The 56331-nt window shown below is 66.0% G+C and carries 53 protein-coding genes and 1 tRNA gene (2 of these 54 running past the window's edge); 22 read left to right on the forward strand and 32 right to left on the reverse strand.

The window, feature by feature from the left end; translation table 11 throughout:
- The 4 genes in view from atpD to AC1RT8_RS12570 are tightly spaced (at most 29 nt apart) and all read right to left on the reverse strand, a layout consistent with a single transcriptional unit that may run on beyond the window.
- A protein-coding gene (gene atpD, locus AC1RT8_RS12555) for a F0F1 ATP synthase subunit beta (protein ID WP_493075985.1) crosses the window boundary here: on the reverse strand, positions 1-339 show its 5' portion. 1194 nt of this gene lie to the left of the window's left edge; only the first 339 of its 1533 coding nucleotides appear in the window; the start codon lies at positions 337-339; the stop codon falls past the left edge of the window.
- A 24-nt stretch (positions 340-363) separates the two neighbouring features.
- Positions 364-1242 (reverse strand): F0F1 ATP synthase subunit gamma, encoded by an 879-nt coding sequence (locus AC1RT8_RS12560; RefSeq protein ID WP_493075986.1) that lies wholly within the window; start codon positions 1240-1242, stop codon positions 364-366.
- Positions 1243-1255: 13 nt separating this feature from the next.
- Positions 1256-2785, reverse strand: a complete 1530-nt coding sequence (gene atpA, locus AC1RT8_RS12565; RefSeq protein WP_493075987.1) for a F0F1 ATP synthase subunit alpha — start codon at positions 2783-2785, stop codon at positions 1256-1258.
- A gap of 29 nt (positions 2786-2814) precedes the next feature.
- Positions 2815-3369 (reverse strand): F0F1 ATP synthase subunit delta, encoded by a 555-nt coding sequence (locus AC1RT8_RS12570; protein ID WP_493075988.1) that lies wholly within the window; start codon positions 3367-3369, stop codon positions 2815-2817.
- Between the two features lie 284 nt (positions 3370-3653).
- Between AC1RT8_RS12570 and AC1RT8_RS12575 the strand changes: the two genes are divergently transcribed.
- From AC1RT8_RS12575 to AC1RT8_RS12595, 5 genes are all read left to right on the forward strand, one after another.
- On the forward strand, positions 3654-5423 hold the full coding sequence (locus AC1RT8_RS12575; RefSeq protein WP_493075989.1) for a methyl-accepting chemotaxis protein: 1770 nt from the start codon (positions 3654-3656) through the stop codon (positions 5421-5423).
- An 87-nt stretch (positions 5424-5510) separates the two neighbouring features.
- Complete coding sequence (locus AC1RT8_RS12580) at positions 5511-6314, forward strand: alpha/beta hydrolase (RefSeq protein ID WP_493075990.1); 804 nt, start codon at positions 5511-5513, stop codon at positions 6312-6314.
- 69 nt (positions 6315-6383) lie between these two features.
- On the forward strand, positions 6384-7421 hold the full coding sequence (ada, locus tag AC1RT8_RS12585) for a bifunctional DNA-binding transcriptional regulator/O6-methylguanine-DNA methyltransferase Ada (RefSeq protein WP_493076129.1): 1038 nt from the start codon (positions 6384-6386) through the stop codon (positions 7419-7421).
- Positions 7418-7888, forward strand: a complete 471-nt coding sequence (locus AC1RT8_RS12590) for a DUF1203 domain-containing protein (protein ID WP_493075991.1) — start codon at positions 7418-7420, stop codon at positions 7886-7888. The genes ada and AC1RT8_RS12590 overlap by 4 nt, the downstream gene beginning before the upstream one ends.
- 54 nt (positions 7889-7942) lie before the next feature.
- Entirely contained in the window at positions 7943-8824 is an 882-nt protein-coding gene (locus AC1RT8_RS12595) for a CPBP family intramembrane glutamic endopeptidase (protein WP_493075992.1), read from the forward strand.
- Here AC1RT8_RS12595 and AC1RT8_RS12600 read toward each other — a convergent pair.
- From AC1RT8_RS12600 to AC1RT8_RS12615, 4 genes are read right to left on the reverse strand one after another with little or no spacing between them, the layout of a single operon-like run.
- Entirely contained in the window at positions 8821-10386 is a 1566-nt protein-coding gene (locus AC1RT8_RS12600; RefSeq protein WP_493075993.1) for a S1C family serine protease, read from the reverse strand. The genes AC1RT8_RS12595 and AC1RT8_RS12600 overlap by 4 nt on opposite strands.
- A gap of 56 nt (positions 10387-10442) precedes the next feature.
- Positions 10443-12011 carry a hypothetical protein gene (locus AC1RT8_RS12605; RefSeq protein WP_493075994.1) on the reverse strand — a complete coding sequence of 523 codons (1569 nt, stop codon included), beginning with the start codon at positions 12009-12011 and terminating at the stop codon, positions 10443-10445.
- 20 nt (positions 12012-12031) lie between these two features.
- Positions 12032-13594: a hypothetical protein gene (locus AC1RT8_RS12610; protein WP_493075995.1), complete on the reverse strand. Its 1563-nt coding sequence runs from the start codon at positions 13592-13594 to the stop codon at positions 12032-12034.
- A 55-nt stretch (positions 13595-13649) separates the two neighbouring features.
- Positions 13650-15827, reverse strand: coding sequence for a primosomal protein N' (locus AC1RT8_RS12615; protein ID WP_493075996.1), 2178 nt, complete (start codon positions 15825-15827; stop codon positions 13650-13652).
- 64 nt (positions 15828-15891) lie between these two features.
- On the opposite strand from AC1RT8_RS12615, the gene AC1RT8_RS12620 reads away from it, so the two are divergent.
- Complete coding sequence (locus AC1RT8_RS12620) at positions 15892-16776, forward strand: tyrosine recombinase XerC (RefSeq protein ID WP_493075997.1); 885 nt, start codon at positions 15892-15894, stop codon at positions 16774-16776.
- A gap of 51 nt (positions 16777-16827) precedes the next feature.
- Here AC1RT8_RS12620 and AC1RT8_RS12625 read toward each other — a convergent pair whose 3' ends face one another.
- The 6 genes from AC1RT8_RS12625 to rsmI all read right to left on the reverse strand — a co-directional run bounded on the left by AC1RT8_RS12625 (position 16828) and on the right by rsmI (position 21504).
- Positions 16828-17613, reverse strand: a complete 786-nt coding sequence (locus tag AC1RT8_RS12625; protein ID WP_493075998.1) for a hypothetical protein — start codon at positions 17611-17613, stop codon at positions 16828-16830.
- 19 nt (positions 17614-17632) lie between these two features.
- Complete coding sequence (locus AC1RT8_RS12630; protein ID WP_493075999.1) at positions 17633-18346, reverse strand: TonB-dependent receptor; 714 nt, start codon at positions 18344-18346, stop codon at positions 17633-17635.
- A gap of 176 nt (positions 18347-18522) precedes the next feature.
- A complete protein-coding gene (locus tag AC1RT8_RS12635; RefSeq protein WP_493076000.1) occupies positions 18523-19122 on the reverse strand; it encodes a DedA family protein in 600 nt (199 codons plus the stop codon).
- A 34-nt stretch (positions 19123-19156) separates the two neighbouring features.
- Positions 19157-20107 carry a glutathione synthase gene (gene gshB, locus AC1RT8_RS12640; protein WP_493076001.1) on the reverse strand — a complete coding sequence of 317 codons (951 nt, stop codon included), beginning with the start codon at positions 20105-20107 and terminating at the stop codon, positions 19157-19159.
- A 58-nt stretch (positions 20108-20165) separates the two neighbouring features.
- Positions 20166-20519 (reverse strand): YraN family protein, encoded by a 354-nt coding sequence (locus tag AC1RT8_RS12645; protein ID WP_493076002.1) that lies wholly within the window; start codon positions 20517-20519, stop codon positions 20166-20168.
- Positions 20520-20670: 151 nt separating this feature from the next.
- The gene (gene rsmI, locus AC1RT8_RS12650) at positions 20671-21504 is read right to left on the reverse strand and encodes a 16S rRNA (cytidine(1402)-2'-O)-methyltransferase (protein WP_493076003.1); all 834 of its coding nucleotides are present in this window, start codon (positions 21502-21504) and stop codon (positions 20671-20673) included.
- 10 nt (positions 21505-21514) lie between these two features.
- Between rsmI and AC1RT8_RS12655 the strand changes: the two genes are divergently transcribed.
- Together AC1RT8_RS12655 and AC1RT8_RS12660 are read left to right on the forward strand one after the other, a co-directional pair.
- A complete protein-coding gene (locus AC1RT8_RS12655; protein WP_493076004.1) occupies positions 21515-22702 on the forward strand; it encodes a penicillin-binding protein activator in 1188 nt (395 codons plus the stop codon).
- A gap of 69 nt (positions 22703-22771) precedes the next feature.
- Positions 22772-22933 (forward strand): hypothetical protein, encoded by a 162-nt coding sequence (locus tag AC1RT8_RS12660; RefSeq protein ID WP_493076005.1) that lies wholly within the window; start codon positions 22772-22774, stop codon positions 22931-22933.
- A 47-nt stretch (positions 22934-22980) separates the two neighbouring features.
- Here AC1RT8_RS12660 and hemW read toward each other — a convergent pair whose 3' ends face one another.
- Positions 22981-24141 carry a radical SAM family heme chaperone HemW gene (hemW, locus tag AC1RT8_RS12665; protein ID WP_493076006.1) on the reverse strand — a complete coding sequence of 387 codons (1161 nt, stop codon included), beginning with the start codon at positions 24139-24141 and terminating at the stop codon, positions 22981-22983.
- A 51-nt stretch (positions 24142-24192) separates the two neighbouring features.
- Here hemW and AC1RT8_RS12670 point away from each other — a divergent pair, with 51 nt between their 5' ends.
- Positions 24193-24747 carry a CAP domain-containing protein gene (locus AC1RT8_RS12670; protein ID WP_493076007.1) on the forward strand — a complete coding sequence of 185 codons (555 nt, stop codon included), beginning with the start codon at positions 24193-24195 and terminating at the stop codon, positions 24745-24747.
- A 7-nt stretch (positions 24748-24754) separates the two neighbouring features.
- Here the strand turns inward: AC1RT8_RS12670 and rdgB are convergent, their stop codons facing one another.
- Both rdgB and rph read right to left on the reverse strand, forming a co-directional pair.
- Positions 24755-25375 carry an RdgB/HAM1 family non-canonical purine NTP pyrophosphatase gene (gene rdgB, locus AC1RT8_RS12675; RefSeq protein ID WP_493076008.1) on the reverse strand — a complete coding sequence of 207 codons (621 nt, stop codon included), beginning with the start codon at positions 25373-25375 and terminating at the stop codon, positions 24755-24757.
- On the reverse strand, positions 25372-26088 hold the full coding sequence (gene rph, locus AC1RT8_RS12680; protein ID WP_465172202.1) for a ribonuclease PH: 717 nt from the start codon (positions 26086-26088) through the stop codon (positions 25372-25374). Before rph ends, rdgB begins: the two co-directional genes overlap by 4 nt.
- 85 nt (positions 26089-26173) lie before the next feature.
- Here rph and AC1RT8_RS12685 point away from each other — a divergent pair, with 85 nt between their 5' ends.
- The 6 genes from AC1RT8_RS12685 (at position 26174) to AC1RT8_RS12710 (ending at position 34055) form a co-directional block, all read left to right on the forward strand.
- Positions 26174-26680, forward strand: a complete 507-nt coding sequence (locus AC1RT8_RS12685; RefSeq protein WP_493076009.1) for a DUF6438 domain-containing protein — start codon at positions 26174-26176, stop codon at positions 26678-26680.
- A 79-nt stretch (positions 26681-26759) separates the two neighbouring features.
- The gene (gene hrcA / locus AC1RT8_RS12690) at positions 26760-27803 is read left to right on the forward strand and encodes a heat-inducible transcriptional repressor HrcA (RefSeq protein ID WP_493076010.1); all 1044 of its coding nucleotides are present in this window, start codon (positions 26760-26762) and stop codon (positions 27801-27803) included.
- Positions 27804-27823: 20 nt separating this feature from the next.
- Positions 27824-28375: a nucleotide exchange factor GrpE gene (gene grpE, locus AC1RT8_RS12695; protein WP_493076011.1), complete on the forward strand. Its 552-nt coding sequence runs from the start codon at positions 27824-27826 to the stop codon at positions 28373-28375.
- Positions 28372-29379 (forward strand): cobaltochelatase CobT-related protein, encoded by a 1008-nt coding sequence (locus tag AC1RT8_RS12700; RefSeq protein ID WP_493076012.1) that lies wholly within the window; start codon positions 28372-28374, stop codon positions 29377-29379. Before grpE ends, AC1RT8_RS12700 begins: the two co-directional genes overlap by 4 nt.
- Positions 29376-30599 carry a threonine synthase gene (locus AC1RT8_RS12705; protein WP_493076013.1) on the forward strand — a complete coding sequence of 408 codons (1224 nt, stop codon included), beginning with the start codon at positions 29376-29378 and terminating at the stop codon, positions 30597-30599. Before AC1RT8_RS12700 ends, AC1RT8_RS12705 begins: the two co-directional genes overlap by 4 nt.
- Before the next feature lie 99 nt (positions 30600-30698).
- Positions 30699-34055: a PAS domain-containing protein gene (locus tag AC1RT8_RS12710; RefSeq protein WP_493076014.1), complete on the forward strand. Its 3357-nt coding sequence runs from the start codon at positions 30699-30701 to the stop codon at positions 34053-34055.
- Positions 34056-34215: 160 nt separating this feature from the next.
- Here AC1RT8_RS12710 and AC1RT8_RS12715 read toward each other — a convergent pair whose 3' ends face one another.
- Both AC1RT8_RS12715 and dapE read right to left on the reverse strand, forming a co-directional pair.
- Positions 34216-35358 (reverse strand): SET domain-containing protein, encoded by a 1143-nt coding sequence (locus AC1RT8_RS12715; protein WP_493076015.1) that lies wholly within the window; start codon positions 35356-35358, stop codon positions 34216-34218.
- Between the two features lie 109 nt (positions 35359-35467).
- Entirely contained in the window at positions 35468-36619 is a 1152-nt protein-coding gene (gene dapE, locus AC1RT8_RS12720) for a succinyl-diaminopimelate desuccinylase (protein WP_493076016.1), read from the reverse strand.
- 10 nt (positions 36620-36629) lie between these two features.
- Between dapE and AC1RT8_RS12725 the strand changes: the two genes are divergently transcribed.
- Positions 36630-37076, forward strand: coding sequence for a cupin domain-containing protein (locus AC1RT8_RS12725; protein ID WP_493076017.1), 447 nt, complete (start codon positions 36630-36632; stop codon positions 37074-37076).
- Positions 37077-37279: 203 nt separating this feature from the next.
- Here AC1RT8_RS12725 and AC1RT8_RS12730 read toward each other — a convergent pair whose 3' ends face one another.
- The 8 genes from AC1RT8_RS12730 to AC1RT8_RS12765 form a co-directional block, all read right to left on the reverse strand.
- Entirely contained in the window at positions 37280-37948 is a 669-nt protein-coding gene (locus AC1RT8_RS12730) for a glutathione S-transferase family protein (protein WP_493076018.1), read from the reverse strand.
- 56 nt (positions 37949-38004) lie between these two features.
- Positions 38005-39135: a zinc-binding dehydrogenase gene (locus tag AC1RT8_RS12735; protein ID WP_493076019.1), complete on the reverse strand. Its 1131-nt coding sequence runs from the start codon at positions 39133-39135 to the stop codon at positions 38005-38007.
- 64 nt (positions 39136-39199) lie between these two features.
- On the reverse strand, positions 39200-39841 hold the full coding sequence (yihA, locus tag AC1RT8_RS12740; RefSeq protein ID WP_493076020.1) for a ribosome biogenesis GTP-binding protein YihA/YsxC: 642 nt from the start codon (positions 39839-39841) through the stop codon (positions 39200-39202).
- Positions 39842-39844: 3 nt separating this feature from the next.
- The gene (gene yidC / locus AC1RT8_RS12745) at positions 39845-41551 is read right to left on the reverse strand and encodes a membrane protein insertase YidC (protein WP_493076022.1); all 1707 of its coding nucleotides are present in this window, start codon (positions 41549-41551) and stop codon (positions 39845-39847) included.
- 45 nt (positions 41552-41596) lie between these two features.
- Positions 41597-41809, reverse strand: coding sequence for a membrane protein insertion efficiency factor YidD (yidD, locus tag AC1RT8_RS12750; RefSeq protein WP_372857062.1), 213 nt, complete (start codon positions 41807-41809; stop codon positions 41597-41599).
- A gap of 61 nt (positions 41810-41870) precedes the next feature.
- On the reverse strand, positions 41871-42197 hold the full coding sequence (gene rnpA, locus AC1RT8_RS12755) for a ribonuclease P protein component (protein ID WP_493076130.1): 327 nt from the start codon (positions 42195-42197) through the stop codon (positions 41871-41873).
- The gene (rpmH, locus tag AC1RT8_RS12760; RefSeq protein ID WP_010162954.1) at positions 42194-42328 is read right to left on the reverse strand and encodes a 50S ribosomal protein L34; all 135 of its coding nucleotides are present in this window, start codon (positions 42326-42328) and stop codon (positions 42194-42196) included. The genes rnpA and rpmH overlap by 4 nt, the downstream gene beginning before the upstream one ends.
- A gap of 87 nt (positions 42329-42415) precedes the next feature.
- Positions 42416-42697, reverse strand: a complete 282-nt coding sequence (locus tag AC1RT8_RS12765; RefSeq protein WP_493076023.1) for a hypothetical protein — start codon at positions 42695-42697, stop codon at positions 42416-42418.
- Between the two features lie 127 nt (positions 42698-42824).
- Between AC1RT8_RS12765 and AC1RT8_RS12770 the strand changes: the two genes are divergently transcribed.
- Entirely contained in the window at positions 42825-44333 is a 1509-nt protein-coding gene (locus AC1RT8_RS12770) for a YifB family Mg chelatase-like AAA ATPase (RefSeq protein WP_493076024.1), read from the forward strand.
- Positions 44334-45290: 957 nt separating this feature from the next.
- On the forward strand, positions 45291-48485 hold the full coding sequence (locus tag AC1RT8_RS12775; RefSeq protein WP_493076025.1) for a TonB-dependent receptor: 3195 nt from the start codon (positions 45291-45293) through the stop codon (positions 48483-48485).
- A 90-nt stretch (positions 48486-48575) separates the two neighbouring features.
- Here AC1RT8_RS12775 and AC1RT8_RS12780 read toward each other — a convergent pair whose 3' ends face one another.
- A complete protein-coding gene (locus AC1RT8_RS12780; RefSeq protein WP_493076026.1) occupies positions 48576-49064 on the reverse strand; it encodes a MarR family winged helix-turn-helix transcriptional regulator in 489 nt (162 codons plus the stop codon).
- Between the two features lie 153 nt (positions 49065-49217).
- On the opposite strand from AC1RT8_RS12780, the gene AC1RT8_RS12785 reads away from it, so the two are divergent.
- Both AC1RT8_RS12785 and AC1RT8_RS12790 read left to right on the forward strand, forming a co-directional pair.
- The gene (locus tag AC1RT8_RS12785; RefSeq protein WP_493076028.1) at positions 49218-49640 is read left to right on the forward strand and encodes a DoxX family protein; all 423 of its coding nucleotides are present in this window, start codon (positions 49218-49220) and stop codon (positions 49638-49640) included.
- 432 nt (positions 49641-50072) lie between these two features.
- Positions 50073-51902: a hypothetical protein gene (locus AC1RT8_RS12790; RefSeq protein WP_493076029.1), complete on the forward strand. Its 1830-nt coding sequence runs from the start codon at positions 50073-50075 to the stop codon at positions 51900-51902.
- A 51-nt stretch (positions 51903-51953) separates the two neighbouring features.
- Here the strand turns inward: AC1RT8_RS12790 and AC1RT8_RS12795 are convergent, their stop codons facing one another.
- Positions 51954-52295 carry a hypothetical protein gene (locus tag AC1RT8_RS12795; protein ID WP_493076030.1) on the reverse strand — a complete coding sequence of 114 codons (342 nt, stop codon included), beginning with the start codon at positions 52293-52295 and terminating at the stop codon, positions 51954-51956.
- 244 nt (positions 52296-52539) lie between these two features.
- Between AC1RT8_RS12795 and AC1RT8_RS12800 the strand changes: the two genes are divergently transcribed.
- Positions 52540-54714: a sulfatase-like hydrolase/transferase gene (locus tag AC1RT8_RS12800; protein WP_493076031.1), complete on the forward strand. Its 2175-nt coding sequence runs from the start codon at positions 52540-52542 to the stop codon at positions 54712-54714.
- A gap of 67 nt (positions 54715-54781) precedes the next feature.
- On the opposite strand, the gene AC1RT8_RS12805 is transcribed toward AC1RT8_RS12800, so the two are convergent.
- Complete coding sequence (locus AC1RT8_RS12805) at positions 54782-55288, reverse strand: Ros/MucR family transcriptional regulator (protein ID WP_493076032.1); 507 nt, start codon at positions 55286-55288, stop codon at positions 54782-54784.
- 449 nt (positions 55289-55737) lie between these two features.
- Here AC1RT8_RS12805 and AC1RT8_RS12810 point away from each other — a divergent pair.
- Positions 55738-55822 (forward strand) — tRNA-Leu (locus AC1RT8_RS12810).
- 68 nt (positions 55823-55890) lie between these two features.
- Here the strand turns inward: AC1RT8_RS12810 and AC1RT8_RS12815 are convergent.
- Together AC1RT8_RS12815 and AC1RT8_RS12820 are read right to left on the reverse strand one after the other, a co-directional pair.
- Positions 55891-56178: a hypothetical protein gene (locus AC1RT8_RS12815; RefSeq protein WP_493076033.1), complete on the reverse strand. Its 288-nt coding sequence runs from the start codon at positions 56176-56178 to the stop codon at positions 55891-55893.
- Positions 56171-56331, reverse strand: partial view of a class I SAM-dependent methyltransferase gene (locus tag AC1RT8_RS12820; RefSeq protein WP_493076034.1) — the end only. It continues 466 nt past the right edge of the window; 161 of the gene's 627 nt are visible here — the last part of the coding sequence; its start codon lies beyond the right edge, outside the window; the stop codon is at positions 56171-56173. Before AC1RT8_RS12820 ends, AC1RT8_RS12815 begins: the two co-directional genes overlap by 8 nt.

Genomic DNA, 56331 nt, shown 5'->3' on the forward strand with positions numbered 1-56331 from the left:
GACCGGCACGCGGATCTGCGATCCGGTGTCGGTCACGGTCTGGCCGCGGGTCAGGCCCTCGGTTGCGTCCATCGCGATGGTGCGAACCGTGTTCTCGCCGAGATGCTGGGCAACTTCGAGCACGAGGCGGTTGCCGTTATTGTCGGTCTCGAGCGCCGAAAGGATCGCCGGCAGGCTGCCCTGCGGGAAGGCGACGTCGACGACGGCGCCGATGACCTGGCTGATGCGGCCGACATTGTTCGTCGTCGCGACGGTCGCGGCGACCGTCGTCTCCGGAGCGGCTGCCTTGGGCGCGCGCTTGGCGGCGGGCTTCTTGGTGGTCGGGGCTGCGGTTGCCATTGTCTATTCCTTGCTTCGAACTGCTTAGAGCGCTTCGGCGCCAGAGATGATTTCGACCAGTTCCGTGGTGATCGCGGCCTGGCGGGTGCGGTTGTACTGGATCGTCAGCTTGTTGATCATGTCGCCGGCGTTGCGCGTGGCATTGTCCATCGCGGTCATGCGGCTGCCCTGCTCGGACGCTGCGTTCTCGAGCAGCGCGCGGAACACCTGGATCGCGACGTTGCGCGGCAGCAGGTCGGCCAGGATCGATTCCTCGTCCGGCTCATATTCGACCGCGGCGCCACCATCGTCGACCGGCGCGGCATTGACGTCGATCGCGACCGGGATGATCTGGCGGCCGATCGGCTCCTGCACCAGCGCCGACTGGAAGCGGGCATAAAAAAGATGGGCGACATCGAACTCGCCTGCCTCGAAGCGGGCGATCACGTCATCGGCCACCGCACGGGCATCGGCGAACGCGACCCGCTTGATATGGCCCATCTCATGATCGGCAACGACCAGCTTCGGGTAAAAGCGCTTCAGCACGCGCCCCTTCTTGCCGGCGATGTAGATCTTGACGGTCTTGCCCTGCTCGATCAGCTCCTCGGCCTTGCGGCGCGCGGCGCGGACGATGTTGGTGTTGAACGCGCCGGCCAGGCCACGCTCCGACGTCGCGACGATCAGCAGGTGAGTCTGGTCCTTGCCGGTGCCGGCGAGCAGCTTGGGCGAGGATTCGCTGACGCTCACCTTGGCGGCGAGGCTGGCCATCACCTTTTCGAGCCGCTCGGCATAGGGGCGGCCGGCGACGGCCGCTTCCTGCGCACGGCGCAGCTTCGCGGCGGCGACCATCTTCATCGCCTTGGTGATCTTCTGCGTCGACTTCACCGAGCCGATGCGGATCTTCAGTGCCTTGAGGCTGGCCATCTGGCGCCCTTACTTACGCGAAGGTCTTGGCGAAGGCGTCGAGCGCAGCCTTGAGCTTGCCCTTGGCCTCGTCACCCAGATCCTTGGTGTCGCGGATCAGGCCGAGCACATCGGCATGGTTCGCGCGCAAATCGGCGAGCATCGCGGCTTCGTAGCGAACGACGTCCTGCACCGCGACGGCGTCCAGATAGCCGTTGGTGCCGGCGAAGATCGACGCCGTCTGCTCCTCGAACGGCAGCGGGCTGAACTGGGGCTGCTTGAGCAATTCGGTCAGGCGGGCGCCGCGATTCAGCAGCTTCTGGGTCGAGGCATCGAGGTCCGAACCGAACTGAGCGAACGCCGCCATCTCGCGATACTGGGCCAGCTCGAGCTTGATCGAGCCCGACACCTTCTTCATCGCCTTGGTCTGCGCGGCGGAACCGACGCGGCTGACCGAGAGGCCGACGTTGATCGCGGGGCGGATGCCGGCGAAGAACAGGTCGGTTTCGAGGAAGATCTGGCCGTCGGTGATCGAGATCACGTTGGTCGGGATGTAGGCGGACACGTCGCCGGCCTGAGTCTCGATGATCGGCAGCGCGGTCAGCGAGCCCGAGCCATTGTCCTTGTTCATCTTCGCGGCGCGCTCGAGCAGGCGCGAGTGGAGATAGAACACGTCGCCGGGATAGGCTTCGCGGCCCGGCGGGCGGCGCAGCAGCAGCGACATCTGGCGGTACGCGACGGCCTGCTTCGACAGATCGTCGAACACGATCAGCGCGTGCATGCCGTTGTCACGGAAATACTCGCCCATCGCGGTGCCGGTGTACGGCGCGAGGAACTGCAGCGGGGCAGGGTCGGACGCGGTCGCCGCGACGACGATGGAATAGTCCATCGCGCCATTCTCGGTCAGCGTGCGGACAAGCTGCGCCACGGTCGAGCGCTTCTGGCCGACCGCGACATAGATGCAATAGAGCTTCTTCGACTCGTCGTCGCCGGCGTTGACCGTCTTCTGGTTGATGAAGGTGTCGATCGCGACGGCCGATTTGCCGGTCTGGCGATCGCCGATGATCAGCTCACGCTGGCCACGGCCGACGGGGACGAGGGCGTCGATCGCCTTCAGGCCGGTCTGCACGGGCTCGTGCACCGAGGTGCGCGGGATGATGCCCGGGGCCTTCACTTCGACGCGGCTGCGCTCGGTCGTCTCGATCGGGCCCTTGCCGTCGATCGGGTTGCCGAGGCCGTCGACCACGCGACCGAGCAGCGCCTTGCCGATCGGAACGTCGACGATCGTGCCGGTGCGCTTGACGACGTCGCCTTCCTTGATCTCCGAGTCAGACCCGAAGATCACGACGCCGACATTGTCGGCCTCGAGGTTGAGCGCCATGCCCTGCACGCCGTTCGAGAATTCGACCATCTCGCCGGCCTGGACATTGTCCAGCCCGTGAATGCGCGCGATGCCGTCGCCGACCGACAGCACCTGGCCGGTTTCGGAGACCTGGGCCTCGGTACCGAACGAAGCGATCTGGTCCTTGATGACCTTCGAGATTTCAGCGGCGCGGATATCCATTGTCAGCCTTTCCCAACAGCTTGGAGCTGTCAGCCTTTCATTGCGTGCGCGAGAGTGTTGAGACGGGTCTTGATCGAGCTATCGATCATCTGCGAACCGATCTTCACGACCAGCCCGCCAAGCAGGGCGGGGTCGACCGACAGGTCGACGGAAACCTCACGGCCGATCCGGGTGCGCAGCTGCTGCTTGAGCGCGTCGACCTGGGCGGCGGAAAGCGGATGGGCCGACGTCACTTCGGCCTTGGTCTCGCCGCGATGATTGGCGGCGAGCGAGCGGAAGGCGCGGATGATCGCAGGTAGCTGCGACAGGCGGCGATTCTCGGCAAGCACGCCCAGGAAGTTCTTGGTCGTGCCATCAATGCCGATCGACGCGGCGACCGCAGCCACGGCCTTGGCCGCGTCCTGACGCGAGACGAGCGGGCTGGCGACGAGCCGGGCGAACTCGGGCGATTGCTCGAGCGCGGCACGCACATCGGCGAGGCTCGCCTCGACGGCGTCGATCGTCTTTGAATCGCGGGCAAGCTCGAACAATGCGGTGGCGTAGCGACCGCTTAAGCTTGCTTGAATACCGCCGGATGTCTCCACGCGATCGAAATCCTCGTTTGAAACTGTTTGCGACCCATACGAAAAGGGAGGCCGGAATCGGCCCCCCTGATGGGTCGCCGCGCGGTTAGCATCGGGTTGCACGGGATGCAACCCGAGTCCGACCCGCCGCCTTGAGCCTGTCTATAGGATATAGGCCTTATTTGGTCATATGCGGCATTGCCCGCACGGACATGATTTTGTGTCCGTAAGGATTCTTTCCCGGTTTCATGTAACTGTAACAATCAGTTAACCATCCATTCGTGCCTTGCTCCCATAGCGGCACAATGCCTCGCCCAGACATCGCCGCCATCCTTTCAACCCTCAAACAGCTCGCCGCATGGCGTGGATCGGGGCGGGGCAGCATCCGCGCCCAGCTTCGCCGCATCGTCTGGAGCCTGCTCGGCATTCAGGCGCTGCTCGCTATCGCGCTGATCGGCACCACGATCAGCACCAGCCACGGCGTGCGATCGCTCGTGCTCGACCGGCTCGATCCGATCGGGGAATTGCAGCGGGTCAATGACAGCTATGTCACCGCCCTGCTCACCGCGCAGAAGGTGCAGAGCGGCAACCTCTCGGCCGACAGCGCGATCAGTGCGATCGAGGAAGCGCGCGCCACCATCCGCAGCAGCTGGCGGTCCTTTTCGGGCCAGGCGCTCGACGCGCGCCGCGGCGTCGCCGTCGCGCAGGTCGCCGACGCCCGCCGCGACGCCGATGCGGCGATCGTGCGGCTGCTCGATCTCCTGCGCAGCCGCCGCGTCGACCAGCTCGATTTCTTCGTCAGTGGTGCGCTCTATGCCGCGATCGATCCGCTCACGGTCGCCAGCAACGGGCTGATCGACGATCTTCGGGCGGATGCCGCGCATGAACGGGCTGCGCTCGAACGCGGCTTTGCGACGACCTATCTCATGGTCGCCTTCGTAACGTTGCTCGCCGCGCTGATCGGCTGGTGGGGCATGCGCATGCTGACGCTGCGGATCGAACAGCCGCTCGCCGAGATTGCGGTCGCGACTGGCGACATCACGCTCGAGCGCGACGATACGCCGATCCCCGGCCTCGACCGCACCGACGAGATCGGCGAGATCGCCCGCGCATTGGCTTTTGCGCGCAAGCGCTCGCGCGATGCGCGCCGGCTGAGCGACGAATCGCACCGCGCCAATGAAGCGCTTCACCGCCGCCAGGTCGCCGAGCATGAGGCGCGGGCGAAACGCGCCGCCGATCTCGATGCGCTGTTTGCGGTCTTCGAGCGCGAGGTCGGCCTTGTCGTAAGCGAACTCATCTCGGCTGGCCCCGCGCTGCGCGAGACGGCGAACGCCATGTCGGGCGAGGCGGGCACCACCGAGCATCATGCCCTCGCGACCGCGGCGCTGGCCGAACAGAGTGCGTCGAGCGCCCGCACCATCGCTCAGTCCGGCGCCGCGCTCGCCGGGGCGATCGAGCGCATCAGCGATGAGGCGCATGAGTCGAAAACCGGCGCGGCGGATGTCCGGGCGCGCACGCTCGAAGGCCGCGCCCATGCCGAATCGCTCGGCGTGCTGGTCGGCGAGATCGCCGGCGTGCTTGACCTGATCTCCCAGATCGCCGGGCAGACCAATCTGCTCGCATTGAACGCAACGATCGAGGCGGCGCGCGCCGGCGATGCCGGCCGCGGCTTCGCCGTTGTCGCCGACGAGGTGAAGGGCCTTGCGCGGCAGACCCAGGTGGCCGCGGGCCGGATCGAATCGCGCCTCGCCGCCGTCTCGCGCGCGAGTGATACGGTGCTGGAGACGATCCAGTCGGTGGATTCGCTCGCCGCGGATCTCGATCGTTCGGCCGCCAATGTCGCCGGCGCGGTCGAGCAGCAACGCGACATGACCCGCCGCATCGCCGCCGCCATCGCCGAAGTGGAAGGCGGCACCGCCGATGCGGCCGCCAATATGCAGATGCTGCGCGAACGCGCCGAACGCTCGCGCCGCAGCGCCGAGGACATGGCCCGCACTGCCGAGGCGGTGGCGGGCGGAGTCGAGACGCTGCGCAGCCGGATCAACCGCCTGATGGACGATGTGCGGGTGGCGTGAGAATGGGCTTCGCCGGGCGTTGCGCGAGCGGTAGAGAAGGGCAGGAGGCGGCATGACAGGCATGGCGGAAAAGGCGAGGAACGGCGTTTGATCGCGCTCGGCAAAGTCGCGCTCTGGATCGGCGGGGCGGCGCTCTTTATCTATCTGGTGCTGATCGGCGCGCTTTTCTGGTTCCAGCGCGACTTCTTCTATCCGGCGCCAAAGACAGTCGTCGCCAGACCCGAGACCGGATTCGAGGATATCCGCATCACCACCGCCGACGGCCTGACTTTGCGCGCCTTTTATCGGCCCGCCCGGGCGGGACTGCCCACCCTGGTCTTCTTCCACGGCAATGCGAGCGATCTGGAAGGCGGCGAATACGCCACGCGCAACCTCGCCACGCAGGGCTACGGCGTGATGCTGCCGGAATATCGCGGCTATGGCGGCAATCCCGGATCGCCGGACGAGCAGGGCCTGTACCGCGACGGCGCGGCAGCGCTGTCGTGGCTGGCGGCAAAGGGAGTGCCGCATGGCCGGGTCGTAGCCATCGGTAATTCGCTGGGATCGGGAATCGCGACCGAAATTGCCTTGCGCCACCGGCTGGCGGGGTTGGTGTTGATCTCAGGTTTCGCCAGCCTCGACCGCGTTGCGCGGGAACATTATCCCTTCGTTCCAGCGCGGCTGCTGGTGCTCGATCGTTACGACAATCTGGCGAAGCTTCCGGCCATCACCTGCCCGATTCTGCTGCTGCACGGCACGGCCGATACCGTAGCGTCGGCCGCCAACAGCCAAGCTCTGGCCAGGGCGCAGCCTGCGGCCAGGCTCCAGCTTGTCCCCGGCGTGGGGCACGAACTCGCCTTTCTCGACATTGCACAGTTGAAGGCCCTGCAATGGCTCCGGTCGAATGAATGAGAACGGCGCCATTCTTTTGAGCGCAAGCCTCGGGATGTGGCGGGCATTGGGGGCGCCTATATCGGCATCATGACACAGCAACTCGCCATTGACGCCGATACCGCCTGGGCCGCCTTCGAACGGCGCGACCGGGCCTATGACGGCCATTTCGTCGGTGCGGTCACCTCGACCGGCATCTATTGCAAGCCGAGCTGCCCCGCGCGGCACCCGAAGCGGGAGAATGTCCTGTTCTACCGCGATGGCGCCGAGGCACGCGAGGCAGGGTTCCGCGCCTGTCTGCGCTGCAAGCCCGACGAGGTCGGCCGCGACCGGGTCGCGGTTGCGCGGGCGGTCGCCCTGATCGAGGCGGACGAGGACGGCATCGGGCTCGAGGAACTCGCCGCCCGGGTCGGCTATGCGCCGCATCATTTCCACCGCCTGTTCAAGCGCGCGACCGGCGTGACCCCCGCCGCCTATGCCCGTGGCCTGAAGGCGCAGCGTGCGGCCAAGGCGCTGATCGACGAGGATAGCGTGACCCAGGCGATCTATGAGGCAGGTTATTCCGCCCCGAGCCGTTTCTATGAAGGCGGCGCCAAGCGGCTCGGCATGACGCCGAGCGCGTGGCGCAAGGGTGGGGCAGGGGTGACGATCCGCTGGACCATCGCCGACACCAGCCTCGGCCCGATGCTCGTCGCCGCGACCGACAAGGGCCTGTGCCGCGTATCGTTCGACGAAGGCGAGCAGGCGTTGAAGGAGCGTTTCCCCAAGGCCGAGATCGTGCCCGGCGGGGCGGCATTGGCCGATCTGGCGGCGCGGGTCGTCGCCAGCGTCGAATCGCCCGATCGTCACCATGACCTGCCGCTCGACGTTCAGGGTACCGCTTTTCAGGAGGCGGTGTGGCAGGCGCTCCGCGCCATCCCGGCGGGGGAGACGCGCAGCTATAGCGAACTGGCGGCAATCGCAGGCAACCCGAAGGCGGTCCGCGCGGCGGGCACTGCCTGCGGCCACAACCAGGTCGCGGTCGTCATCCCCTGTCACCGCGCCCAGCGCAGTGACGGGACGCTCGGCGGCTATGCGTACGGGCTCGACCGCAAGGCCGTGCTGCTCAAGCGGGAGGGCGTGGCATGAGCGGCTTCGCCATCACCGGGCTCGATCCGGCGCCCTTCATGCCGCTTTATGGCTTCAACGATGCCGAACTCGCCGGCCTTGGCGTGATCCGCATGCCGGTCGATGCGAAGCCCGGCTTTCCCTGCCGCGTCTCGCTCGAGGATGCCATGCCGGGCGAGCATGTGCTGCTGCTCAACTATGAGCATCTGCCGGTCGCCTCGCCCTATCGCCAGCGCCACGCGATCTTCGTGCGCGACGGGGCGACCGAGGCGGCGCGGTTCGAGAACGAGGTGCCCGAACAGCTTGCGATCCGCACCTTGTCGGTCCGTGCCTATGATGCGAATGGCATGATGACCGATGCCGATCTCACCGAAGGCCGCGACCTGCCGGTGCTGATCGACCGCTTCTTCGCCGATCCGGCAGTCGCCTGGCTTCACGCGCACAATGCCAAGCGCGGCTGCTTTGCCGCCAGGATCGACCGCGTCTGATTTTGCGTCGGGCCGCGAGCCGGTCTAGGCTTCCCTCATAATCGAGGGGGACTCATGGAACCGATCAAGCCTGTCACGCCGCCCAACAGCCTGGTCTGGCGCATCGTGCATTTCCCGCTCGTGCTGCTTGCCATCGGCATCGCCTTCATGATCGGGGCGGGCGTGATTTCGACCCTGGCCAGCCGCGCCATTCCGCACGCCACGAATGACTGGCTCGCGGTGCTGGCCGCGATTGTCGTCGCGGCGATCTTCATCGCCTTCTACTGCGCGTTCGTGCGCCTGGTCGAGCGTCGGCCGGTGGTCGCGGAATTCGCCCTGAACGGCTGGGCGAAGGAACTCGGTGCCGGCCTGCTCAGCGGCCTGATCCTCTTCTCGGTCGTGGTCGGGATCATTGCCGCGTTTGGCGGCTATCAGGTGATCGGCCGGCATCCCGTTTCCGTGCTGCTGCCGGTGCTCGCCATCTCGATCACCTCGGGCGTGACCGAGGAGATCATGCTGCGCGGCGTCTTCTTCCGGCTGATCGAATCCTGGCTCGGGAGCTGGATCGCCCTGATACTGTCCGCCGCGCTGTTCGGCGCGCTGCATCTCGGCAATCCCAACGCGTCGCTGCTGGCCGGCTCCGCCATCGCGCTAGAGGCGGGCGTGATGCTCGCCGCGCTCTATCTGCTGACTCGCCGGTTATGGGCGGCGATCGGGGCGCACGCCGCATGGAATTTCTCGCAGGGCGGCCTCTACGGGATCGCCGTTTCCGGCTTCAAGCAGGACGGCGTGCTCATCCCACGCATCAGCGGCCCGGACCTGCTGACCGGCGGCTCCTTCGGCGCCGAGGCGTCGCTGCCGGCGATCATCGTCTGCACGGCGTTCGGCGTCGCGTTGCTGGTCCTGGCGTATCGTCGCGACGGCTTCGTCAAGCCCTTCTGGCTGCGAAAGGCCTAGCCCGCCGACTTGCAGGAATAGACGATCTTCTCGTTCGGATAGGCGGGCAGCAGGGTGCGGATCGCGCTCTGCTGAGTCGCCAGGTTGGCGCGGCCCGCCTCGTCCGGCGTGCAGGCCTTGATCGTGACCTGCGACCGGATTTTCCGGAGCGAGTCCATCTGCGCCGCGGTCAGGAAATAGCGCTGGTTCGAATAGAGTCGCGTTGCCGGGTCGAACTGCAGGACGGAGACGGTCTGGTCCTCGGTCGGCACCAGGATCCGGTCCCATTTGCTCCCATTCTCGGCATATTGGGTGCGCCCGTTCATGCAGCCCGCCGTGCCCCAGTCGATCGTCAGATCCTCGACTGAAGATGACACGACCCGACTGCGCTCCGGCACCACGGTACACACCATCTTGCCGAGCGCCGCGGTCGAGGAGACCGCCGGCGCGTACGTCGGAGCGGTATCGGGCGGCAGGGTCACCTCGCCGCTCGGCCGGGTGAAGAACACCACCGCCGCCGCGACCATCAGCACCCCGCCGGCCGAGGCCGCCCAGATCGCCTCGCGCCGTTTGCGCCGTACCTCGAGCAACCCGCCCCCGCCGATCGCCAGCGCGCCCGCGACCAGCAGCACGGCAGCCAGCGCCATGATATTCTCGCGGTTCCGCTCGGCCGCGATCCGCGCATTGCCCAGCGCCTGCTCGCGTGCGACCGCCGCCTTGGCTGCCGCCTCCCGCTTCGCCGCATCTGCTTCGGCGGTCGCCCGCGCATCGGCCTCGCTGTCCTGCTTCACCCGGTCGAGGATGGAGGTGCAGGCCGTGCCGACCGCCGGATAATCCTGTTTCGCCTCGCGCAGGAACGCCGCGACTTCCGAATCGGCGATGGCGAAGCCGAAGCTCGAATCGCCTTCCTCGCCCTTGGCGAAGGACGAGTTCACCCCGATCACCCGCCCGCACGGATCGAGCAAGGGCCCGCCCGAATTGCCCCGCGCGATGTTCGCGGTGTGGAGCAGCACATCGACGCCGGACATGGTCCGCCGCCCCGAGAATACGCCCTCGGACCGGATCGGCGACAGCGGATGGATATAGTCGACCGCGGAGCGCGCCGTCGCCAGATCGACATTGCCCGGATAGCCGAGCGCGGTAACCGGCGCGCCCTCTTCGACCGGCCCGGTATAGAGCGCGACCGTCGGCAGCTTCGTGCCGGTGAACTCGATCAGTGCGAGATCGCGCGCCGCATCGATCGCGATGACCTTGCCCTCATAGCTCTTGGCGCCCTCGGACGGGACCACGCCGACCACGACATTGTCGGGATAGCGCTTGGCCAGGTCGACGACATGGGCGTTGGTGACGATCCGGTTGGGCGTGATCGCGAAGCCGCTGCCATGGCCGAACCCCACCACCTCGTCATCGACCACCGCGATGGTGACGATCCGCACCACCCCGCGCCCGGTGGCGGAGATGTCGTCGGCGCGCACGGGCGCGGAGGCCCCGGCAAGGGCGATGAGCAGCGCCAGCGCGCCGAAAAGGGCACGGCGCAGGGCGGCGGGGAAAAGGGCGATCGGCATCGTCGGCGATTCTGACATCAACCGGCCCTCCGGGACAGGGAAAACGCGCGCGACGAACCATCGTCGCGCACGCTTCAGCTTTTCTTGTCGCCCGGTTTCGCCTTGGCGTCGTCCGCCTCCTTCTTCTTGGCGCTATCCGCCTGCAGCACCGCGATCGCCGCCGCGGTGCCACCGCTGTCGAGTGCCGCGATCACCCGCTTCGCCTGATCGGCAAGGTCGCCGCCATGCGGGCTGTACGCGATCGGCTCGATCGCGACGCGTGCCTCCTTCGTCATCCCGTCCTGCAGGAATATCCGCGATGCCTCCAGCCGCAGTACGGTATTCTGCGGCGACAATTTATAGGCATAGAGCAACGCGTCGCGCGCACTCTTCGGCGCGCCCTGGCCCGCCTGCCCGAAGCTCTCGAAATAGAGCTGAGGTGCCCAGGAATAGAGCGGGTCGATCTTGTTCGCGGCCAGGAACCACCGCCGGGCCGCGGTCCAGACGGCGGGGTCCTTGTTCTGCGCCTTTTCGGCGATCTCCATCTGCGCCTTGCCCTTGTAGATCAGCGCATGAACCGACTTCGGATCGGCCGCCAGGGCGCGGTCGGCGGCGGCGTTGGCCTCGGCCAGGTTGCCCGCATCGAATTCCGCCTCGGCCAGCGCGTTCTGTGCGCCCGCATCATTGGGATAGGGTGCGGCGAGTTGCCGGGCCTGCACGAGCACTTCCCTGGCCAGCTTCGCGTCGACCCCATTCTGCGATCGCATCCTGGCAGGCATCACCGCCGCCTCGCCCGGGGAAAGCGCACGCACCGTAACCTCGCCGATCGGCAATTTGGCAGCGGCGAGCGTGGCGGCTGGAAGTGTCTTGCGCGCGCCATAGCCGTTGAGCTTGAGGTCGAGTGACGGCGCGACGCCGATCAGGCTGGCCGCTTCCGCAGGCGTTTTCCCGGTGTTGATCGCGCCGATATAGGCCGCGAGCTGCTTCGCGCGGTCCGGATCGAACATCAGGAAATGGGTCAGCAGCCAGGATCGCCCGTAGAAGATCTGGGTCTGCATGGTATCGTGGGAATCCGGCGCGCCGGCCACCAGCTTTTCGACCGGCAGGTCGTTCATGCGGTCGATGCCGTAGCTGCGATAGCCCGGAACCGCGCCGATCACGACGCTGCCGTCATCCCGCTCCCGCGCCGTCGCGAACAGCTCGGCAAACCCTTCGCTGAACCATTGCGGGAAGACCACATCGCCCCAGTTCGAATACATCAGGTGATGCGTATATTCGTGCTGGAGCACCATGCGCGGCGTTAGCGTCTGGCCGGAATCCGACGGGCTCTGTGCCGGAACGAAGGCGATGGGGCCCGATGGCATCTCACGGCGATAATAACCGCCGACATTCCGATTCTTGTCCCCCAGCATCTTCTGCACGTCGGCCATCGTCGGCAGGACGAACACGACAACCCGTGCGTTCGGCCCGACCTGACGCTCCTTGAGGTTCAGCGCGACGCGGACGGCGCGGTCGAACCGCTCGAGCCGGGTGGTCATGGCCTTCACATCGGCCGGTTTGTCGTCCGCATAGACGATGAAATGCTCGGACGTGCCTTCCTGCCACTCGGCGCTTGCCGCGGACGGGATGAGACAGGCCAAGCCCAGAAGAATAGTACGAAACATGCGCCCCCCCGATGATTGTGTCATTTTGCCTTTTCCTGCTCGCCCTGCAGCTTCAACAGCCGGTCGAGCATGTCCCGTGGCGTTTCGTGCTTCACGCTTCCGGCCAGGCGCGTCTTCTCCTCGTCCTTGTCGCGTTCGGCTCTTTCCTTCGCCGTCAGATTGTCCTTCTCGGTAAAGGCGGCGAGGCGGATGACGTTGATCGCATCCTTGATATCGCCATGCGCTTCGAAGCTGGCGGCAAGCTGATACCGGATCTCGGCCGCCGCGGGCACCAGGTCGAGCGCCTTGTACAGGGCGTTGTGCGCGTCGGCGCTGGGCTTGATGCCCTGCATGCCGAAGCTGTCGAAATAGGCCTTCAGGATAACGGTATCTTCCGGCGCCTTGCGCGCGGCGTTGACCATGAGGCGCCGCGCGGCCGTCCAGGCCGCGGTGTCGGTCGATTTGGCTTCGCGCAACGCGTCCATCTTCACCAGCGCCTGATTCAACAGTGCATGGGGATCGTCGGGCGCCAGCGCGGTCCAGCGGGCGACCGACGCCTCATAATCGGCACGATCGTTCGCCAGGCGGTCGGCCTCGGCGCGCAGTCGCAAGGTCCATGGGGTTTCGCCGCCCTTGGCGGCATCGGCGCGGACCTTCGTTGCAAACTGCTTCGCATCGCGACGGGCGATGCCGGCATAAAGCTTCAGGTCGTCCATCACCATTGCGGCACGGTCCGCCGGCAGTTCCTCGACGGTGACCGGCGGGATCGAGATCGGCTTGAAGGTGATGTAGGTCGCGGGCAGGCGGTTGCGGCGGCTATAGGCGATCAGCTCCGAATTGAGTTTTCCAAGATCGCCAAAGGCTTCCTTCGCCGCATCCTCGAAGGATTTGCCCGCGTTGATCTCGGCCAGATATTTGGCGAGCTGCCCGTCGCGCTTGCCGCCGAGATGGAGATAATGGGTCAGCAGCCAGCCTTCGGCATAGAGTGCGCCGAGATTGCCTTTCATGTCGTCATAGCTGTGCGCTGCCAGGATCTCCTGAACCGGCGTCCAGGATTCCTGGCGCAGCGTGTAATAGCGGCTCTGCGACATCGTTCCCAGAATCGCGTCGTTGGTGTCGTCGATCCTGGACGCACCGATAAACTCGGCAAAGCCTTCGACGTACCAGGGCGGATAGGCCACGTTATAATACTGGAACATGAAATGATGGGTCAGCTCGTGGAACAGAACGAGCTGCGACGAAAAGCCGTGCCCGGCATCGCTCTCGCGGCTGATCACCGAATAGGGGCCACGCGGGCTCGCGTCGTAATAGCCCGCCACGCCTTCCTGCGGAAACGGCATGGTCTGCTGCACGTCGTAATAGCTGCGGACGACGAAGACCTTGACCTTGATGCCGGGCTTGTCCTTGCTCTTGTCGAGCCCGGTCATCACATGCTGCATCAGGTTCAGCTTTTCCAGGCGTTCCGCCTGGCGGCGGATGGTCGCTTCGTCGTCCTCGCTATAGACGATGAAATGCGTCGATTCCGCCTTGCGCCATGTGGCCTGGGCTACACCCGGCACGAGGCACGCCAGCGCCACCAGCGGCGCCATCACTTTGCGAATCATCAAAATCCCCCCAACCTCAAAAGGTCATGAGCATCTTTCTAGCGAGCTGAAAGTCCTAGAGAAAGCTGTATGGATCCACATCGACCACGACTCTGACCTTGCTCGGCCAGTCGAGCTTGCCGAGCCAGTCGCGGATCACGTCCTGCACGTCGAGCGCACGCCGCGCATGGACCAGCAGGCGATACCGGTGCCGCCCGCGCAGCATGGCAAGCGGGGCGGGGGCGGGGCCGTACACCTCCATCGCCTCCAGTTTCGGCGCGGTGCGGCCGATCAGGGTGGCGATCTCCTGCGCCGCGGCCTGGTCCTCGCTCGACACCACGATGCCGGCGAAGCGCCCGAACGGCGGGGCGCCCGCCTCGCGGCGGGATTCGGTCTCCGCTTCGTAAAATGCGTCGGCATCGCCGGTCACCAGCGCGCGCATCACCTGCGCGTCGGGGCTGTGCGTCTGGATATAGACATGCCCCGGCTTCTCGCCACGCCCGGCTCTTCCTGCGACCTGCATGATCTGCTGGAAGGTGCGTTCGGACGCGCGCAGGTCCCCCCCGCCCAGGCCCAGATCGGCATCGATCACCCCGACCAGCGTCAAATTGGGGAAATGATAGCCCTTGGTGACCAGCTGGGTCCCGACCACGATGTCGATATCGCCAGCCTCCATCCGGTGGACGAACTCCGCCGCCTTGGCCGGCGACCAGATCGTGTCGGAGGTGACGATCGCGGTCTTGGCGGTCGGGAACAGCGCGCGCACCTCGTCGGCGATCCGCTCAACGCCAGGCCCGACCGCGACCAAACTATCCTCGTTGCTGCATTCGGGGCACGCGCGCGGCACTGGCTCGATATGGCCGCAATGGTGGCAGGCCAGCCGCGCGACCAGCCGGTGCTCGACCATCCACGCGGTGCAATTGGGGCATTGGAACCGGTGCCCGCAGGTCCGGCACAGAGTCAGCGGCGCATAGCCGCGCCGGTTGAGGAACAGCAAGGATTGCTCGCCCCGCTCGAGCCGCTCCTCGATGCCCTTCACGATCGGCGGCGCGATCCAGCGGCCGCGCTCGGGCGGGTTGGCGATCAGGTCGATCGCCTCGATCGCCGGCATTTCCGCCGCGCCCCAGCGGCCGGGCAGTTTCAGTTCGGCATAGCGCCCCAGCGCGACCTGCTGCCGGGTCTCGATCGCCGGCGTGGCCGAGGCGAGGATCACCGGGCATTTCTCGAACAGCCCGCGCATCACCGCCACGTCGCGCGCATGATAATGCACGCCTTCTTCCTGCTTGAAGCTTGTCTCATGCGCTTCGTCGACCACGATCAGGCCGAGATTGGCATAGGGCAGGAACAGCGAGGACCGCGCGCCCACCGTCACCAGCGCCTGCCCGCTGGCGATCGCCCGCCATGCCCGGCGGCGCTGCGACTGGCGCAGGCCCGAATGCCAGGCGACCGGCGCAACGCCGAAGCGCGCGGCGAAGCGCTGCAGGAACGGTTCGGTCAGCGCGATCTCGGGCAGCAGCACCAGGGTCTGCCGCCCGGCGCGGATCGCGGCGGCGACTGCCTCGAAATAGACCTCGGTCTTGCCGGAGCCGGTGACGCCGTCGAGCAAGGTCGGCTGGAATGCCGCCGCCTGGACATTGGCGATCAGTGTCTGCGCGGCGGCGCGCTGGTCCGGCGACAGGGCCGGCACGCCATGTTCGGGATCGGGCACCGGGAACGGGCTGTCGATATCGACCTCGATCGCTTCCAGCGCGCCGGTCTTCACCAACCCCCGGATCACCGCGTCGGACACATCGGCGGCCAGCGCAAGTTCGCGGATCAGCCCCTGGCGCTCGCCGATCCGCTCGATCGCCTGTTCGCGCTGCGGGGTCAGCCGGTCGGGCACCAGACCGGTCGCGCGATATTCGGTGACGGTCCGCCCGCCCTCGAGTGCCGAGGTCGAGGCAAGCGCCATGCGCGCGACCGAGGCGGGTGGCGCGAGATAATAATTGGCGGTCCATTCGATCAGCCTGCGCAGCGGGGCCCCGAGCGGCGGCACAGGCATCACGCCGACCAGGTTGCGCAGCCGGTTGTCGCCGACTTCGGCGTCGGACGGCATATTCTCCGGCTCCCACACCACGCCGATCAGCTGGCGTGGCCCCAGGGGCGCGACGACGATCGACCCCGGCTCGACCGTCATCCCATGGGGAATGCGGTAATCGAGCGGGCCGAGCGCTGAATTCATGACGAGGACGCGGGCGCGGGACACGGCGCCCATATGGCGGCTCGGCGGCCTCGCGCAAAGCTTCCGCAAGCAACCGCTTCGGCGCTATGGTCGGAGCATGTCCGGTCTCGCCCCCGAATTCGCCGATCATCTGCGCCGCGACCGGCGGCGATCGATGCATACCATCCGCGCCTATGAGGCGACGGCCAACCGCCTGATCCACTTTCTCGAAGGCCATTGGGGTGGCCCCGTCTCGCGCGAATCCCTCGCCAGGGTCAGCGCCGCCGATCTGCGCGCCTATCTGGCGCAGCGTCGCGGGGAGGGGCTGGGCAATGCGTCCGCGGCCAGGGAATTGTCGGCGGTGCGCGGCTTTCTGGCCTTTGCCGGCGGGGCAGGGGCGACGCCCCGGGTGAAGGGGCCGCGCGTCAAGAAGGGGGTGCCGCGCCCCGTCTCGCCCGACGAGGCGGTCGCGCTGGCCGAGGATGTCGAGGAGAATGCCGCCTTGCCCTGGATCGGCGCGCGCGACTGGGCGGTGTTGATGCTGCTCTACGGCGCCGGCCTGCGCATCGGCGAAGCGACCGGGCTGACCGGTGCGGTGCTGCCGCTTGGACAGACGCTGAGCGTGACCGGCAAACGCGACAAGACCCGGATCGTCCCGCTGCTGCCCCAGGTGCGTGCGGCGATCGAGGCCTATGTCGATATCTGCCCCTGGCCGATCGCGCGTGACGCCGTGCTGTTCCGCGGCGCCAAGGGTGGGCCGCTGGCGCCCGGCATCATCCGCCGTTCGGTCCAGGCGGCGCGGATTCGCTTGGGCCTACCCGAACGGACCACCCCCCATGCGCTGCGCCACAGCTTCGCGACGCATCTACTGGGGCGGGGGGCCGACCTGCGCGCGCTGCAGGAACTGCTTGGCCATGCCAGCCTCAGCTCGACCCAGATCTACACCGCGGTCGATGCCGCGCATCTGCTCGACGTCTATCGCAACGCGCATCCGCGCGCCTGACGATCAGAATAACGCAGCCGATATACCCAATGCGATTCAAATGATCGAAGATTACTTTCTGATCGAAAATCGGTAGGGAATGTAAAGAAATACCTCGGTATTGCTCACTTGCTTCCAGGCGATGCTTTCATCCAGGCCGGTGACGTCCAGGCCATAGTCCGGTCCGTAAAATTCGACGGCGTGTTTGGAACCGGTGGCGATACGGCGATAGATTTCGTCGCGATATTGTTCGGGATTGATGATCGTGAGGGCCAGTTCGCCCTTCTGCTCGATCTGCGAGCGACCGGTGGCGGGGACGGATTTGACAAAGCCGTTGATCTTCTGCTGGGCGCTGCCAATCGAGCCGTCCAGTTTTGTCTTCACCTTCAAACGCACGGTCGCCGTGCTTCCATCATCCTCGAACGCTGCCTCCGATCCGTTTTCGTCGTCATCGTCTGCGTCTTCGTCGGTCGAATTGAGCTTGCCCGCGAGGGCGGGGAACTGGTCCTGCCAGTTGGCGCGCGTGACCTCGACCAGCTCGAACTGACCGGTGACAAGGCTGAATCCGTCGCGTTTCGCGCGGTCGATCGCGTCGAGCAGCATCGCGTGGACCTCGCGCTTCCGCATTCCCTCATCGCGCGAGTCCGAGACGATCTCTATGGTCCGCACCGCCGAATCCGCCATCCGTTTCAATCCGATGACCGGAGGCTGCTGGATGACGGTGGCGGGTCCTGAAAGGCTGTTTAGCCGCGTGCCAGTGACAAGGATCTCACCGAGACCCCCGCTATCATCCTGCGCGAGGGTTGGGCTAGCGACAAAAGCCAGGCAGCCGAGAACGGCGAAGGCAAATGCTTTCATTGCTTCTTTCCGATCAGAATCATTTGGGAACGATCGTGTAGCGGTAGGGCACATAGAGGAACACATCGGTTCCGCTCACCTGTGACCAGAAGACCTGCCCGTCGACGCCGCTGACCTGGACGGCATAGTCGGGGCCGAACATCGCGGCATAGTGGCGGGCATTGTCAGCCACCAACTTTACGATCGCGTCGCGATACTGGTCGGGGTTGACGATGGTAAGCGTCAACACGCCCGCCCTGTCGATCGTCCCGCGGCCCGTACGCGGAACAGCTTTGATGAAGGCATCGAGGCGCTGTTCCGCGGCGGCGGTCGATCCGGCGAGCTTGACCTTGACCATGAGGTTCGCCTGGCTGGTATCCACGCGTCCCGCCGATCTCAGGGGCAGATCCTGGTAGCTCGCCCTGGTGATCGGGATCAGTTCGAAGTTGCCCGTAACCAGTTCGACCCCGGCGGCAGCGGCGCGATCGAGCGCCGCAAGCAACATGGCGTGAATTTCGCGCTTGCGGGTTGCCTCATCGCGCGAGTCCGACGAGATCGCGAGTTGCAGCACCGCCGAATCGGCTTGCCTGCGAAGCCCGACCACGGGGCGATCCTGTTGAGCAAAACGCGCGTTGAGCCGGTTGGAGGTAACAACGACTTCACCCAGGCCGGGAGCATCCGAATCTTGCGCAAGTGCCGGAACGGTGGCGGTGCCAAGAATTGCCGCCGCCAGAAAAAATCCTGGTTTCATCATCTTCCCCTCCCGACGAGAAGGTTCGGTCGTTTCGGCAGGAATGGCAAGCGCAAAGGGCAATTTTCGGAATCGAATGATTCCAGTCTGATGGCTTGAGCCAATCAGCCGCCAGGGGATTGTCGGCGGTTCCGCGGGCTCAGGACACTGGCTTCGCCGGAAAGCCAGGAAGGAGGGTGCTAATGGCGCGGTTTCCAGGTGAACAGGCGCCAGACATAGACCAGCAGGATCCCGGCCATGATCGCCACCGCGCCGGGTCCGATGAACCGGTCCAGCTGATGGAAATTCGCGCCGAGATAATAGCCGCCCCAGGTCAGGAAGCAGTTCCACACGATGCTGCCCGCCGCCGTCCACAGCAGGAAGCGCCAGCGCGGCATGCAGGTCATGCCGGCGGGCAATGAGATGATCGTGCGGAAGGCCGGCATGAAGCGGAACACGAAGACGATCCACTCGCCGTGCCGCGTGAAGAAAGTGTGGAGCCGCTCGACCTCATGCCAGTCGACGGTCAGCCAGCGGCCGTGCCGGTCGACCCATGGCTTCAGCCCGAGATAGCCGAAGCGCCGGCCCAGCGCGTACCAGAAATAATTGCCGACGACCGTCCCCGCCGTGCCGACCGCGATCAGCGGCACAGCCTCCATCTGCCCGCGCGCGACGGCGATGCCGCCCAGCCCCATGATCACCTCGGACGGGATCGGCGGGAAGACATTCTCCAGCACCATCAGCAGGAAGATGCCGAAATATCCGCCCCAGGCGGTCAGATCGATGATGAACTCGGTCATTGAAACTCCCCCTCCCGCAAACGGGAGGGGAGAATCAAGCACGCCCGACCTTCGCCTCGATCGCATCCCAGATCAGGCCCGCCACATCGGTCCCGTCGAACCGCTCGATCGCGACGATGCCGGTGGGCGAGGTGACGTTGATCTCGGTCAGCCACTTGCCGCCGATCACGTCGATACCGACGAACAGCAGCCCGCGCTTCTTCAGCTCGGGCCCGAGCACCGCGCAGATCTCCTGCTCCTCGGGCGTCAGCACGGTCTTCTCGGCCGACCCGCCGACCGCGAGATTGGACCGGATCTCCCCTGCGCCCGGCACTCGGTTGATCGCACCCGCGACCGCGCCGTCGACCAGCACGATGCGCTTGTCGCCCTTCGCCACATCGGGGAGGAAGGCCTGGATCATGTGCGGCTCGCGGTACGCGGTGTTGAACACCTCGATCAGCGCGGAGAGGTTGGCGCCGTCGCTGCCGACCTTGAAGATCGCCTTGCCGCCATTGCCGTGCAGCGGCTTGACCACGATCTCGCCGTGCTGGGCGAGAAAGGCCCGCGCCTCGTCGAGCGACCGCGTGACCAGGGTCGGCGGCATGAAACGCGCATAGTCGAGCACGAAGACCTTTTCCGGCGCGTTGCGTACGTTCACCGGGTCGTTCACCACCAACGTCTCGTGCGCGATGCGTTCGAGCAGATGGGTCGCGGTGATATAGCCGAGGTCGAAGGGCGGGTCCTGCCGCATCAGCACGACATCGGCCTCTTTGCCGAGATCGAGGCTGATCGGCTCGCCGAAGCTGAAATGGTTGCCGGCGACACGCTGCACCGTCACCGGATGCGCCCTGGTCCAGACTCGGCCGTCGGCATAGTTCAGGTCCTCGGCGGTGTAGTGGAACAGCTCATGCCCGCGGGCCTGCGCCGACAGCATCAGCGCAAAGGTCGAATCGCCCGCGATGTTGATCGAATCGAGCGGGTCCATCTGGACGGCCACGGTGAGCATCTAGGGACCTCTTGTTCGTGCGGTGGTGGCGGCGATGTAGGGTGCGCTCGCGCGGAAGTCACCCGATCCACGCATTCTCGATATGGCGCGGCCGCGTGCCGGGCGCGAGCAGGATCACGTCGACGCGGATGTCGTCGCCCGGCCCGGCATATTTCGGCATCAGGAACTCCGCCGCCGCCGCGACCCGCGACAGCCGCCGCTCGTCGATCGCGAAGTCGAGTTCGGCCGAGGTCTTGCGCATCTTCACCTCGACGAACGCAACGAGGTTGCCACGCCGCGCGACCAGATCGACTTCGCCCGCCGGCGTGCGCACGCGCCGGTCGAGGATGCGCCAGCCCTTGAGCCGCAGCCACCACCCGGCCAGCCGCTCGCCACGGCGGCCGGCAGCTTCGGCAACACGGCGGTCGCGCACCACTAATTCCTCCCCGGAACGGGGAGGGGGACCACGAAGTGGTGGAGGGGCTTGGAGCGCGGCAACGTGGCAGCGCTCCAAGCCCCTCCACCACCCGCTGAAGAAGCGGGCGGTCCCCCTCCCCCTGTGGGGGAGGAATGAAAGAGGCCCATCACCCCTTCATCTCCAGCGCCCGCGCATAAAGCTCCTTGCGATCCACCCCGAGCTTCTTCGCCACTTCGCTCACCGCCTTTGCCATCGGCAGGCGGGTCAAAGCCTCCACCAGCGCCGCCTCGGCATCGTCCACGCTAGCCGCCTCGGGCTCCCCCGGCGGCGCCACCACCACGACGATCTCCCCCCGGGGCGGCGCATCGGCATAGCGCGTGGCCAGCGATGACAAAGTCCCCGTCACTGCCTCTTCGAACTTCTTGGTGATCTCTCGCGTCACCGCCGCTTCGCGGTCGCCCAGTCCCTCGGCCAGCGCCGCCAGCATCGCCCCCAGCCGCGGCCCCGATTCGTACAGCACCAGCGTCGCCCGCACCGATCCGATCTCGGCGATCGCCGCCGCGCGCGCCTGCGCCTTGGGCGGCAGGAAGCCGCAATAGAGGAACCGGTCGGTCGGGAGTCCTGCGAGAGTCAGCGCGGCGATCGCGGCGCAGGGGCCGGGAATCGTCACCACCAGATGCCCCGCCGCCCGCGCGTCGCGGACCAGCTTGTAACCGGGATCGGAGATCAACGGCGTTCCGGCATCGGACACCAAAGCCACCGCCTCGCTGCCCATCCGCGCGATCAGGCCCGGGCGGACATGTTCGGCATTATGGTCATGATAGGGTGTCATTGGCCGTTTGACGCCGATATGACGCAGCAGGCCCGCCGTCACACGCGAGTCTTCGACCGCAACTACGGCGGCGTTCGAGAGTATATGCGCGGCGCGCGGGCTCAGATCGCCAAGATTGCCGATCGGGGTGGCAACGATATAGAGACCGGGCGCGAGTTCGGCGTTCATTGGAGCAGTCATGGCAGAGGCCCTATCGATACCGCAACGGGGAGCGAAGCTCCTTCGTGCAGCAATCATCGCCGGCACACTGGTCCTGAGCGCCTGTCAGTCAGTCGTTCCGCGCGGCCCCGGGCCCGTCGCGCCGCCGCCGCCGCGCCCCGTTCAGGATAGCGGGCAAATCCAGCCCGGCATCCCGGTCGACGTCGCGCGCCACCGCGTCGCGCTGCTCGTGCCGCTGACCGGCACCAATGCCGGGGTCGGCCAGAGCCTCGCCAACGCGACCCAGCTCGCCCTGCTCGATACGAAGAACGAGAAGGTGCGGATCACCACCTACGACACCAATGGCGGTGCCGCCGCCGCCGCGCAACGCGCCCTGGCCGAAGGCAACAAGCTGATCCTCGGGCCGCTGCTCGGCGAGGATGTTCGCGTGGTGACGCCGATCGCCCGGCGTGCGGGCGTGCCCGTCATCAGCTTCTCCAACGACGTGACCGCCGCCGGCAACGGCGCCTATCTGATGGGCTATGCGCCCGCCCAGGCGATCGAGCGCGTGGTCGACTATGCCAAAGGGCGCGGCGTCACGGATTTCGCCGGGCTCGTCCCCAACGGCACCTTTGGCGAGCGTGCGTCCACCGCATTCCTGCGCTCGGTCGAAAGCGCGGGCGGGCAGGTGCGCTCGCTCCAGACCTATGACCGCGCACCCGGCGCGATCACTACGGCGATCACCCGCCTGGCGCAGAATGCACCGTTCGGCGCGGTGCTGATCGCCGATAGCGGCGCGACCGCGGCAACCGCCGTCCCGCTGATCCGCCGCAACGGCGGGGCGACCGCGCATATCCTGGGCACCGATCAATGGAATCTGGAAACCTCGATCACGGGCCGGCCGACCTTGAGCGGCGCCTGGTTCGCCAGCGTGTCGGACACTCTCTACCGTCAATATGCCGCGAAATACCGCGCCCGCTTCGGTGCCGCGCCCTATCGGCTGTCGAGCCTCGGCTATGATTCGGTGCTGCTGACGGTGCGTATCGCGCGCGACTGGCCGGTCGGCAGCCCGTTCCCCGAGGCGCGGCTGCGCGATACGGGTGGTTTCGTCGGTATCGACGGCCCGTTCCGCTTCGGCCGCGACAGCGTCGCCGAACGCGCGCTCGAGGTGCAGGAGATCCGGGCCGGGACGACCGTGGTGGTCTCGCCGGCGCCGACCGGTTTCTGATTCAAATCGCCCGCGAGACATAGGATCAAAGAGCGAATCGGGCGCCTGGCGTCCGGTTCGCTCTTTCTCATGGTCGATGATGTGTTGGACGGTTTTTCCGCGATTCCAGCCAAAAAACAGCGGAAAAATGCGGCATTTTCCGCTGTTTTTTCCGCTGTTATCCATAACAGCGGTAACGCGGCGCAAGTGACTGGAAATAAAGGCGTAATTAGCCGCCAAAATCCAACATAACAGCGGAAGAAAAAAAGAAACCGGAAAACGGCGCTTTTGTTGGACGCTCAGGCGGCGTCGTTGACGATCTCGGGCAGGATCGCATCGAGCAACAACATGCCCGCTTCGGTCACGGTCAGATGGTCGCCGTCTCGGACAAGCAGCCCCTGTTCCTGTAACCGGACCGCGGCGGGCCAGTGGATCAGGGCATCGACACTCGTCTCGCCCAGCCGCGCGATCCGCGCGAGATCGACACCCTCGCGCAGGCGCAGCCCCATCAGCAACGCTTCGGTCGCGCGGGTATGCGGCGCGAGCGCTTCCTCGCTCTCGGTGCCGTGCTGGTTGCGCTCGATCGCGCTCATCCAGTTTTCGGGCTTCTTGCGGCGCACCGTGGCCAGCCCGCCGCGCCGGCCATGCGCGCCCGGCCCGATCCCGGCATAGTCGCGGTAGCGCCAATAGGTCAGGTTGTGCCGGCTCTCGGCACCTGCCCGGGCATGATTGGAGATCTCATAGGCGGGGATGCCGGCGGAGGCGGTGATCGCCCGCGTCGCCTCGAACAGGTCGGCGGCGCTGTCGCCGTCGGGAATGACGATCCGTCCCGCCGCTGCCTCGGTGGCGAAGCGCGTGCCGGGTTCGATGGTGAGCTGGTACAGCGACAGATGCTCGGTGCCGAAGCCGATCGCCCGGGCCAGCTCCGCCTCCCAGTCGGCCAGCCGCTGGTCGGGCCGGGCATAGATCAGGTCGAAGCTCACGCGCTCGAAAGCCCGTTGCGCGGTGTCGAGTGCTGCCAGCCCCTCGGTCTGGTCGTGTGCCCGGCCGAGGAACTTCAATGCCTGGTCGTCGAGTGCCTGAAGGCCGAGCGATACGCGGTTCACCCCCGCCGCGGCGATATCGGCGAAGCGTGCCGCTTCGACCGAGGAGGGGTTGGCTTCGAGCGTGATCTCGATATCGGGCGCGAAGCCCCAGGCCTGTTCCGCCGCCTCGATCACCGCCGCCACCGTTTCGGGCGGCATCAGCGAGGGAGTGCCGCCGCCGAAGAAGATCGAGCCGAGCGTTCGGCCCGGCAGCTGCTCCGCTTCGTGATGCAGGTCGGCGAGCAGGGCGGCGCGCCACGCCGCCTGGTCGACCTCGGCGCGGACATGGCTGTTGAAGTCGCAATAGGGGCATTTCGACACGCAGAACGGCCAATGGACATAGAGCGCGAGCGGCGGCGTTTGGGGATCGGTCATGCGCGCCCCATATGATCGTGCGAACGAGGCCAGGGAAGAGGCAGGGCGAAGATGCGGTTTCTGCTGATGGCGCTGGTGGTGCTGACGGGCTGCTCCGCCGCCGCCCCGCCCCAGAGCGAGCGGGTGATCGAGGAGCGCGGCTTCTCAGGGGTCGCCCCGCGCGGCGAGGCGCTGATGCGCCAGGCGATGATCGACGCGCATAACCGCGCCCGCGCCGCGGCCGGAGTGTCTGCGCTGGTCTGGAACCCGACCCTGGCGGCTGACGCCGAGCGCTATGCCCGCGAACTGGCGCGCACCGGCAAGTTCGAACATGCGGCACAGCCCCCGGGACCCGGGCGCCAGGGCGAGAATCTCTGGACCGGCACCCGCGGCGCCTATCGCTACGAGGAAATGGCCGCCCACTGGGTCGACGAACGCCGCGACTATCGCCGTGGCCCGACCCCGAACTTCAGCGTGACAGGGCGCTGGGAGGATGTGGCGCATTACACCCAGATCATCTGGCGCCGCACCACGCAGTTCGGCTGCGCCACGGCGAGCAATGCGACGGACGACTATCTTGTGTGCCGCTACACGCCGCCGGGCAACGTGGTCGGGCAGTTCCCATAAAGGGGTTTTAGAGCACTGCCGCCATCATCGCATCGAATGCCCGTGCGCGGTGGCTGATCGCCTTTTTCGCATCGGGCATTTCGGCGAAGGTCTGCTCGCTGCCTTCGGGCACGAAGATCGGGTTGTAGCCGAACCCGCCGGTCCCGCGCGGGGGCCAGACGAGCGTGCCGTCGACCCGCCCCTCGAACCACTCGACATGCCCGTCGGGCCAGGCGAGCGCGAGTACGCAGGTGAAATGCGCATCGCGGCTTGCCTCGGGGCCTACCGCCTCGATCGCATCGTTGACCCGCTGCATCGCCACCCGGAAGTCCTTGCCTTCGCCCGCCCAGCGCGCGGAGAAGATTCCCGGATCGCCGTTCAGTGCCTCGACGCACAGGCCGCTGTCGTCGGCGAGCGCCGGCAAGCCGGTCAGGTCGGCTGCCTGAAGCGCCTTCAGCTCGGCATTGGCGAGGAAGGTGGTTCCGGTTTCCTCCGGCTCGGGCAGGTCCAGCTCGGCGGCCGAGACCGGCTCGATCCCGTACGGGCCGAGCATTTCGAGGATCTCGCGCACCTTGCCGGGGTTGTGGCTGGCGATGACGAGCTTGCCGGGGGCGAGCTTGCGGATTGCCTGGGGCGGGACTTCGGTCATTTCGCGACGGCCCTGGCCTGGGCGGCGAAGATGTCCGAACAGCCGATCCGCGCGAGGCGGAGCAGGCGGAGCAGCGCTTCCTCGTCATAGGTCGCGCCCTCGGCGGTCGCCTGTGCCTCGGCGATGTTGCCGTTCTCGAGCAGGACGAAGTTCGCGTCCGCATCGGCGTTCGAATCCTCGTCATAGTCGAGGTCGAGCACCGGCGTGCCGTTATAGATGCCGCAGGAGATCGCCGCGACCTTCTGGCTCAGCGGGTCGACCGTCAGCTTGCCCGAAGCGAGCAGCCCGTCGATCGCGAGCCGCAACGCGACCCAGGCGCCCGAGATCGAGGCAGTGCGCGTGCCGCCGTCTGCCTGGATCACGTCGCAATCGAGCACGATCTGGCGCTCGCCGAGCAGCTTCATGTCGGTGACGGCGCGAAGGCTGCGGCCGATCAGCCGCTGGATCTCCTGGGTGCGGCCGGACTGCTTGCCCTTCGCCGCCTCGCGCTGACCGCGGGTATGGGTAGCGCGCGGGAGCATGCCGTACTCGGCGGTGACCCAGCCTTCACCCTTGCCGCGCAGGAACGGCGGGACCTTCTCCTCGACCGAGGCAGTCACCAGCACCTTGGTGTCGCCGAAGCCGATCAGCACGGAGCCTTCGGCATGACGGGTGAAGCGCGGCTCGATCGTGATCGTGCGCATCTGATCGGGGGCGCGGCCGGATGGGCGCATGGGGGAATCTCCTGAAACTGGGCCTCGCCACCTAGACGGCGATCGGGGATTGCGCCAGTCTCCTGCGCGCGGCCATGACGGGGTGATGATGGCGATGCGATGGATCGTTGCTGCGGCGCTTCTGTTCGCGGGATGCGCGCAGGCGAAAGAAGGGCTGGGGATTCCGGCGTCGGTCAAGGGCGAGGCGATCACCTATGAAACCAGCCAATGCTTCGGTCGCTGCCCGGTCTACAAGGTGACGGTGCAGCCCAGCGGCTACGGCACCTTCGTCGGCGGACGTTTCACCGCGATGGAGGGCAGGCACCTCTTCTGGCTGACCGCGAAGGACTATCGTGCCTTCAGCGAGAAGATCGCGCCCTTCCGTCCCGAAAGCGGCCTGTGGCGGATCGTCGACGGCGATCCGGGTTGCGAGCAGTCCGGTACCGACAGCCCCTATGTCACCGTCACCTGGCGCAACGCGGCGGGCGATATCCAGCAGTTCCAATATTATTATGGGTGCAACAATTATAACGGCGACAATCCGATCGCCGTGGCGATGAGCGAGGCGCCGCTTCTGTTGCCGATTGACGATATGGTCGGGTGGAAGAAGTGAAGCGCCGCAGAATGATCGGCCAGTGCCGGGGATGACAAGCGGCGTTGAGACGCGCATCGTCCGCCCTTACATGACTCCCATGTCCGCCCCCCCGATCACTGAGCTCAACGAGCGCGCGCGCGATGTGTTTCGCGTGGTGGTGGAAAGCTATCTCGATACCGGCGCGCCGATCGGGTCGCGGACGATTGCGCATCTCTCCGGCCTCAACCTGTCGCCGGCCTCGATTCGCAATGTGATGCAGGATCTCGAGGAGCTGGGCCTGCTTGCCTCGCCGCATACCAGCGCGGGGCGGCTGCCGACCGAGATCGGCCTGCGCCTGTTCGTCGATGGGATGATGCAGGCGCTCGAACCCTCGGCCGAGGAGCGCGCCGCGATCGAATCGCGCGTGTCGCAGGTCGGGCCGGTCGAGGAAGCGCTCGCCGCGACCACCGCAGCGCTTTCTGGTTTGTCGGCCTGTGCCGGGCTGGTGCTGGTCCCCAAGCGCGAGCTGGTGCTGCGCCAGATGAGCTTCGTGCCGCTCTCCGCCGATAAGGCGCTCGCCGTGCTCGTCGCCGAGGATGGATCGGTCGAGAACCGCGTGATCGATCTTCCCCCCGGCGTGTCGTCCTCATCGCTGGTCGAGGCGGGCAATTACATGACCGCGATGCTCTCCGGCCTGACCATCGGCCAGGCGCGCGCCCGGATCGAGCGCGAGATCGGCGAGGAGCGCGCGCTGGTCGACACCGTCGCCCGCGCCCTGGTCGAACGCGGTCTGGCGATCTGGAGCGAGGACGGCAATCGCCGCCCGGTGTTGATCGTGCGCGGCCAGGGCCGGCTGATCGACGCGGCCGCCGCGGCCGACCTCGAGCGGATCAGCGATCTGCTCGACGATCTGGAGGGTAAACAGGATATCGCCCGGCTGCTCGACAGCGCCGGCGCCGGCGATGCGACCCGCATCTTCATCGGCGCCGAGAATAAATTATTCTCGCTTTCGGGGTCATCCGTCATTGCGAAACCGTTCCGCGGCCTTGATGGACGCGTGGTCGGCGTGGTCGGGGTAATCGGGCCGACTCGGTTGAACTATGCCCGCGTCGTGCCCATGGTGGATTTCACTGCCGCGACACTCGCGCGGCTCATGCCCTAACAGGATCGAAGCGACACAAGATGATCGAAGACGAAAAGATCGAAACGCCCACCGCCGAAGACCTGCGCGAGGAGACTGCGCAGGATGCCCCCGAGCTTGCCGAGCATGATCGCATGTCGAAGCTCGAGGCCGAACTGGCCGAAGCGAAATCGGCGGTGCTGTACGCTCATGCCGAGGCACAGAATGTCCGCCGTCGCGCCGAGAAGGAAGCGGCCGATGCGCGTGCCTATGCCGCGACCGCGTTCGCACGCGACCTGCTGTCGGTCGCCGACAATCTCGCCCGCGGGCTCGAGGCGATCCCGGCCGAGCTGCGCGACGACGAGAAGCTGAAGAGCGTCGTTGCCGGCCTGGAAGCGACCGGCCGCGAGCTTGAATCGGTGTTCCAGCGCCACGGCATCAAGAAGATGAGCACACTCGGCGAGACGCTCGACCCCAATTTCCACCAGGCGATGTTCGAGCTGCCCAGCGACAAGCCGGCCGGCACGATCGTCCAGGAAATGCAGGCAGGGTACATGATCAAGGACCGGCTGCTGCGCCCGGCGCTGGTCGGGGTGGCGAAGAAGCCCGAGTGAATTCGGCGGGGGGCGATCTGGGCGAATGGCTCAGGCTGGCCCTGCCGCTTTTCCTTAGCGGGCTGATCTACTGGCTGGTGGCCCGGCGGGGCGGGTGGCGACGGGAAAAGACCATCGCCGTCGAGGATATCGGCGACCCGTACCGCGTCTATACGCGCGACCACGACCGGACGCTGGCGGCGAAGGACGTGCCCGCGGCGCTACGAGGCCATCGCCTGGATGGTGCGCAGATCCGAGCGCTCCGCGATCCCGACTTGTGGGCCGAAGAGGTCCATGCCTCCCGGGCGATCCTCGCCACCTACACGCGCGATCGCTCCGAGCAGCTGCGTCAGGCACTCGCGGCCGACCTCGCCGCGGCGGCGCCAAGGGACTGGGCGGTCTGCATCCTGGTCGACCAGTCAGGGTCGATGCGCGGCGATGGCATGCGTCACACCGCCGCCGCGACGCGGTGGCTGGCCGATAATCTCCACGCGATGGGTCTGCACACCGCGTTGCTCGGCTTCACCACGCTAGGCTGGAAAGGGGGAGAGCCGCGCCAGCATTGGCTGAAGGCCGGCCGTCCGGAGCGCCCGGGCCGGCTCTGCGCGCTGCTGCACATCGTCTATCAGGATTTCGGCACGGCTCTTTCGGAGGGTGCCTGGGAGGTGATGCTGCGCCCGGATTTGCTGCGCGAGAATGTCGACGGCGAAGCGCTTGACTGGGCCTATGGGCTGCTCAAGGTGCGTACCGAGCCGCGCAAGCTGTTGCTGGTGATCTCGGACGGCGCGCCGGTCGACGATTCGACGCTGATGCAGAATGGCGGCACGTACATGGAGCGTCACTTGAGATCGGTGATCCAAACGATCGAAGCGGACACCTCAGTCACTTTGGCTGCGTTCGGGGTCGGCTTCGAGGTCAGTCGCTATTATCAACGCTCGGCATCCGTCGCGGAAATCCCCAAGCTGCCGGAGACCTTGTCCGGCCTGGTCACAAGAAGCATCGTTGAAATGGTCCGAAGCCAATGAACGAGAACCTCACCACTGATCGCCCGACCTTCGTCACGCACCTCGAATGCTCGATGACGGGTGAGCGCTACGAGGCCGACACCCTCCATGGCCTGTCCCGCGTCGGGCGGCCGCTGCTGGTGCGTTACGATCTCGCCATGCTCCGCGCGATGATCCCGCGGGCTATGGTCGCCGCGCGGCCGACCGACATGTGGCGCTGGCGCGAGCTGCTGCCGGTGCGCGCCACGCGCGACGTGGTCAGCCTGGGCGAGATCGAGACTCCGCTGGTGCCGATCCCGCGCTCCGGCGGGCCGAACGTGCTGGTCAAGGACGAGGGGCGGCTGCCGACCGGATCGTTCAAGGCGCGCGGGCTCGTCATGGCCGTGTCGATGGCCAAGGCGCTTGGCGTCAGGAGGATCGCGATGCCGACCAACGGCAATGCCGGTGCGGCGCTCGCCGCCTATGCGACGCGGTGCGGGATCGAGACGATCGTCTTTTGTCCCGACGACACGCCCGAGATCAACGTGCGCGAGATCGCGTTGCAGGGCGCGCGGGTCTACCGCGTCAACGGGCTGATCGACGATTGCGGGGCGATCGTGGGCAAGGGGGCGGCGGCGGGGCTGTGGTTCGACTTCTCGACCCTTAAGGAGCCGTATCGGATCGAGGGCAAGAAGACGATGGGGCTGGAGTTGGCCGCTCAGTTCGGCTGGAAGCTGCCCGACGCGATCTTCTACCCGACCGGCGGCGGCACCGGATTGATCGGCATGTGGAAGGCGTTCGAGGAGCTGGAGAAGCTCGGCTGGATCGGCTCGCAGCGGCCGCGGATGTTCGCGGTGCAGGCATCGGGCTGTGCGCCGATCGTGCGGGCGTTCGACGAAGGCGTCGAGCATGCGGAACGCTGGGAGGATGCGGCGACCGTCGCCGCGGGCATCCGCGTGCCGAAGGCGGTCGGCGACTTCCTGATCCTGCGCGCGGTGCGGGAGAGCGGCGGTCAGGCGATGGCGGTGGGCGATCCGGCGATCCTCAAGGCAGTGGACGATGCCGCGAAGAAGGACGGGCTGCTGCTCTGCCCCGAAGGCGGCGCGACGCTCGCGGCGTACAAGGAGGCGCTCCGCACCGGGCTGGTCGATGAAGACGAACGCGTCGTCCTGTTCAACTGCGCGACCGGCCTGAAATACCCGATGCCCGAGGCGAACGACACGCTCGACCGCCATGCGGAGATCGACCTGGCGGCGCTCTAACCTTCTCCCGCGCGCTTCACGCCTTGTTGACAGGAAAGGGGCCAGTGCTCACGGGAGGCCATGGCCGGACATGCCGGCCGCGGTGCAGATCGAGGCCCGATGCCCAAGGCTTCCGTTCCTGATGCGCAGACCGGCCCGGCGGTGACGCCCGCGCTCGGCTTCCTCGACGGCGGCGGGGAGATGGGCGCGCTGATCCGCGGCTTCGACTGGTCGGATCACCCGTTCGGCCCTCCACAGGACTGGCCAATGGCGATCAAGGTCGCGGTCAGCCTGTGCCTCCATTCCAGCTTTCCGATCGCGCTCTATTGGGGCCCGGAGCTTCGGCTGCTCTACAATGACGCCTCGGCGAAGGTGACCGCGGATCGGCATCCCTGGGCGCTTGGCCGCCCCGCCGCCGAGGTGCGGTACGATAGCTGGCACCTGGTCGGCCCGCAGCTCGAAGCGGTGCTCGAGACCGGCGAAGGCTATTCGACCTCGAACCAGCACATCCCGATGGTCCTGCATGGCGTGATGACCGATACCTGGTGGACCTACAGCATCTCGCCGATCCGCGACGAGAATGGCGTGGTGCTGGGCGTGATGAGCCAGGGCCATGACATGACCGCCCAGGCGCTGGCGGAGGCGTCGTCACGCGCCAGCGAGGAGCGGTTGACCATGGCGCTCGCCGCCTCGGGCAATGTCGGCACCTGGGAATGGGACCTGGCCAGGGATATCCTGGTCGGCGACGAACGCATGGCGCGGCTCTACGGCGTCGACCCCAGGCTCGCGCGGGAGGGAGCGCCGGCCTCCGCCTATATCGCGCATATCCATCCGGACGATTATCTGCCGTTCAGCCAGGTGATGCAGGCGGCTTTCGTCCAGGAAAGCCCGGTCTCGACCGAATATCGCCTGGTCCTGCCCGACGGTACCGAGCGCTGGCTGGCAGTGCAGGGGCGAAGCCGCAACGGCCCGGACGGGCGGCCGCAGCGCTTCTCGGGCGTCACGCTCGACATCACCGAGGCGAAGCGAAGCGAGGCGGCCCTGCGCCACGCCAAGGACGAGCGCGAGTTCATCCTGGCGCTGGTCGAGCGGCAACGCGCGCAGCAGGACCCCGACGATGTGATGCAGCTCACCGCCGAGGCTGTGGGGCGCAGGCTCAAGATCAACCGCGCGGGCTTCTTCCAGGTGATCGACGACAGCATCATCCAGTATGGCGCATGCTGGGCGAGCGGGCTGCCTCCGCTGGTGGGGTCGGTGCCGTCGGCCAGCTTCGGCACCGAACTGGGCACGGTGATCCGCGCCGGCCGGACGCTCGTCTTCGGTGCGCCGACCGACACGCTGCGCCCCATAGACGCCGCGCTTGATACGACCGGTTCGCGCGCCGGGATGAGTGTACCGCTGGTCCGTGACGGGCGGTGGGAAGCGGGCTTCTATCTGAGCCATGCCGAGCCGCGTGCCTGGACGCCGGGCGAGGTCGCGCTGGTCGAGGAGGTGGCGCAGCTCTGCTGGGACGCGGTGGCGCGCGTGCGGGCCACCGCGCGGCTGCGTGCGATGAACGAGAGCCTTGCCGGGGAAGTCGCTGATCGCACCGCCGAGCGCGACCGGATCTGGGAGGTGAGCCAGGATCTGCTCGGCGTCGCCGACCCGGACGGCACCTGGCAGAGCGTCAATCCGGCCTGGACTCGCGTGCTCGGCTGGTCCGCCGATGAGATCATCGGCAAGCGCCTGGCCTGGATGCTCCACCCCGAAGACGTCGAGCGCTCGCAGGAACTGGTCGCCCGGATTGCGCGGGGCGAGCCCGTTTCCGGCTTCGAGAACCGGTTCAGGACCCGGGACGGCGACTATCGCACCCTTTCCTGGCGGGGCAATTTCGCTGAAGGGCGGATCTACGCCACTGCGCGCGACGTGACCGACGAGCGGCGCCGGCAGGAGGTGCTGCTCGCCGCGGAGGAGCGGACCCGGCTGGTGCTCGAGGCGATGGATGGCGTCGGGGTGTGGACCTATGATGTCGCCGCCGACCGTTTCAGCAGCGATGCGAGCTTTGCCCGACTTTATGGTTTCGACGCGTCGCAGCAGTCGGGCGGCGTGACGATGACGGAGGTGTTGGCGCGCATCCATCCCGACGATCTCGCCAAGGTGATGAAGTCGATCGCCGATGCGCGCGATGCGACCGACGATGGCGAAATCGAATATCGCGTACTCCGCCCCGACGGATCGATCCGCTGGATCATGACACGCAGCCATATCGTGCTGGGTGAGGACGGGATGCCGGAGACGGCGATCGGTGTTGGTGTCGACGTCACGCGGCAGCGCGAGCTGGAGGACCGACTGCGCCAGGCGCAGAAGATGGAGGCGGTCGGGCAGCTCACCGGCGGGCTGGCGCATGACTTCAACAATCTGCTGACGGCCATCTCGGGCGCGATGGAGATGATGCAGATGCGGCTGAAGCAGGGCCGGGTCGCCGATCTGTCGCGCTATATCGGCGTCGCGCAGACCGCGTCGGGGCGGGCCGCCGCGCTGACCCACCGGCTGCTCGCCTTTGCCCGGCGCCAGCCGCTCGACCCCAAGCCGATCGACATCAACCGGCTGGTCGCGGGCATGGAGGATCTGGTTCGCGGCACGGTCGGGCCGGGCGTTCAGGTCGAGGTGGCCAGCGCGGCGGGATCGCTGCCGACCCTGGTCGACCCCAACCAGCTCGAGAACGCGCTGCTCAACCTGTGCATCAATGCGCGCGACGCGATGCCCGACGGAGGCAGGCTGACGATCGCGACCGGCATGGTCCTGCTCGACGACAAGGCGGCGCGGGAACGCGACCTGATTCCCGGACCGTATCTGACGCTATGCGTCGGCGACACCGGGACCGGCATGACGCCGGAGGTGATCGCGCGGGCGTTCGATCCCTTCTTCACGACCAAGCCGATGGGGCAGGGTACGGGGCTTGGCCTCTCCATGATCTACGGTTTCGCGCGCCAGTCCGGCGGGCAGGTGCGAATCGAGTCAGTGGTCGGGCAGGGCACGACCATGTGCCTCTATCTGCCGCGCCATGACGGCCCGATCGACGATGACGGCCAGACCGGCGGATCGCGCGAGGCGCCGCGCAGCAACCGGGGCGAAGCGGTGCTGGTCGTCGACGACGAGCCCGCGGTGCGCATGCTTGTGACCGAGATCCTCGGCGAACTGGGCTATGCCGCGATCGAGGCCGGCGACGGGCCTGAGGCGCTGGCCGTGCTGCAGTCGGAGGCGCGGATCGACCTGCTCGTCACCGATGTCGGCCTGCCCGGCGGGATGAACGGCCGGCAGGTGGCGGACGCGGCGCGAGCAGCGCGGCCGGGCATACCGGTGCTGTTCATCACCGGGTTTGCGGAGAATGCGGTAGTTGGCGACGGGCCGCTCGATGCGGGGATGGAGCTGGTGACCAAGCCGTTCTCGATGGAGGCGCTGGCGGCGCGGATCAGAGATATGATTGCCAGACACTAACCCCACCCCTTCAGGGGAGGGGCAAGGGGTGGGGCAGCGGCGAGCGGGGCTCGATGCCCCGATCGGCGCTATTTGCGCGGAGGTTGTTGAGTCTTTTGAGCGCGCGGACGCGCGCGCCCACCCCCAACCCCTCCCTTGAAAGGGAGGGGCTTTAATGGGGTCAGGCGGCCCGATCCCGCTTCTCGACCATATCCTTCCGCCGGAGATAGGGCGCGACCAGGTTGCGGGCGCGGAACCATTCCTGCCGTTCCGGCGCCAGGGTTTCGAAATTGCCGATCACGCGGCGGCAGTCGGGGCTGCGGCACTGGCAGATCATGTGCCAGTTCGATTCCTTGAGCGTCGTCGAATAATCCCAGGCGATCTCCTCGCCCGGCGCGATGTCGCGCACCGCGACCAGGAACACGCCGTCGACCGCGAAGCGCAGGCCGGCATTGGGGGCGCAGCTATGGTTGATCAGGTCGTCGATCCGCCCCGACGGGCCCATATAGTGATCGGGCGTGACCTGGACGAAGCGGTCGCTCGATCCGCGCATCAGGCTGGGCACGCGATCGGCGCGGAAGCGGCGGCCGGTGAAGCGGATGATGGTGTCGCCCTCGGCAAAGCCGAGCGCGGCATAGACCGTCTTGCCGAGATGCGTCTCACCAACCGAGAAGAGGTTCGCGGCGGGGCTGTACGCGTCGAGGATGTAGAAGCGCCCATTGCGGAAGCCGAGCGAGCGCAGCGGGTTGATCGTGGCGAGGCCGACCATGAACCAGACGCTGGCATGGCAGGCCAGCTCGACGAACAAATAGGCATATTCGCCGACATGCTGATCGCCGCTGCGGGTCGCGACGATCAGGGTGGCGAGATCGCCGACCGTCCACAGGCCCCAGGCGGGCGAACGCTCGCGCGCGCGATCCTGCCACACGCTTTCCCAGGTCGGCCAGAAGCTGACCGGCACCGCGGCGACGACGAGCATATGTGCCCAGAAGGCGTTGCTGGAGATGATCCAGACGATGAGCGCGGCAAGACAGGCGGCCATGCAGATCATCTCGCCGCGCGACGGCGCGGCCCAGTTGGAGCGGCGCCAGATGCCGATCGTCACGACGATGCAGGCGACCGAGGCGAGGGCGAACACCCAGCTTTGCAACGCGCCCGGATTGACGGCCGCGTAGGTGCCGGCCTCGACCGCGGTTGCCGCGCTCCAGATCAGCCAGGAGGCTCGATTGGGCTGCACCAACTGACGACGCAGGCCGGTCAGATAAACGGCATACCCCCCCAGGCTGCAGACGATCGCGACAATGAACCAGGGTTCGATGGGCATGTCCGGTTACCGTTATGGTTAAACGAACATTACGCGGGTGCGCGACTCCCGTCTATAAAAACCTAGGAGTCACCACGAGTCGCGGGGAATCGCGAGTCATCTGAATCGCTTAACTGGTGCTTTTTGACGCGCCGATATGCCCGATGATATCGGCGTAGATGTCGGTCAGTGCGATCAGGTCGTCGATCGCCACCGCTTCGTCGAGCTTATGCATCGTCGCGTTGATCAGGCCGAATTCGACGACGGGGCAGAGCGCCGACAGGAAGCGCGCGTCGGAAGTCCCACCGGTGGTCGACAGTTCCGGCCGGATGCCCTGCTGTGCCTCGATCGCGTCGCCGATCAGCGTCGAGAGCGCCCCTGGGGCGGTAAGGAAAGCATCGCCCGAGACCCGCGCAATCATCTTCCCTTCGGGGGCGTGGCGGTGGACGATCTCCTCGATCCGCGCGGCGAGGTCATCGCCCTTGTGCAGGTCGTTGTAGCGGATGCTGAGCCGCGCCGAGGCGTGCGCTGGGATCACATTGGTCGCGGGATTGCCGACGGTGATGTCGGTCGCCTCGATATTGGAGGGCTGGAACCATTCATTGCCCTGGTCCAGCACGATCGCGTCGATCTCGGCGAGGATCGTGACCAGCTTCGGGATCGGATTGTCGGCAAGATGGGGGTAGGCGACATGGCCCTGCCGGCCGGGCACGTCGATCCAGATATTGACCGAGCCGCGCCGCCCGATCTTGATCATGTCGCCGAGCCGCGCGACGGAGGTGGGCTCGCCTACCAGGCAGAAATCGGGCTTCAGGCCGCGCTCGCTCATGCGATCGATCAGCGCGCGGGTGCCGAAGATGGCGGGGCCTTCCTCGTCTCCGGTGATGATCAGGCTTTGCGTGCCCATGGCGGGCGCCCGGCCCAGCGCTGCGACGAAGGCAGCGATCGCGCCCTTCATGTCGACCGCGCCGCGTCCGTGCAGCAGGCCGCCGCGGATCTCCGGCTCGAAGGCACCGCTAGTCCAGCCCGCGCCCGGCGGCACGACATCGAGATGGCCGGCAAAGGCGAAATGCGGCCCGCCGCTCCCGCGTACGGCGAGGAGGTTCTCGACTGGGCCGTCCGGCGCCTCGCCGATGATGAAGCGATCCACCCCGAAGCCGAGCGGCACCAGCGCCGCTTCGAGGACGTCGAACACGCTGCCCTGTGCAGGGGTAACGCTCTCGCAGGCGATCAGCGCCTTGGTCAGCGCGACGACATCGGGCAATCTGGTCTCAGCATCCATGGAGGTGGCATTGCCCAAGCTCGATCTCGATACAATCCCGCAGACCAATGCGACCGGCTATCCGCCGCCGCATTCGGAGAAAGTCCAGGGCCGCTGGTATCGCCGCCTTGCGCCGGCATCCGGCTTGAACGACTTCGGGGTGAGCCATGTCACCTTGAAGCCGGGCGCCTGGTCGTCGCAGCGGCACTGGCATGAGGGCGAGGACGAGTTCCTGGTGATGATCGCGGGCGAGGCGGTGCTGGTCGATGATGACGGCGAGCATGTCATGCGCCCGGGCGCCTGTGCGGCCTTCCCGAAGAATGACGGCAACGGCCATGTGCTGCAGAACCGCAGCGATGCGGATTGCGTGTTCGTCGCGGTCGGGCGGCCATCGGATACCGACTGCCATTATCCGGACATCGATATGCATTTGTTTGCGGGCAAGGGGTTCCGGCGGAAGGATGGCGGGGACTTCTAGCGGCGGTTTGCGCCCTGTTCCTCGCTAATAACCGGGCTGATCTTCACGGTAGCGGGGACGGGCGAAGCGCGGATTTTTCGACCATCATGAGAAAGAGCGTGCTGGTCCGCGCGATTCGGACCATGCACGCGTTCGCACCGCGGTTGAATCGATCGTCGGCGCCTTTTGATTCTGGGCCCCGGCCTGCGCCGGGGCGACTTCGCTTACGCCGAAGTCGGCTGCTCGAATTGCTCGATCACCCATTCCTCTTCCTGCGCGCCGGCGATCCAGTCCTGCATGAAGGGGTGCTGCAGCACCGCATCCATGTAGCCGGTGGCGAAGCGGGCGATCGGCAGGCCGTAGGTGACCAGGCGGGTCACCACTGGCGCGTACATCATGTCGACTGCGCCGAACTCGCCGAACAGGAACTTGCCGGTCCCACCGAAGCGGGCGCGGGCCTGGGCCCAGAGTTCCATGATGCGCCCGATATCGGCGAGCACATCGTCGTCGGGGCGCTTGGGCGGGAAGACCTGGCGGATGTTCATGCTGTGCTTGCGGCGCAGCGCGGTGAAGCTCGAATGCATCTCCGCCGCCATCGAGCGGGCCATGGCGCGGGCGGTGTCGTCCTCGGGCCAGAACTTTGCGCGCTCGGTCTTTTCGGCGAGATATTCGATGATGGCCAGGCTGTCCCATACCACGGCATCACCGTCCCACAGGATCGGCACCTTGCCCGAGGAGGGGGCAAACTCGTCGCCTTCGCGGCGCTTGTCCCAGTCGGCGTCGTAGAGCGGCACGACCACTTCCTCGAAGGGTAGGCCCGACTGCTTGCACGCGAGCCAGCCGCGCAGGGACCAGGAGGAATAGGCCTTGTTGCCGATGATGAGCTTGAGCATGGGCGGCTGGATAGACGGGCCGGACGCGGGCGGCAACTCCCGCGCCCGATGCGGTGTTACAGGCCCTTGCTGGGGTTGATCAGGAACTTCTCGCCGGTCGCTTTCCGCGCATAGGCGGCGATCGTCTCGGGCTGAAGCGCCTCGGCCAGCGAGATTTCCGAGGTGTAGTGGCTGGCGAAGGTGGTGGTGAGTTCGGCGGCGACACGGGCGCGCATGCGCTGGCCGGTTTCCTGCCCGGCCTTCATCAGGAAATAGGTGAGCAGGAAGCCGCCCACGCCCCAGGCCATGCCGGTGTTGCGGCCGATCTCGGTCGGGCGCGTGTCGAGCACACCATAGATATAGACCTGCTTGTGCGTGGTCGAACCGTACCGGCTGTACGACGTCATTTTCCGCGTCGCGGCGACTTCCATCGCGGCGATCAACTGCCCGGCCAGCGGACCGCCGCCGACGGCGTCGAAGGCGAGGGTCGCGCCGGTTTCCATCAGCGCATCGATCAGCTTGTTGCGGAAATCGGGGGCGGTGCTGTCGACGACATATTTCGCGCCGATATCAGTCAGGATCTTCGCCTGCGCTTCGCTGCGCACGACGTTCACCAGCGGCACGCCGTCGGCGATGCAGATGCGGTTGAGCATCTGGCCAAGGTTGGAGGCAGCGGCGGTGTGGACCAGCGCGGTATGGCCCTCTCCGCGCATCGTCTCGACCATGGCGAGCGCGGTCAGCGGGTTGACGAAGCAGGACGCGCCCTGGGCCGAGGTGGTGCCCTCGGGCAGGACCAGTGCCTCGGCGGCGCGCATCACGCGATATTGCGAATACATCGACCCGCCGAGGATCGCGACGGTGCGGCCGATCAGATGCTTCGCGTCGTCGCCCGCATCGACCACCACGCCGGCGCCTTCGTTACCGACCGCCATGGCTTCACCGATCCGCGCCTGGAGCGAGGGGAGGAAAGCGGGATTGACCGACGCAGTGACGACCGGGCGGTCGGCGGGGCCGCTGGCCGCGATCGTCGTCAGGTCGGCCGGGCCGAGCAGCAGCCCGAGATCGGACGGATTGAGCGGCGAGGCCTCCATGCGCACGACGATCTGGTCGGCGCCGGGCGCGGGAATCGCGACATCGTCCAGCGTCAGGCGGAGTTCGCCTTCGGGGGTGATCAGCGAGCTGATCTGCAGGCCGGTGGTGATGGTCATCGCGTCTCTCCCTCTTTATGGGTAGCGATATGCAACGGAAGTTGAATCGACGCGAGAGGGATTCTCAGCCGATCGCTTCGATCACTGCGGCGCGCAGTTCAGGGATGCCGAGGCCGGTCTCGCTCGAGGTCTCGAGGATGTCGGGATGTGCCGCGGGGCGCTTGCGGACTTCGTCAGCGGTCTGCGCGGCGACCTCAGCGAGTTCGGTCGGCTTGATCTTGTCGGCCTTGGTCAGGACGATACGATAGCTGACGGCGGCCTTGTCGAGCATCTCGAGGATTTCGCGGTCGACTTCCTTGATGCCGTGGCGCGCATCGATCAGCACGAGCGCGCGCTTCAGTTCCTGCCGGCCGCGCAGGAAGTCGTTCACCAGGAAGCGCCACTTCTTGACGATATCCTTGGGCGCCTTGGCGAAGCCGTAACCGGGCATGTCGACGAGCCGGAAGGCGAGAGGATCGCCCACGTCGAAGAAGTTCAGCTCCTGGGTGCGGCCCGGGGTGTTGGACGTGCGGGCGAGCGCGTTGCGGCCCGTCAGCGCGTTGAGCAGCGACGACTTGCCGACATTGGAACGGCCCGCGAACGCAACCTCGGGCACGGTCGCGTCCGGCAGGAATTCGAGCTTTGGCGCCGACTTCAGGAAGGCGACCGGGCCGGCGAAGGTCTTTCGCGCGACCTCGATCATTTCGGGGGTGAAGGGATCAGCCATGGGTCATTTCGCGATCGCCTCTTTCATCCCCGGATGCCGCGCATAGAGCAGGCGCTGCTGGAGGATGGTGAGGGTGTTGGACGTGATCCAGTAGATCTGCAGGCCGACCGCGAACGGCGCCATCACGAACATCAGCACCCAGGGCATCAGCGCGAAGACCTGCTTCTGCGCCTCGTCCATCGGGGCCGGATTCAGCTTGAACTGGAAGTACATCGAGATGCCGAGCAGCACCGGGATCACGCCGATCGCCAGGAAATGCGGCAAGGTGAAGGGCAGATAGCCGAACAGGTTGAGGATGGTCGCGGGATCGGGCGCCGACAGATCCTTGATCCACAGCACGAAGGGCTGATGGCGCATTTCGATCGTCAGCAGCAGCACCTTGTACAGCGCGTAGAAGATCGGGATCTGCAGGAAGGTCGGCAGGCAGCCCGCGAGCGGATTGACCTTCTCGGCCTTGTACAGCGCCATGATCTCCTGCTGCTGGCGCGGCTTGTCGTCCTTATACTTCTCCTGCAGCGCCTTCATCTTGGGCTGGATCGCGCGCATATTGGCCATGGAGGCGAACTGGCGCTGGGCGATCGGGAACATCAGGCCGCGAATCGTGATGGTCAGCAGGATGATCGCGACGCCGAAATTGCCGACCAGCCGGAACAGCAGGTCGAGATAATAGAAGATCGGCTTCTCGATGATGCGGAACCAGCCCCAGTCGATGCCGTAATCGAGCATCGTGAAGCCCTGCTTGTCGGTATAGCGATCGAGCAGGCGCACTTCCTTTGCACCGGCGAAGAAGTTCGAGGTCTGGGTCACCTGCTGCCCGGGCTGGAGCAGCTTCGGGTTGATCGCGTAATCGGCCTGGTACGCCTTGTTGGCGCCGGCGCGGAACTGGCCGTCGAACGCCTGCGCCTTGTCGGGGACGAGAGCGGTCAGCCAGTATTTGTCGGTGAAGCCGAGCCAGCCCGAGGTAGTGGTGAACTTTTCCGGCGCCTTGTCGACGTCGCTGAAGTTGATGCCGTAATCGGCCTTGCCGTTATAGACCGCCATCGGGCCGATCTGCACCGTCCAGGTATCGGGATCCTTGAACACACCCGTCCGGTTCACCAGGCCATAGGTCGCGACCGGTACCGCGCCCGCGCCGTTGTTGGCGACGGTCTGGCGGATGGTGAACATGTAATCGTCGTCGACCGAGATCTCGATGCGGAAATGCTGGCCCTGTGCATTGGCGGCGTCGAGCGTCACCGGCTTGCCGGGCGCCAGGATCGGGCTGCTCGCGGTCCAGACGGTATCGGCGCTCGGCGGCTTCAGGCCGTCGTCGCGCCAGCCGAAGCCGGCGAAATAGGCCTCGGGCGCACCGGACGGGGAGAGCAGGCGGATCGGCACCGAATCCTTGGCGATCGTCTCCTTGTAGTTGACGAGCACCAGGTCATCGATGCGCGGGCCCTTCAGGTTGATCGAGCCGCGCAGCTTCGACGTCTGAATCTGCACGCGCTGCGGGCTCTCGGCCAGCACCGTCTTGAGGTCGCGCACCGCGGCGGCGCCCTCTGCGGCGGGGCTCGTGCCGGGGGCAGGGACGACCTTGCTCTTGCCGTCCACCATCTTGGTGACCGGCGGGTTGGCCGCCGGGAAGAACTTTGCCGTCACGATCGGCCAGCCGAACAGGATCAGCGCGGCGAACACCGCGAACAGGATGAAATTCTTGTTGTCGTTATTCACGTGAGTGATGTCCCGCTCATGATAGGCGTCTGGTCTTGCATTGCTTCAGGGAACCGGATCGTGACCGAACCCGCCCCAGGGATGGCACCGTCCGATCCGTTTTGCCGCCAGCCACCCGCCCTTCAGCGCGCCATAGCGGCGAAGGGCCTCGATTGCATAGCTTGAACAGGTCGGCTGATAGCGACAGCTGGGCGGCAGGATGGCGGATGGGCCGATCTGCCAGAAACGGACCAGGGCGATGAGGAGGCGGGTCAGCATGGTGCGGAACCCGCCAAGCCGTCGCTCCGGAAGTGTTCCGGCATGACAGGCGTGGGGATTGTCACCGCGCCACCTTCGTCAGCGCCTTGGCGAGATCGGCACGGAGCTGCGCGAAGTCGCGTTCGATGCCGCCGTTGCGCCCGATCAGCACATGGTCCGCGCCGCGAATGCCCGATTCGGGCAGCAGATCGCGGGCGAGCGCGCGCAGGCGGCGCTTCATGCGGTTGCGCACGACCGCATTGCCGATCTTCTTGGTGACGGTGTACCCGATTCGCATCGACGGATCGCCGTCGGCACGATCGCGCACGAGCAGGACGAAGCCCGGCATCGGTGCGCGTTTTCCCGCATTCGCCGCGAGAAAATCGCGGCGGACACGGAGCGTGGTCAGGCCGACAGCTTCTTGCGGCCGCGATTGCGGCGAGCGCGAATCACGTTGCGGCCGCCCGGAGTCGCCATCCGCGACCGGAAACCGTGCCGGCGCGCGCGCACCAGATTGCTCGGCTGAAAGGTCCGCTTCATCGTTCATTCCCTGGTCGTCTGAATAGAAAAGGGCCGCCACGCGGACGGCCTCGTAGCGGGTGCCCTTAGGCAAAGAGTGCGGCTTAGTCAACGTTCCAGGGGCGCCCGGTCGCGTTCGCGGCGACGGCGGGCGCTCGCGCGGCGCAGGCCGATATCGGCATAGTGGCCGAGCTTCGGCCAGCGGCGCTTGGTGTGCACGAAGCGCCGCTTCGCCCAGTGCGAGTTCTGCAGCATCAGCGCCAGCCCGCCGGCAAACACGAACACGCCACCAGGGCCGGGGATCACGCCGACCAGCGGCGTCGCGATCACCAGCAGGACGCCCAGCCAGAAGAGGCAGAAGCGGATCGTCGGATGGCGTGTACTGCGCATGGGACTTGATGTGGGCACGGTGTGTTGGTTTGACAAGACACTCTTCCTGTTCCTGTCGGGAGGGGGCGGTTCCTTCCCGGACAAAATTGCGTATGACCAACGTTCTTCGGGGGAAATCGGGGGCATTATGGTCGCGAGCGTATCGACGGTGGCGTATCTCGGGCTCGAGGCGCGTGCCGTCGAAGTGCAGGTCCAGCTCATCCCGGGCCTGCCGGCGTTCAATGTGGTCGGGCTGGCCGACAAGGCGGTGGCGGAGAGCCGCGAGCGGGTGCGCGGGGCGATCGCGGCGATGGGCCTCTCGCTGCCGCCCAAGCGCATCGTGGTGAACCTGTCGCCGGCCGATCTGCCCAAGGAAGGGTCGCATTTCGACCTGCCGATCGCGCTCGCGTTGCTCGGGGCGATGGGCGTGGTCGATGCCGAGACTCTGGCCGATTATGTCGTGGTGGGTGAGCTTGGCCTGGATGCGCGCGTGGCTTCCTCGCCAGGCGTGTTGCTGGCGGCCTTGCATGCATCGGAGATCGGCAAGGGGCTGGTCTGCCCGGCCGCGCAGGGATCCGAAGCTGCCTGGGCGGCGGGCGTGCAGGTGCTGGCCGCGCCCGACATCCTCGCGCTGCTCAATCATTTCAAGGGGCATGGCCTGCTCTCCCCGCCGCAGCCGGGCGAGGTCGAGGAAGCGGGGTTCGGCCCCGATCTCGCGCAGGTGAAGGGGCAGGAGACCGCCAAGCGCGCGCTGGAGATCGCCGCGGCCGGCGGCCACAATATGGTGATGGTCGGCCCGCCGGGCGCGGGCAAATCGCTGATGGCGGCATGCCTGCCGGGCATCCTGCCGCCGCTCGACGCGGCCGAGGCGCTCGAAGTGTCGATGGTGGCGAGCGTGGCCGGGACGCTCAGCGGCGGGCGGCTGACCCGCACCCGGCCGTTCCGTGCGCCGCATCATTCGGCGTCGATGGCGGCGTTGGTCGGCGGCGGGCTGAAGGTGAAGCCGGGCGAGGTGAGCCTCGCACATCTCGGCGTGCTGTTCCTCGACGAATTGCCGGAATTCCAGCGCGCGGTGCTCGATTCGCTGCGTCAGCCGCTGGAGACCGGCACCGTCAGCGTCGCGCGGGCGAATGCGCATGTGACCTTTCCCGCGCGCGTGCAGCTGATCGCGGCGATGAATCCATGCCGTTGCGGGCATCTCGGCGATGCGTCGCTCGCCTGTTCGCGCGCGCCGCGCTGCGCGGCGGATTACCAGACCAAGGTCTCGGGGCCGCTGCTCGACCGGATCGACCTGCATGTCGAGGTGCAGGCAGTGAGCGCCGCCGATCTCGTGCTGCCGCCGCCGGCGGAAGGGTCGACGGAAGTCGCCGCGCGCGTGGCCGCGGCGCGGGCGATCCAGGCGGCGCGTTATGCCGACCACCCGATCCGCACCAATGCCGAGGTGGACGGCGTGCTGCTGGAAGCGGTGGCGACGCCCGACGAGGCGGGGCGGAAACTGCTCGCCCAGGCATCGGAGGCGATGCGGCTGTCGGCGCGCGGCTATACCCGCATCCTGCGCGTGGCGCGGACCATCGCCGATCTGGCCGGGAGCGAGGGGGTGGGGCGGATCCATGTGGCGGAAGCGCTGAGTTATCGGCGGCAGGCGCCGCGGAACTGAGGTACGCCGCTGCCGCCGTTGGGGCGGGACTGTGTTGGAGTGAAGGCAAGTAAAGCGGCCATGGCGATACTGCGGGGTCGACAGTAAAAAGCCATTTTTGCCACTCAACGTCGACCCCGATTTTTTCACATCGTTACTTGGAGGGCGATGAAGAGGATTCCTATTCACATGCGATGTGTGCCCTTTGAGGTGCGGTTCTTCCTCAGTTCGGCAAGGAAATACATCCGTAGAATAGACGGATAGTTGCGGAATTATGAGAATCGGTCGATCGGTACTGACACTCTTCATCGCGCGCATGTTGGACTCCGGCCTTATGCTGACTCTCCCGGTTCGACGGCGTCATCGCGTCGAGGGCAACAGCGCAGGATAGCCGAGGCAGCCTTGCCGGTTGAATCGAGGGGGCTTCGCCACGCGCGCAATCGCGCCCTATCGCGCGAGATCGCGCGGGCCATAAATCACTCTGACCCCTTTTCCACCCAGTTCGTGGCCCGCCCGATCGCGGCGCCGGAAGTAATGGCGCGCGCGCAACGAGTCGGACGCATGGCGCGACACTGTCGCCGGCCTGCTCAAGACCGGCGTGGCCTGACACCGGTGGCATAAAGTGAAGCATTGGTCTTACCAACAACAAGCCGGCAGCAAGGTCGCATAACACCTCTTCGTCAATTATGCTTTTATTCTCTGTCTATTAACGTCCTCTTTCTGCATCCGCAGGGAGGGCTGACAGAGCGCGCTTGGCCGACAGAACGCCCCGCATCACATTAATGCTTGACAAGTGGCCCGACCAATACGGTAAATTGGCACGACAACGTAGGACAAAAAATGGAGCGGGAGATGGACAGGGTAACCAAAGGGGACCGATTGCAGCTGACGCCGATCTTGGGCGGGCGGCTGAGCTTCTTTTGTGGCGTATCATTGGCGGCTCTTACCGCAGCCTGTCCAACCGCTTATGCCCAGGCCGTGCCGACGCCCGCGAAGGGTGCGCCGACCCATCCGGCGGGGGCGCCGGCCCCGGAGCAGACTGGTCCGACTTCAGTCGCGCAGACTGGTCAGGACTCGCAGGTAAACGATGGCCAGACCAGCGGCGCGGCTGGGAACGATGCGGCTGGAGCCGACATCGTGGTGACCGGCCTTCGCGCCAGCATCGAGTCAGCGCGCAACCAGAAGAGGGACGCGGATGTCGTGGTCGACAGCGTATCCGCGCAGGACATCGGGGCGCTCCCCGATCGCAGCGTCACCGAGGCGCTGCAACGCATTCCCGGCGTATCGATCACCCGCTTCGCCGCGGGCAACAATCCCGACCGTTTCTCGGTCGAGGGCAGCGGCGTCGTGGTGCGCGGCCTGACCTATACGCGCAGCCAGTTGAACGGCCGCGACACCTTCACCGCCAACAATGGCCGCGGCCTGAGCTTTGCCGATGTGCCGGCCGAACTGCTGGCGGGTGTCGATGTCTACAAGAGCCCAAGCGCCGACATGATCGAGGGCGGCATTTCCGGTATCGTCAACCTGCGCACGCGCCTGCCGTTCGATGCGCGCGGACGGCTGCTCGCGGCGACGGTCGAACAGAATTACAGCGACTTCGCGAACAAGTCGGCGCCGAACGTGTCGGTCCTGCTGAGCGACCGCTTCTCCACCGGGATCGGCGAGTTCGGCGTGATGGCCAGCTTCGTGCGTTCCGAACTCAATTCGCGCGCCGACGGAATCCAGATCGCCAATTTCGGCCTGCGCGGGCTCGACGCGTCGGGTGCGCTGGTCGCCCCGACCACGCCCGGCGCGCGCCAGGTCTATGTACCGCGCGGCGGCGGCCAGCGTACCCAGGAATATAATCGCGTCCGCTATGGCTATGCCGGTGCGTTCCAGTGGCGGAGCAACGATAGTCGCGCGACCGCGACGTTCCAGTTCCTGCGTTCCGACGCGCGCGAGCGCTCCGACGAACACACGATGGAGATCGCGACCGACAACGTCACCTCGGCCGGCGATTCCAGGCCGTTGGCCGGCACCGCGCTCACCTTCGATGACGACGGCATCTTCAGCAGCGGCACCTTGACGGCGCCGATCGGCTATCGGGACGACCAGTATAATTCCCGGGCGCGCGTGCCGCTCTCGGGGATGAAGAGCAACAACACCGCCCGTTATGTCGACCGTCATTTGCTGACCGACGATTTCGGCGCGAATCTGAAATGGGAGGTCAGCAACCGGCTGGCGCTGAAGCTCGACTATCAGCATGTCCGTTCGAAGGTCGATGTCTACGACATGAGCGTGCGTACGGTGAGTTATCAAAACACCGCGATCCAGCTCAACGGCGATGCGCTGCCGGGCCTCACCTTCATCCCGGTCCCGACCTGCCCCACGCGCGCCGCGTGCGGTCTTTCGGCCAATCCGACCGCTACGCCCTATCCGCCGACCTACCTTCTGCCGCCGCACGCCAGCTATCTCGATCCGTACAACACCTTCTACGGCGCGGCGATGGACCATGTCGAAAACAGCGACGGCAATGAGGACGCGGCGCGGATCGACCTGAGCTACAGCCTGCCCGAGGGCTGGCTGAAGTCGGTCGATGCCGGCTATCGCTGGGCCAACCGCCTGAACACGGCGCGCTTCTCCGCCTATAATTATGGGGTGCTCAGCGACATCTATGCCGGCGCGGGGCCGGTCTGGCTCGATGATCCGGTCAACGGCATCCCGGACAATGTCGGCACCAATCCGAGCCGGCTCGGCGGGCCGGTGGGGCCGTCGACACCGTTCTTCTTCAACGATTTCTATCGCGGGCAGATTGCCAGCCCGGCGGGCCAGGGCCGCCTCTATTTCCCCTCGGCGATGCTGCGCGACTATGGCGCCGCGAGCGCGACCCTGATGCAGATCGGCGACGAATGGCGCGCGCGCCTGCTTAACGGCTGCCCGCAGAACTGGGTGCCGCTTTCGCAGCGGTGCGGCGTCATTCCCGGTACCGATTATCTGCCCGGCGAAATCAACCCGGTCGAGGAGACCGTCAACGCCGGCTATCTGGTCGCGCGGTTCGGCGGCGAATTTGCCAATGGCTGGAAGCTGACCGGCAATGCGGGGGTCCGCTATACGTCGACCCTTCGCGAGGCGTCGGGCTTTTATTCCTTCCCGTCGCGGGTTTACAGCTGCTCACAGCCGACATCGCCTTTCTGCGCGTTCGTGGCCGACGCCAACCAGTTCTCCAACGGCGCGCTGACGCCGGTCGCGGCGCGGCTGAACTATGATTATTTCCTGCCGGCGTTCAACGCGAAGCTGTCGGTCGGCGGCGGGCTGCTGTTCCGCGTCGCCTATAACAAGTCGATCGCGCTGCCCGAGTTCGGCCTGACCCGCGCCTTCTACAATGTCGTGCTCAACACGGCCGATCAGACGATCGTCACCAACGGCCGTCCAGTGGCGATCTTCAACGTCGGCAACCCGTATCTGAAACCGGTCCGGGCGGACAATATCGACCTGACCGCCGAATATTATTTCTCCAAGGTCGGCCAGATTTCGCTGGCGCTGTTCGCCAAGGATCTGCGCGGCGTCGTCACCAACGGGACCGAACGGCTGACCTTCACCAACAACGGTGTCAGCTTCGACGGGATCGTGACGACCCCGCTCAACGCGCCCGATATCGGGCGGGTGCGCGGGTTCGAGGTCGGCTATTCGCAAACCTATGATTTCCTTCCCGGCCTGTTGTCCGGCCTCGGCCTGACCGCGAACTTTACCTATGTCGACGCGAAGGGCGTGCGGCAGAGCACCTTGTCGAGCACCGATCCCGACGTCGCGGCAGGCACCGTCGCGAGCGTCGACACCAGCCGGCTGCCGCTGCAGGGGCTGTCCAAATACACGTTCAACCTCCAGCCCTTCTACCAGCGCGGCAAGCTGGAGGTGCGCGCTGCCTATTCCTGGCGCTCGCGCTTCCTGCTCACGACGCGCGACGTGATCGTGCCGTTTGCGCCGATCTTTTCCGAGGCGACCGGGCAGCTCGACGCATCGGCGTTCGTCACGGTGACGCCGAACATCCGGCTGGGGGTTCAGGGATATAATCTGACGGCGGCGACGACGCGGACCTCCCAGGTGATCAACAACAATCTGGTCACCGCGCCGCGCTCATGGTTCGTCGCCGACCGCCGCATCACCCTGTCGCTGCGGGCGCGGCTGGGCAAATGATCGCGGCGGTAAGCCGACAGCGATCCCGTCTCCGGCACGACACAGATCAGGGGTTGGGTTGAGCGTGAGTGACTCCGACCCCTTTTCACCTCAAGGCTCGAGGGAAACCATCAGTTTTCGCAAAATGCGCGCCAATGTCTCGCGCTCTGTCCGATCGAGGCAATTCAACAGGTCGAGTTCGTTCGCCATATCGGCTCGAAAGGCTTCTTCGGCGACATGCACACCCTTTTCGGTGAGGCAGGCAACAATGCTCCTTTTATCCTGTGTCGACTGTTGTCGCGCAATCAACCCGGCCTTCTCGAGCCGGGCAAGTCGGCTCGTCAGCCCGCCGGATGACAGCATCAGCGATGTGTAGAGTTGCGTCGGCGTCAGCCGGTAAGGCGGACCGGAACGCCGTAGCGCGCCAATGACGTCGAACTCGCCCCGATCGATGTCGAATTTGGCGAATACGGCGTTGATCTTGGGGTGAGCGAGATGGGCGAGCCGGTTGATGCGTCCCAGCGTCGACATCGCCGTGGTATCGAGGTCCGGCAACTCCCTGGCCCATTGTTCCCTGAATCGGTCGACATCATCGATCATTGCATTTTCCATGATACGGGGTGCGATATTTATCTTGACGACGAGATAAATGCGCCTAATTATCTCGCCGTCAAGATATTATTGTGAACCTGCTCTCTGGAGGCGTTTCACACCGCGAGCCCTCCAAAAGCGACAACCGGAAAGGAGAGATCAATGAGTAACGCTGCCTTTATCTGGACAGGGCGAGTCTTGAGCGGCTTGTTCATTCTGTTCATGGCCGGTGCTTCGATCGCGCCGAAATTGTTTCTCGCCGAAAAAGTCAGCGCCCCCTCCATGATCGCGTTGGGGTGGCCCCCCAAATACCTCTTTTTCATCGCTTTTATCGAGATCGTCGGAACTGTTCTCTACGCGATCCCGCGGACAAGCATTTTGGGGGCTGTCTGGATGACCGGCCTGCTCGGCGGCGCCATCGCCACGCAGATCCGGATCGAGAACCCGCTCTTCACGCACATCCTGTTCGGCGTCTATCTGGGCTTGTTCATGTGGGGCGGTCTATGGCTGCGGGACCCGAAGCTTCGAGCCCTGTTTCCGGTTCGCACATCCGGCGCTATCCAGGCGACGGACGGGGCTGCCTGAGAAGGCGCCCCAGGCCCGAGGATCAGGTCTTGTGGAAAAGGGGTCGGGGTCATTGGCGCGATTCTCGGCGCCGATTGCGTTCGGCCTGCCTGTAAATGACTCCGACCTCCTTTTTATTCGGGGACACTATTAATTGAATTGAGTATAGTGTCCCCGAATTTCTGGTGGCCAAGGCTCGCCTCTTACCTGAAACGCGATCGCGGCGCTGGCTCGAGGCGCAGGACCTGACATAGGCTGAGAGTGTCGAAATTCACTCCGACCCCTTTTTTCTGGGCGCCAACGGATGCTCGTGTTGGTAAGTGCCCAAGTAACCGAGACTCCGGATTTTCCGGGCGCAATTCTCACCGGATCGGTTCGAATTCCTTCCTCCCGCGATTGACTCACTGCGCGCCCGGGCATCTTTTTGCGGGCGGATTCCTCGCGGAGAGTGTCATGACCGATCAGGGCTCGAGCAGCTTCGTCACCCCGGTGTACCGGACCAGCGGCGCAGCGGCCGCCGCCTTGCCGGCCAGCGGCGCCACGACCGGCGGGGTCGGCATCTGCCTCAGCGGGGGCGGCTCGCGGGCGATGGGGGCGGGGATCGGCCAGCTCCAGGCGCTGGAGATGCTGACCACCGGCTCGGGGGACAGCCTGCTCAGCCAGGTCGTGGCGATGTCGACCGTCTCCGGCGGCGGCTGGGTCGGCATTCCCTTCACCTATCTGCCGTCGAGCTTTTCCGATGCGCAGTTCCTCGGCAGCTATACCGATCCGGCCGCGCTGACCGATGCGATCATCGATGCGTCGCCGGCGGGCTGGATCGGCGGGCAGGTGTCGAGCGGCTTCTCGATCGCCGATCTCGCAGCGAAGGCGGTGTATCTGCGGGCGAAGAGCGTGCCGTCGAGCATGTTGTGGCAGACGCTGATGGGCCTGCATTTCCTTCAGCCCTATGGCCTGTTTCCCGCATCGTCCGGCGATTATCAGCCGAACAGTCTGTTCTCCTATGACACGCTGGTGCTCGACGGTCAGGTGACCGGGCCCAATCCGTCGCTGGCCGATGTGCCGGCCTATCTCGTCGCGCAGGTTGCCGGGCAGGGCAGGCCCTATCTGCTCGGCGTCGCCAGCATGTTCGTGACCCTGCCCAGCGACGACAATGCCAAGGCGCTCGTGCCGGTCCAGTCGACTCCGGTGCTGACCGGCATCCTGCCGACACCCGACGGAGGCGTCGATGGGAACGGCCTGGCGGTGGGCGGCGGGGCGGTCGGCTCGTTCGGGTTCAATTCGGTTTATCAGTCGATCGGTAGCGACGGGTACGCGACGATCCAGCAGAGCCGGCAATGGTCGCTGATGGATATTCTCGGCACGAGCAGCGCCGCCTTCGCCGCGACGCTCGAAGGCCAGATCGCCGAGTGGTCGCGATCGCCTCAGCGTTTCGCCGCGGCGATGCGCGTGCACAAGGACAGCGCCGCGGCGAGCCTGGCCGGGGCCGGCTATTCGGCGGTCGAGGTGGCCGGCACGCTGGAAGCGCTCGCCACCGCCGCCGAGAGCGGCGGCATGGATGCGGTCAAGGGGCAGCTCGGCGGAGCTGACGTGCTGAGCGGGCTGATCCCGAAATATGACTATTGGTCGCCCGGGACGCCGCCGTCCGCCGGCGGTGCGGCGTCGCAGGACTTTGCCGATGGCGGATCGCTCGACAATACCGGGGTCACCTCGATGCTGTTCTATCCCGACGTGTCGAGCATCATCGCCTTCGTGAACACCGAGAATGCGCTGAAGCAGGATTCGAGCGGGAATATCGTGGTCGATTCCAGCATTCCCGCTCTGTTCGGCTTCCAGGCTTATAACGACAAGGTGTCGCCGCCCTATGCGCCGTCATCTCAGGCGCCGGCGAGCGATCTGCACCGGTTCAGCCAGGTCTTTTCCAGTGACGCTTTCCAGCCTTTGCTGGAGGGTTTGTGGCAGAGCATCGGTAGCGGCGAGAGTATGGCGCCGATCTTCACTCAGCAGCTGACGACCGTGGAAAATGACTGGTTCGGCATCCCGGCCGGCCGCGACGTGACGGTGCTGTGGGTGTATCTCGGCATGTCGGAGACCTGGTACAAGCTGCTCACCAGCGAGCTGGTCAAGCTGAAGGTCGATGTCGAGCTCGCGACTCAGGACTTCCCGCACTACGGCACGCTCAGGACCGAGCGGTCGGCGGTCCAGATGAACCTGCTGTCCAATCTGACGGCGTGGACGGTGCTACAGAACAGTGCGGCCTTTACGGCGTTGTTCGACCCGACATGAGAAAAGGGGCGCCACCGCGGTGACGCCCCCCATCAACTTTATCCGCCCGCCTCAGCCGCGGCGGCTGTCCCAGTCGCGGCGCTCGAGGCGCAGCTTGATATGGATGCGGTTCACCTGGTTCTGCAGCGCGCTCACTTCGGCTCGGTTCAGGCCGCCGCGCAGATAATTGTTGTAGGTGCGCTGCAGGTTGGTTGCGTCGCGACGCAGGCCCATGGCCTCGCGCTGCGAGATGGTGCGGCGCTGCTGCGCGCGCTGGATCTGGTTCTGCAGCTGGTTGATGTCGCTCTGGATCTCCCGCTCGACCCGGGGCTGGATCCGCCAGGCCTGGGCGGAGGCCGGAACGGCGGCGATCGTAGCAGACAGCATCGCGATCGAGATCAGTATCTTACGCATGACAAACTCCTTTTGACTCCTTGGCCCCTCGTTGGGCGCCATGGGTGTTCTGGAGCGCGCCTGTTGCACAATTGTGCCGTTTCGACCGCGAAAGTGTCGCGATCTGTCGTTCGGTCGCGGGGTCCGTTCAGCTTCGCTGAAATGTCATAACCGTTTCGGCTCCGACTCAGAATCCGCTTGCCCTCGTGCCATGGCATGAAGCGCCATGCGGGCGCCTCGATGTCCGCCGGATGAGGAGCGGGACATGGCGAGCAGCGCGAACGGTAGCGGCATGAACGGCACGAGCATTGCGGGCAGCCCGACCCCGGCACCGCCGCCGCAGCACAACATCCTGCTGATCACCTGCGACCAGTATCGCTTCCCGCGCTTCTCCTATGGTGCCGAGGGCGGGTTCGACCCGCTGCTGAAGGAGATTCTCGGCTTCCAGGGCGAAATCCGCGAGGACAACCCCTATGCGAAATTCTTCCCGGGCCTGCTCAGGCTGCGGCGGAATGCCGTGGTGCTACGCAATCACACCATCGCGGCGAGCGCCTGCACGCCGAGCCGCGCGGTGATCTATACCGGGCAATATGGCACCAGGACCGGCGTCACCCAGACCGACGGCCTGTTCAAGAACGGCGATTCCGCCAATTTCCCCTGGCTCGAGGCGGACGGCATCCCGACGCTCGGCACCTGGATGCGTCAGGCGGGCTATTCCACGCATTATTTCGGCAAATGGCACGTCTCCAACCCGCCCGAGCATTCGCTCAAGCGATACGGCTTCGACAATTGGGAGGAGAGCTATCCCGAACCGCACGGCGCCCAGCCCAACAATCTCGGCGTCTATCGCGACGCCGGCTTCACCGACAGCGCCTGCACCTTCATCCGCCGCCAGGGCCTCGCCTCCAACTACAACCGCGCCTATGCCGCGATGGCGATCGAGGATCCGGGCACGACGGGGCCCGACAAGAGCGCGATTCCGCCCTGGTTCGCGGTCGCGTCCTTCACCAACCCGCACGACATCGCGACCTATCCCGGCGTGATCGCCCAGGCGTTGCCGGCCGACGATCCGCAGCCCATCACCATCGGCCCGAAGACGATCACGCCGACCACCCAGTCGATCTTCGGGCCGTTGACCGTGCCGGTTGCTGGTGATGCGACGCCGGCCCCCGTCGCCGGATCGATCCAGATTCCGCTCAATCCGCTCGGCTTCCCGCAGGATTGCGCGAACCCCTCGCCGACCCAGAATGAGGATCTTTCGACCAAGCCGAGCTGCCAGCACGAGATGGCGTACAAGGTCGGCCTCGCGCTCGCGGCGAAGGGCGGGTTCAACATCGTCAGCGGCCTGGTCGGCGCCGCGGCCGCGGCGATCGAAGGGGCGCTGCCGGACGGCGGCAGCAACCTTCCCGACCTCGACCATCCGTTCCGCGAGCAGGAGATGCAGGCGGCGGTCAACCTCTCGCTCAAGAGCTGCCTGCCGCTGCAGCTTTCCGACGATCCCGACGAGAATTGCCTGTTGTTCCTTCAGCTCTATGGCTGGCTGCACGCGGTGGTCGACACGCACATCAACGCCGTGCTCGACGCGCTCGAGGAATCGGGCCAGGCCGACAACACCATCGTCATCTTCCTGGCCGATCACGGCGAATATGCCGCGGCGCACGGCATGATGATCGAGAAGTGGCATACCGCCTATCAGGAGGCGCTGCATGTGCCGGTGGTCGTGCAGTTTCCCGTGCCCGACGACACGGAGCACCCAACCCCGGCGGGCGTGGTCGCGCCCGAGCCAGCGCAGCTCGATGCGCTCACCAGCCATATCGATATCCTGCCGACCGTGCTCGGGCTGGCCGGGGTCGATGCGGCGACGCGCCGGACCTACAGCAATCAGCTCGCCCAGAGCCGGCCGGTGCCGCCGCTGCCCGGCGTCGATCTGTCCGAGGTCATCCTTAACGCGCTGAGCGACGACCCGGTGGAGATCCCGATCGTCGAACCCGATGGCGGCGTGCGCGAAGGCTTGTTGTTCATCACCGACGACGAGATCACCGCGCCGCTGCCGCCGTCGCGGACGGCGCAGGAGAAGCACAGCTATGAAGAATTCGCCGTCTATCAGGAAGTGGTCGCCTCGGTGATCACCGGCAAGGGCGGCAAGGGGCCGGTCGCGCTCAAGCCGGGATCGGTGAAGCAGCCCAACCATGTCCGCGCCGTCCGGACCAGGGACTATAAGCTCGCCCGCTATTTCGATCCGTCCGGCCGCGAGGCGCAGGAATGGGAGATGTACGATCTGGTCGACGACCCGAACGAAGCGGTCAACCTGGTCGAGGTCTGCAGCGCACAACCCGAGCTTCCCCAGGCTCGCGCCGATCTGCCGCACCGGGAGAAGGTGCAGGAGGTGGCTGACCATATGGCGCGGCTGCTGGCGACGCTGGAGAAGCGCGACCTGTAGCCCCGACATGAAAAAGGGCGGACAACCGCGTGGTTGCCCGCCCTTTTCGTCGCGGTGGTTGAAAGCCTCAGCTGGCCTTTTTCGGCCGGCCGCGCGGTGCCTTGGGGGCCGCTGGCGCATCGGACGCGGCGGCGGCCGGAGCCTTGCGCGGGCCGGGCTTGCGGCCGAGACCGATCTTCTTGGCCATGGCGCGGCGCGCCTCCGAATAGGTTTCCGCGACCATCGGATAATCCGACTTCAGGCCGTAGCGTGCACGGTAATCTTCCGGGGTCAGGCCATGGCCCGACAGATGACGGCGCAGCGTCTTGTAGGGCTTGCCGTCGATCAGCGAAATGATGTGATCCTTCGACGCCAGTGACTTGCGCACGGTGACGGCGGGAATATGTTCCGCCGCCGCTTCCGGCGCGGCTTCCTCGGTGCCGGCGCCGGCAAGTGCCGTCACGGTGGCGTGCATCTTCTGCAGAAAGGCCGGCACTTCGTCGGCCGACACCCGGTTGTTTGGATTGCCAAGCCACGCAATGGTCAGCTCGGTCGCGAGCTCGGTTGCGTTGAGATCTGAAGTGTCGTCAGCCATAATTACCTCCAAACTGGATATATAGCCCATTAGCGCGATTGTCGGCGGCGTCAACCGCAATACATCAATTGTTCTGGGCCTGGATGCTCTCGTTTTCGGGAGAAACAAGGCGCGCATATAATTGCACAGGCGGCGCTTGCACCCATCAACGTAGACGAGATCGACAACAACGCACCGGCAACCATAATTCTGGACGATTCGGTGTCGCCACTTTGAGGTTGCTTGGCGAAGGTGGCATGATCTCTAAAGGGAGTGCGTGCGATCTGCGGGAAAAATGAAAGCAACTTCATCAAAGCAGCAAATGATGGGAAGCGAGCGGGGATTTGGCGCGGGGTCGAACAAGGTCCGATCTGGTGATCGCGGGCGGACGCCACGCCAGGGCTGGCGGTGGGTTGAAATCGCGGCGAGGCCCGGTTAACTGCGCGCTTCTCCGGCTTGGACGGGGAAGCGCGGGCGTGGTGAAACTGGTAGACGCGCCGGACTCAAAATCCGGTTCCGAAAGGAGTGTCGGTTCGATTCCGACCGCCCGCACCATGATATATCACAGGCTCTGGCTACTCCACCGAACGGTGGTCGGAGGGGGCCAAACGGCCCGTGCGCTGCTACCGAGCCTCCCGCGCCATCGCCTCCGCGCCGCCGCTGGTGCCCGTGGCAACGGACGCGGCGGAGCCTTCGGCGCGCCGTCGTGGCTCGTGCGTTGCAAGGAAGATCCCTATCGCGATCAGCGAGAAACCCAGGACGGTTCCCAGCGAGAAAGGCTCGTTCGGGAGCAGGACACCCAAGGCGGCAATGACCGGATGATAGTCGGTCACGGCGATGCGGATGAGGAGATAGGGCACGCCCCAGATCACACCGAGTGCGAGCAGCAGGATCCATCCCTTCCTAGTCATTATCGCCCTCCTTGCGGGCAAGAATGGTCAGCCACCGTCCTTCGGTGCCCTCAGCGGAGGTCGACCAGAGTTCGGTGAGGCCGAGGTCGCGCAGGATCGAGTCCAGGTCGGGCTTTTCCCATTCGGCGATGAGGTAGGTGTTGCCGCTGTCTC

Source organism: Sphingomonas sp. GW821-FHT10F11 (assembly GCF_058809095.1).

Excerpts from the sequence above, each read along its gene's own strand:
- AC1RT8_RS12660 (WP_493076005.1), top strand. The coding sequence starts at position 22,772 with ATGGTCGATGATGTGTTGGACGGTTTTTCCGCGATTCCAGCCAAAAAA.
- AC1RT8_RS12670 (WP_493076007.1), top strand. The coding sequence starts at position 24,193 with ATGCGGTTTCTGCTGATGGCGCTGGTGGTGCTGACGGGCTGCTCCGCC.
- rph (WP_465172202.1), bottom strand. The coding sequence starts at position 26,088 with ATGCGCCCATCCGGCCGCGCCCCCGATCAGATGCGCACGATCACGATC.
- AC1RT8_RS12765 (WP_493076023.1), bottom strand. The coding sequence starts at position 42,697 with ATGCGCAGTACACGCCATCCGACGATCCGCTTCTGCCTCTTCTGGCTG.
- AC1RT8_RS12800 (WP_493076031.1), top strand. The coding sequence starts at position 52,540 with ATGGCGAGCAGCGCGAACGGTAGCGGCATGAACGGCACGAGCATTGCG.
- AC1RT8_RS12630 (WP_493075999.1), bottom strand. The coding sequence starts at position 18,346 with ATGATGAAACCAGGATTTTTTCTGGCGGCGGCAATTCTTGGCACCGCC.
- AC1RT8_RS12735 (WP_493076019.1), bottom strand. The coding sequence starts at position 39,135 with ATGACCATCACCACCGGCCTGCAGATCAGCTCGCTGATCACCCCCGAA.
- AC1RT8_RS12595 (WP_493075992.1), top strand. The coding sequence starts at position 7,943 with ATGGAACCGATCAAGCCTGTCACGCCGCCCAACAGCCTGGTCTGGCGC.
- AC1RT8_RS12600 (WP_493075993.1), bottom strand. The coding sequence starts at position 10,386 with ATGTCAGAATCGCCGACGATGCCGATCGCCCTTTTCCCCGCCGCCCTG.
- dapE (WP_493076016.1), bottom strand. The coding sequence starts at position 36,619 with ATGGATGCTGAGACCAGATTGCCCGATGTCGTCGCGCTGACCAAGGCG.
- AC1RT8_RS12605 (WP_493075994.1), bottom strand. The coding sequence starts at position 12,011 with ATGTTTCGTACTATTCTTCTGGGCTTGGCCTGTCTCATCCCGTCCGCG.
- rdgB (WP_493076008.1), bottom strand. The coding sequence starts at position 25,375 with ATGACCGAAGTCCCGCCCCAGGCAATCCGCAAGCTCGCCCCCGGCAAG.
- AC1RT8_RS12635 (WP_493076000.1), bottom strand. The coding sequence starts at position 19,122 with ATGACCGAGTTCATCATCGATCTGACCGCCTGGGGCGGATATTTCGGC.
- AC1RT8_RS12815 (WP_493076033.1), bottom strand. The coding sequence starts at position 56,178 with ATGACTAGGAAGGGATGGATCCTGCTGCTCGCACTCGGTGTGATCTGG.
- AC1RT8_RS12560 (WP_493075986.1), bottom strand. The coding sequence starts at position 1,242 with ATGGCCAGCCTCAAGGCACTGAAGATCCGCATCGGCTCGGTGAAGTCG.
- AC1RT8_RS12590 (WP_493075991.1), top strand. The coding sequence starts at position 7,418 with ATGAGCGGCTTCGCCATCACCGGGCTCGATCCGGCGCCCTTCATGCCG.
- rsmI (WP_493076003.1), bottom strand. The coding sequence starts at position 21,504 with ATGAACGCCGAACTCGCGCCCGGTCTCTATATCGTTGCCACCCCGATC.
- hemW (WP_493076006.1), bottom strand. The coding sequence starts at position 24,141 with ATGACCGATCCCCAAACGCCGCCGCTCGCGCTCTATGTCCATTGGCCG.
- AC1RT8_RS12710 (WP_493076014.1), top strand. The coding sequence starts at position 30,699 with ATGCCCAAGGCTTCCGTTCCTGATGCGCAGACCGGCCCGGCGGTGACG.
- atpA (WP_493075987.1), bottom strand. The coding sequence starts at position 2,785 with ATGGATATCCGCGCCGCTGAAATCTCGAAGGTCATCAAGGACCAGATC.
- AC1RT8_RS12615 (WP_493075996.1), bottom strand. The coding sequence starts at position 15,827 with ATGGGCGCCGTGTCCCGCGCCCGCGTCCTCGTCATGAATTCAGCGCTC.
- yihA (WP_493076020.1), bottom strand. The coding sequence starts at position 39,841 with ATGGCTGATCCCTTCACCCCCGAAATGATCGAGGTCGCGCGAAAGACC.
- AC1RT8_RS12705 (WP_493076013.1), top strand. The coding sequence starts at position 29,376 with ATGAACGAGAACCTCACCACTGATCGCCCGACCTTCGTCACGCACCTC.
- AC1RT8_RS12795 (WP_493076030.1), bottom strand. The coding sequence starts at position 52,295 with ATGCGTAAGATACTGATCTCGATCGCGATGCTGTCTGCTACGATCGCC.
- ada (WP_493076129.1), top strand. The coding sequence starts at position 6,384 with ATGACACAGCAACTCGCCATTGACGCCGATACCGCCTGGGCCGCCTTC.
- AC1RT8_RS12620 (WP_493075997.1), top strand. The coding sequence starts at position 15,892 with ATGTCCGGTCTCGCCCCCGAATTCGCCGATCATCTGCGCCGCGACCGG.
- AC1RT8_RS12805 (WP_493076032.1), bottom strand. The coding sequence starts at position 55,288 with ATGGCTGACGACACTTCAGATCTCAACGCAACCGAGCTCGCGACCGAG.
- AC1RT8_RS12575 (WP_493075989.1), top strand. The coding sequence starts at position 3,654 with ATGCCTCGCCCAGACATCGCCGCCATCCTTTCAACCCTCAAACAGCTC.
- AC1RT8_RS12785 (WP_493076028.1), top strand. The coding sequence starts at position 49,218 with ATGAGTAACGCTGCCTTTATCTGGACAGGGCGAGTCTTGAGCGGCTTG.
- AC1RT8_RS12715 (WP_493076015.1), bottom strand. The coding sequence starts at position 35,358 with ATGCCCATCGAACCCTGGTTCATTGTCGCGATCGTCTGCAGCCTGGGG.
- AC1RT8_RS12780 (WP_493076026.1), bottom strand. The coding sequence starts at position 49,064 with ATGATCGATGATGTCGACCGATTCAGGGAACAATGGGCCAGGGAGTTG.
- AC1RT8_RS12730 (WP_493076018.1), bottom strand. The coding sequence starts at position 37,948 with ATGCTCAAGCTCATCATCGGCAACAAGGCCTATTCCTCCTGGTCCCTG.
- rpmH (WP_010162954.1), bottom strand. The coding sequence starts at position 42,328 with ATGAAGCGGACCTTTCAGCCGAGCAATCTGGTGCGCGCGCGCCGGCAC.
- AC1RT8_RS12610 (WP_493075995.1), bottom strand. The coding sequence starts at position 13,594 with ATGATTCGCAAAGTGATGGCGCCGCTGGTGGCGCTGGCGTGCCTCGTG.
- AC1RT8_RS12625 (WP_493075998.1), bottom strand. The coding sequence starts at position 17,613 with ATGAAAGCATTTGCCTTCGCCGTTCTCGGCTGCCTGGCTTTTGTCGCT.
- AC1RT8_RS12685 (WP_493076009.1), top strand. The coding sequence starts at position 26,174 with ATGATGGCGATGCGATGGATCGTTGCTGCGGCGCTTCTGTTCGCGGGA.
- AC1RT8_RS12790 (WP_493076029.1), top strand. The coding sequence starts at position 50,073 with ATGACCGATCAGGGCTCGAGCAGCTTCGTCACCCCGGTGTACCGGACC.
- hrcA (WP_493076010.1), top strand. The coding sequence starts at position 26,760 with ATGTCCGCCCCCCCGATCACTGAGCTCAACGAGCGCGCGCGCGATGTG.
- AC1RT8_RS12655 (WP_493076004.1), top strand. The coding sequence starts at position 21,515 with ATGGCAGAGGCCCTATCGATACCGCAACGGGGAGCGAAGCTCCTTCGT.
- AC1RT8_RS12770 (WP_493076024.1), top strand. The coding sequence starts at position 42,825 with ATGGTCGCGAGCGTATCGACGGTGGCGTATCTCGGGCTCGAGGCGCGT.
- gshB (WP_493076001.1), bottom strand. The coding sequence starts at position 20,107 with ATGCTCACCGTGGCCGTCCAGATGGACCCGCTCGATTCGATCAACATC.
- yidD (WP_372857062.1), bottom strand. The coding sequence starts at position 41,809 with ATGCTGACCCGCCTCCTCATCGCCCTGGTCCGTTTCTGGCAGATCGGC.
- grpE (WP_493076011.1), top strand. The coding sequence starts at position 27,824 with ATGATCGAAGACGAAAAGATCGAAACGCCCACCGCCGAAGACCTGCGC.